The sequence below is a fragment of the Pseudomonas sp. MWU349 genome (assembly GCF_017947325.1).
Classification (GTDB): domain Bacteria; phylum Pseudomonadota; class Gammaproteobacteria; order Pseudomonadales; family Pseudomonadaceae; genus Aquipseudomonas; species Aquipseudomonas protegens.
Genome location: NZ_JAFEVP010000007.1, coordinates 278,624 through 333,461, shown reverse-complemented (window position 1 = coordinate 333,461; position 54,838 = coordinate 278,624). Strand labels below are relative to the sequence as shown.

Below are 54,838 nucleotides of genomic sequence, written 5' to 3'. Positions count from 1 at the left end.
GCCCAGCAGGCTCAACTGCGGCGCCGAAATGGTGCCCGAGGAACCGTAGTTGTAGAACCAGGGAAACTTGACGAACAGCCACTCCAGGAAGAACTGCGCCGCCAGGGTGCTGACCATCAGGTAGAAACCCTTGATCCGCGAGCTGGGCAGGCCGAACAGCCAGCCCACCAGGGCGCTGATCAGGCCGCCGCCGAGCAGGGCCAGGGGCAGCCCCAGCTGCGGCAGGCGCAGCAGAATACCGTAGGTGGCAAAGGCCCCCACGGCCATGAAGCCGGCGGCGCCCACCGAGGTCTGGCCGGTGTAGCCGGTCAGCAGGTTGAGCCCCAGCCCGGCCAGGGACAGCACCAGGAACGGAATCAGGATCGCGTTGAGCCAATAGTCGTTGCCCAGCACTGGCACCACGCCGAAGGCCAGCAGCAACAGGCCGGCCAGGCCCCAGGGCAGGCGGCGCTGGACCAGCAGCAAGGGGGCGGTTTGCCGCGTCAGAAGAAGGGACATCAATTCACACTCGCTCGATGGCCCGCTCGCCGAACAGGCCGGCGGGGCGGATGTAGAGGAAGGCCAGGGCCAGGACATAGGCGAACCAGGGGCTGATGCCGCCGCCAATCAGCGGGCCGATATAGACCTCCGCCAGGTTTTCGGCGGCGCCGACGATCAGGCCGCCGGCAATCGCCCCGCCGATCGAGGTGAAGCCGCCGATGATCAGCACCGGCAGCGCCTTGAGCACCACCAGCGATAGAGAGAACTGCACCCCCTGGCGGGCCCCCCAGAGCAGCCCGGCCACCAGCCCCACCACCCCGGCCACCGCCCAGACGATCTGCCAGATGCGGTTGAGGTTGATGCCGATGGACAGCGCCGCCGTGGTGTCGTCGGCCACCGCCCGCAGCGAGATGCCGATGCGGGTCTTGTTGAACAGCAGCGCCAGCACCGTCACCAGCACCAGGGCGGTAGCCGCGGCAATCAGGTCGAACTGGCTGACCATCAGCGGCCCGAGGAACAGCGGCACATCGTCGATGCCCAGGTCCAGGGCCCGCACCTGGGAGCCCATCAGGCCCTGGGCCAGGCCCTCGATGATGAACGACAGGCCCAGGGTGGCCATGAACAGGGTGATCGGCGAGCGGTTGACCAAGGGCCGCAGCACCAGGCGTTCGATCAGCCAGGCGCCGAGGATCATCACCAGCACCGTCAGCAGCAGCGCAAGGGCGAAAGGCACGCCCTGCTCGTGCAGGCTGACGAAGGTCAGCGCGGCGAACAGCAGCATCGAGCCCTGGGCGAAATTGAACACGCCACTGGCCTTGTAGATCAGCACGAAGCCGATGGCCACCAGTGAATACAGGGTGCCGGCCAGCAGACCGCCAAGCAGGGTTTCGAAGAAGAATGCCATCAGTGCACGGCCCCCAGGTAAGCGGCGATCACCTCGGGGTTGGCCTGGACCTCGGCCGGTGTGCCATCGCCCACCTTGCGTCCGTAGTCGAGCACCACCACGTGGTCGCACAGGTCCATAACCACCGCCATGTCGTGCTCGATCAGCACCACGGTGGTGCCCAGGTCACGGTTGATGTCGGCGATGAAGCGGGCCATTTCCTGCTTCTCCTCGGCATTCATTCCGGCCAGGGGTTCGTCCAGCAGCAACAGGCTGGGCCCGGCGATCAGTGCCCTGCCCAACTCGACGCGCTTTTGCAGGCCATAGGCCAGGTTGCCCACCGGCACATCGCGCAATGCCTGCAACTCCAGAAACTGCAGGATGCCCTCGGCCAGCTGGCGGAAAGCCCGGGCTTCGCGGCGGGCCCGGGGCAAGCCCAGGGCCTGCTCGATAAAGCGCGCGCGGGAGTGGCGCGAAAGGCCGGTGAGCAGGTTGTCCAGCACGCTCATCTTCTTGAACAGCGCGTTGTTCTGGAAGGTGCGGCCGATGCCCCGGCGCGCGGCGTCCAGCGGGTCGATGCGCTGCAACGGCTGGCGCTCGAACACGATGGTCCCGGCGTCAAAGCGATAGACCCCGTTGAGCACGTTGAGCAGCGAACTCTTGCCCGCGCCATTGGGGCCGATCAGGGCGCAGATCTCGCCCCGGCGCACCTCGAACGACAGTTGATTGATGGCCTTGACCCCCTTGAACGACAGGGAGATGTCACTGACTTGCAAAATGGGTTCGGCGTGGCTCATGCAATGTTCCGTGTGAATTCGGCGATCCAGGCCGGAGTGGCCGGTGGCGTCGTGGCCTGGGGGGCCTGCCAGATGAATTGCAGGCGAGCAAAGCCCAGCAGGCGGCGCACCCGATGCTTGAGCAGGCGCGCCAACAGGCCCTGGGGATGGGCCAAGGCCCACTCGCACAGGCGTCGGCGCCAGCTGTCGGGGGGCGCCAGGCGGCTCTCGATCTCGTCCGCCAGGCGTTGCAGGCGCTGGGGCGACAGCAGCAGGCCGCTGGGGGCCACCTCCCGCCGGTCGCGGCTGGTCGAGCCGCGGCTTTCGGCGAAGGCCAGGCACTGGCCGCTGCCCAACCATTGCTCCAGCAGCACCGTCAGGCCCTCCTGCCATTGCGTGCCCTCCTCACTCCACAATTGGCCGCTGCCGACCGGGGCGCGCCAATTGGCCTGGCGCCGGGGGGGCTCGCCCCGGCCCAGCAGCTCGCGCAATCCCAGCAAGGGCAGATGCGCGGCTTCCGGCAGGCGCGGCAAGGCTTGCCCGGCAATCAGCAACTGCGGGGCCAGAGCGTTTTCACTGGCGGCGACCCAATCCAGCACCTGCTGGCGCGAATGCACGAAGGCGTGGCTCGGTTGCAGGCGCCACAGGGTCTGGCGCAGGGCTTGGGGCGGCAGCTCGTCGTCCAGGCTCAGCACCTCAGCGCCAAGGCTGTGGGCCGCCAGGGCCAGCAGGAGCAGGTCCGGTTCGAAGCGGGCGCTGACTGCCAACCGCGAATCCGGGGTCAGGCCCTGCTGGCGCAGGCCGTCGGCCAGGCGCTCGACGTCCCGCAGGGCGTCGATCCAGCGCCAGGCGTACCAGTGACCGTGGCGCTTGTGGCGCAAGGCGTTGTGCAACGGGCTGACCTGGGCCCAGTGGCGCAACCGCTCCAGGGCCCCGTTCAACTGCAGCCGGGCCTGGGGCGCTGGCGAATCCGCGCTCGGCGCACGCTTGAGTTCATGCACGCTCATGAGTTGACCTCGATCTCTTGGCAATCGCGTGCGGTGGTCCGCTGGCTGAAAATGAACGGGAAGCCTTGTGGGGCTTTTCGCTTGTAGGAGCCGGCTGGCCGGCGAAGGCGTGGGCCCCTTCGCCGGCAAGCCAGCGCCTACAGAGCGTGGGGCTCAGGCGCTGGCACGTTGCCCGGGTGTTTGGCGTTGCCCGCCCAGGTTGCGCCAGGCGCTGCCCGGGTGGCTTTCGGGCAGGCGCGGGCCGGCACCGAAGAGTTTCTCCCGCAGGGTGCCCGGGGCGTATTCGGTCTTGTAGACGCCACGCTTCTGCAACTCCGGCACCAGCAGTTCCACGGCGTCGATAAAGCTTTCGTGGGTCAGCGCATACGCCAGGTTGAAGCCGTCGACGTCGGTTTCTTCCACCCATTCCTGAAGCAGGTCGGCGACGGTTTCCGGGCTACCGACGAACAACGGGCCAAAGCCGCCGATGCCCACCCAGTCCGCCAGTTCATGGGGTGTCCAGACCTTGTTCGGGTCTGCCGTGGAGAAGGCTTCCACCGCCGACTGGATGGCGTTGGTGTGCACGTGCTTGAGGGGCTCGTCAGGCTTGAAGCGGCTGAAGTCGATGCCGGTCCAGCCGGAAATCAGCGCCATGGCGCCCTCGTAGCTGACCCAGGATTTGTATTCCTCGAACTTGGCCTTGGCCTTGGCGTCGGTCTCGCCCAGGATCACCGTCTGCAGGTTGAAGATCAGGATCTTCGACGGATCGCGCCCGGCCTCGGCGGCCCGGCGGCGGATGTCGGCCACGGTCTTTTTCAACAGCACCTTGGACGGCGCGGCGACGAACACGCATTCGGCCTGCTCGGCGGCGAACTGCTTGCCCCGGCTGGACGCCCCGGCCTGGTAGAGCACCGGGGTACGTTGCGGCGACGGCTCGCAGAGGTGGATGCCCGGCACCTGGAAGTGTTTGCCGACATGGCGGATCTCGTGGATCTTGCTCGGGTCGCTGAAGATCCGGCGCTCGCGGTCGCGCAGGATCGCGCCGTCCTCCCAACTGCCTTCCCAGAGCTTGTAGCAGACCTCCAGGTACTCCTCGGCGTAGTCGTAGCGAGCGTCGTGTTCGGTCTGGGCCTGCTGCCCGATGTTCTTGGCCCCGCTCTCCAGGTAGGAGGTGACGATGTTCCAGCCGGCGCGGCCCTTCGTCAGGTGATCGAGGGTGGATAGGCGCCGGGCGAAGGGGTACGGGTGCTCGAAGGACAGCGACGCGGTGAGGCCGAAGCCCAGGTGTTCGGTGACCAGGGCCATGGGCGGGATCAGTTGCAGCGGGTCGTTCACCGGGACCTGGGCGGCCTGGCGGATCGCTGCCTCGCCGTTGCCGTTGTAGACGTCGTAGATGCCCAGCACATCGGCGATGAACAACCCGTCGAACTTGCCCTTTTCGAGAATTTTCGCCAGGTCGGTCCAGTACTCCAGGTCCTTGTACTGCCAGGAGCGGTCCCGGGGGTGGGCCCAGAGGCCCGGCGACTGGTGGCCGACACAGTTCATGTCGAAGGCATTGAGGCGGATTTCACGGGACATCACACAACACTCCTGAAACCTTGGGGTGGCACGCCATTGAGGCGGTAGTTGCCGATCAGTTGGTATTTCCAGCGCAGCGGGTCATCCAGGGTCTGGGGCTGCGGGCTGCGCTGACCGGTGAGTTCGAACTCGGCGTCGCTGGCCGCCAGCAGCGCCTGGCCCGCGGCAATCGCCGCCTCGGCCAGGGCCACCGCAACTTCCGCCGGGTCCGGCTCTTGTTCTATCTGGCGCTGGGCCCGCTCCTGCAGGGCCGCGGCCAGGTCGATGCGGATGCTCAGGTCGCCAAAGCGGCTGATCACATAGGGGTCGTCGCTGGCCCTGGCCAGGCCGCTGCCGCTCCAGGGCCGGGCCTGCTCGCGGACGAAATCCAGGGTTTGCTGCAGCAGGACGCGGGCCCGCTGCAGGATCTGGGCGTTGTGTTCCAGGGCCGCTTGGGGGGTGTCGGGGCGGGTCAGTGCATTCATGGCGCAGTCCTTCAGTTCCAGGCGTGGCGGGCCGGCTTGATGCCGTTGAGCAGGTAGTTGCCGATCAGGTGATATTTCCAGCGCACCGGATCGTGCAGGGTGTGGGTGCGGGCGTTGCGCCAGTGGCGGTCGAGGTTGTACTTGCCCGACACCGAGCGGGTGCCGGCCAGTTCGAAGAGTTTGCTGGCGGCGAGCAAGGCACTCTCCGCCGACAGCACCTTGGCCTGGGCCACCACCAGGGAGGCCTGGGCGACGCTGTCTTCGCTGGGGCTGGCCAGGGCCTGATCGACCGCCTCGGCGGCCTTGGCCAGGATTGCCTCGGTGCCGTGCACCCGCCATTCCAGGTCGCCGATGGCGGCGATGGTGAACGGGTCCTGCCAGCCATGGTCCAGGCCGCTGTCGATCCATGGCCGGGATTGCCGGGCATGGTGCTTGGCGTCTTCCAGGGCGGCGACGGCGATGCCGGTGTCCACCGCGGCCTGGATGATCTGCGAGATCGGGCCATCGGCGGTGGGCTGGTCGAAGGCCCGATGGGCCGGGATCACCGCGCTGCGCGGCACCCGCACCGCCTTGAGGCTGACCCCGCCGCTGGCGGTGGTGCGCTGGCCGAAGCCGTCCCAGCTGTCGATCACCGTGAGGCCAGGGTTGTCGCGCTCGATAAAGGCAATGTGTGCCTGGTTGTGTTCGTCCACCGCCACCGCCGGGACGATGTGGGCGAACAGCGCCCCGGTGCAGTAGAACTTCTCGCCGTCGATCTGCGCCTGTTCGCCGTCGAAACGGATCTGGGTTTCAAAGGCGCCGACGTGCTTGCTGCCGGCTTCGGAAAACGCATTGCCGAAGCGGTAGCCCTGCAACACCTTGGCGAAGTAATGGCGCTTCTGCTCTTCGCTGGCGGTCTGCAGCAGGATGTCCACCACCCCCAGGTGGTTCTGCGGCAACTGGCCGAGAGACGGGTCGGCGGCGGAAATGAGCTTGATGACTTCCACCAGGGTGGCGTAGGACACCCCGGCGCCGCCGTACTCTTTGGGGATGGTGATGCCCCACAGGCCGCTGGCGGAAAATTCGTCGAGCTCTGCCCGGGGCAGGCGCCGCTCGCGATCACGCAGCGCCGCCTCCACGGCAAAGCGCTGGGCCAGGGCCCGGGCCACGCTGATGGCTTGCGCATCGCTCTGGATGAGATGGGCACTGCGAGAGGGTTGGGCTGGGGCTGTCATGGGCCGACTCCACTTCCTGAACATCAAGATGAACACCCGTCGCGGGGTTCTTTCCAGGACAATTGCAGGAGTCGTGCCTAAATATAAAAACCTTTAATATCAGCAGCTTGCTTGATAATTCAGCTAAAAGACATCAACTGAAAACAGGCAAAATGTCCAACTGCTGTTGCTGGGTAAACAGCGCTTGCCGGGCCACGGGGCGTCAGATCACCACGTTGCGCACGAAGCGCGTGGCCCGGGTGCCGTCGTTGCGGTAGCCGTGGGGCACGTGGCTGGCGAACATGAAGAAGTCACCGCATTCCAGGCGCCGTTCAGTGTCGCCGAAGAACACCGTCAGGCAGCCTTCGAAGACGTAGATCTGCTCGCTCCAGCCCTCGGCGTCGCACTCGGAGTGATAGACCTCGCCGGGCTCCAGCTGCCATTCCCAGAGTTCCACTTCACGGGTGGCCTCGGCCTTGGCCAGGAGCAGCGCCTTGCTGCCGGGGATAGCACCGGCCCAGGCCAGCTCGTTGATGCGGCTCGAATCCCGGGATTCCGGGGCCTGGATCAGGTCGCTGAAGGCCACGTCCAGGGCTTCGGCCACCCGGTCCAGGGTGCCGAGGCTGACGTTTTTCTCCCCCGCCTCTATCGCCACCAGCATCCGCCGGCTGACATTGGATTTTTCCGCCAGGGCGCTCTGGCTCAAGCCCGCGGCATTGCGCAGGCGGCGGACGTTGAGGCTGACATGTTGCAGGACCGAGGCCCGCTGGACGTTTTCTTTGTGCACTATATTGCTCACTCCTGGGGCTTGCGCAGTATACTGCCCAACTTCCGGCGCATTGTGCGTCCCCCTCAGGTAGCACGCAAGGCCATGACAGCAACGCCCTCCCGCGGATTCCAGTTCAAGATGAGCAAGGCCGAAGCCGTGCTGGTGCTGATCACCATGGTCTGGGGCGGCACCTTCCTGCTGGTGCAGAACGCCATGAGCGTCAGCGGGCCGATGTTCTTCGTCGGCCTGCGCTTTGCCGCAGCGGCGTGCATGGTCGGTGCATTTTCACTGCGCCACTTGCGCGGCCTGACCCTGTTCGAACTGCGCGCCGGGGCCTTTATCGGCACCGCCATCATGCTCGGCTACGGTTTGCAGACCGTGGGCCTGCAAAGCATTCCCAGCAGCCAGTCGGCGTTCATCACCGCCCTTTATGTGCCCTTCGTGCCGCTGCTGCAATGGCTGTTCATGGGCAAGCGCCCGGGGTTGCTGCCGAGTATCGGCATCATGCTGGCGTTCACCGGGCTGATGCTGCTGTCCGGGCCCAATGGCGCCTCCTTGGACTTCAGCCCCGGGGAGATCGCCACCCTGATCAGTACCGTGGCCATTGCCGCGGAAATCATCCTCATCAGCAGTTTCGGCGGGCGGGTGGATGTGCGCCGGGTCACCGTGGTGCAACTGGCGGTCACCTCGCTGCTGGCGTTCGCCATGGTGTGGCCGACCGGGGAAGCGCTGCCGGGGTTTTCCTGGCTGCTGCTGGCCAGCGCCCTGGGCCTGGGGGCTGCCAGCGCGGTGATCCAGCTGGCAATGAACTGGGCGCAGAAAAGTGTCTCGCCCACCCGCGCCACCCTGATCTATGCCGGCGAGCCGGTGTGGGCCGGGATTGTCGGGCGCATCGCCGGGGAGCGCCTGCCGGGGCTGGCGTTGCTGGGCGGCGCCTTGATCGTGCTGGCGGTGATCATCAGCGAATGGAAGCCCAAGGCAGAAGCCGGACAGCAGAGCGGCGAGGCGGTGGAGTCCTGAGCAACGGCCCGCTGCAGGGTGCTGGTAAAGGAGTTCTTGAGGGCCCTTTCGCTGGCAAGCCAGCTCCTACGAGCCAGCTTGTCGGCGAAGGCGCTCTTACAGTGCGGGGTCCCCGGGGGCGTAGAGCCAGGTGGGGACGGTCAGGGAGCCCTTGTGCTTGGGCTCCAGCAGTACCCGGTCATTTTCAGGCTCGCCGTGGTAGTAGAAGTAGGCGTGGTAAAGCGCGTGCCCCTCGGCAAAGGCGCGGTCGAAATAAAGCACTGTGCCCGGCGGCAGCACATAGTTGCGCTCATCCCCCTGCGGGCCTTCGATGACCAGCGCCTGGCGGGTCTTGAGCATGTCGGGGCGGTCCAGATAATGCTCCAGGCCAATGCCCGATGCCGCACCGATGGCGGTGAATAGCACGGCGAACGCGCCCCGTTGAAACAGCCGGCCCAGGGCCGATCCTTTAATCATGTGCACCCTTGTCGATCCTTGTGGCGGCTTGAGCTGGGCAGGACATTTGCCCCACAGCACCCGGTGAGCGGGCGCATCAGGCATTTGTCTCCTACCTTTGAAAGCGTATGTAACATTTCTTAGGGGGCCCGGGCCGCGCATGGCGGTTGGTGATCCAGGGCCTGGCACGTATTATGCGTCATACTTTTCCGCAGATTAGAAGCCTATGTCCCTGATAGTTCTACTGCTTCTGCCATTCATCGGCAGCTGTCTGGCGGCCCTGTTGCCGCACAACGCACGTAACACCGAATCTCTGCTGGCCGGCCTGGTGGCACTCATTGGCACCATCCAGGTGGCTCTGCTGTACCCACAGATCGCCGATGGCGGGGTGATTCGCGAGGAGTATGCCTGGCTGCCGAGCCTGGGGCTGAACTTCGTGCTGCGCCTGGACGGCTTCGCCTGGCTGTTCTCGCTGCTGGTGCTGGGCATCGGCAGCCTGGTGGCGCTCTACGCGCGTTATTACATGTCGCCGCAAGATCCGGTGCCGCGTTTCTTCGCCTTCTTCCTGGCCTTCATGGGGGCCATGCTCGGCCTGGTGATTTCCGGCAACCTGATCCAGATCGTGTTCTTCTGGGAGCTCACCAGCCTCTTTTCCTTCCTGCTGATCGGCTACTGGCACCACCGCTCCGATGCCCGCCGCGGCGCCTACATGGCGTTGATGGTCACCGGTGCCGGGGGCTTGTGCCTGCTGGCCGGGGTCATGCTGCTCGGCCATGTGGTGGGCAGCTACGACCTGGACCAGGTACTGGCTGCCGGAGACAAGATACGCGCCCACGCGCTCTACCCGATCCTGTTGCCCCTGATCCTGCTGGGCGCCCTGAGCAAGAGCGCGCAGTTCCCCTTCCACTTCTGGCTACCCCATGCCATGGCCGCGCCGACCCCGGTCTCGGCCTACCTGCACTCGGCGACCATGGTCAAGGCCGGGGTGTTTCTCCTGGCCCGCCTGTGGCCATCGTTGTCCGGCACTGAAGAATGGTTCTACATCGTCAGCGGCGCCGGGGCCTGCACCCTGGTGCTGGGCGCCTACTGCGCGATGTTCCAGAACGACCTCAAGGGCCTGCTGGCCTATTCCACCATCAGCCACCTGGGGCTGATCACCCTGCTGCTGGGCCTGAACAGCCCGCTGGCCGCGGTGGCGGCGGTGTTCCACATTCTCAACCACGCCACGTTCAAGGCCTCGCTGTTCATGGCGGCCGGGATCATCGACCACGAAAGCGGCAGCCGTGACATCCGCAAGCTCAACGGCCTGATCAAGCTGATGCCCTACACCGCGACCCTGGCCATGGTGGCCAGCGCCTCCATGGCCGGGGTGCCGCTGCTCAACGGCTTCCTGTCCAAGGAGATGTTCTTCGCCGAGACGGTGTTCATCAACTCCAGCGCCTGGGTGGAAATCGCCCTGCCGGTGATCGCCACCATCGCCGGCACCTTCAGCGTGGCCTACGCCCTGCGCTTCACGGTCGACGTATTCTTCGGGGAGCCGGCCACCGACCTGCCGCACACGCCCCACGAGCCGCCGCGCTGGATGCGTGCCCCGGTTGAACTGCTGGTGTTCACCTGCCTGCTGGTGGGGATCTTCCCGGCGCAGATCATCGGCCCGCTGCTGGCCGCCGCGGCGCTGCCGGTGGTGGGCGGAACCCTGCCCGAGTACAGCCTGGCCATCTGGCACGGCCTCAATGCGCCGATGATCATGAGCCTGATCGCCATGTCCTGCGGCATTGTCCTCTACCTGCTGCTGCACAAGCCGCTGGTGGCGGGCCGTTTCGCCTACCCGCCGGGCGTGGGCCGTCTCAACGGCAAGCTGTTGTTCGAGCGCAGCCTGGTGGGCATGACCCGCCTGGCCCGGCGCCTGGAACGCCGGTTGAGCACCAAGCGCCTGCAGACCCAGCTGTTCGTGCTGATCCTGGCGGCGGTGGTCGCCGGGCTGATCCCCATGCTCTACAGCCAGCTGACCTGGGGCGACCGGCCGAAGATCCCCGGTTCCATCGTCTTCGTGACCTTCTGGCTGCTGGCCATCGCCTGCGCCCTGGGCGCCGCCTGGCAAGCCAAGTACCACCGTCTGGCCGCCCTGACCATGGTCAGCGTCTGCGGCCTGATGACCTGCGTGACCTTCGTCTGGTTCTCGGCGCCGGACCTGGCCCTGACCCAGCTGGTGGTGGAAGTGGTGACCACGGTGCTAATCCTCCTCGGCCTGCGCTGGCTGCCACGGCGGATCGAAGACGTCTCGCCCCTGCCCAGCAGCGTGCCCAAGGCGCGCATCCGCCGCCTGCGCGACCTGAGCCTGTCGGTGGCCGTGGGCCTGGGCATGGCAGTGCTGTCCTACGCCATGCTGACCCGCCCCACCCCCAACGACATTTCCTCGTTCTACCTCAGCCGCGCCCTGCCCGAAGGCGGCGGCACCAATGTGGTCAACGTGACCCTGGTGGACTTCCGCAGCTTCGACACCCTGGGCGAGATCACCGTGCTGGCGGCGGTGGCCCTGACCGTGTTCGCCCTGCTGCGCCGCTTCCGCCCGCCCAAGGAAAGCATGCAGTTGCCGGCGCAGCAGCGCCTGCTGGCCCCGGACGTGGTCACCGACCTGGTCAACCCGCGCCAGGCCAGCGACACCGCCCTGGGCTTCATGATGGTGCCGGCGGTGCTGGTGCGCCTGCTGCTGCCGATTGCCCTGGTGGTGTCCTTCTACCTGTTCATGCGCGGGCACAACCTGCCGGGCGGCGGTTTCGTCGCCGGGCTGGTGATGTCGGTGGCCTTCATCCTCCAGTACATGGTGGCGGGCACCCAGTGGGTCGAGGCGCAGATGAGCCTGCGGCCACTGCGCTGGATGGGCACCGGGCTGCTGGTCGCCCTGGCCACCGGCCTCGGCGCCCTGGCCTGGGGCTACCCGTTCCTGACCACCCATACGCTGCATGTGGACCTGCCGCTGTTCGGTGATATCCACATCGCCAGCGCGCTGTTCTTCGACATCGGCGTGTACGCCGTGGTGGTGGGCGCGACCCTGCTGATCCTCACGGCCCTGGCGCACCAGTCGGTGCGGGCCCACAAGCCGGCCAGCCAGGCCAAATCCCTGACTCAGAACGGAGCCGCCTGATGGAAGAAGTCATCGCAATCGCCATTGGGGTACTCGCCGCTTCCGGGGTCTGGCTGGTGCTGCGCCCGCGGACCTTCCAGGTGGTGATGGGCCTGTGCCTGCTGTCCTATGCGGTCAACCTGTTCATCTTCAGCATGGGCAGCCTGTTCATCGGCAAGGAGCCGATCGTCAAGGACGGCGTGCCCCAGGACCTGCTGCACTACACCGACCCGCTGCCCCAGGCGCTGGTGCTCACGGCCATCGTCATCAGCTTCGCCATGACCGCGCTGTTTCTGGTGGTGCTCCTGGCTTCCCGGGGCCTGACCGGCACCGACCACGTCGATGGCCGGGAGCCCAAGGAATGAATCCGTTGTCGCACCTGATCGTCGCCCCCATCCTCCTGCCGCTGCTGACTGCGGGCATCATGTTGCTGCTGGGGGAAAAGCATCGCCCGCTGAAAGCCCGGATCAACCTGCTCTCCACCCTGCTGGGCCTGTGCCTGGCGGGCTACCTGCTGTACTGGACCCAGGTCCACGGCGCCACCGGTTCCTTCGGCGTGTACCTGCCGAGCAATTGGCAGGTGCCGTTCGGCATCGTGCTGGTGGTCGATCGCCTGTCGGCGCTGATGCTGGTGCTCACCGGGATCATCGGGGTCAGCGCGCTGCTGTTCGCCATGGCCCGCTGGGACGGTGCCGGGGCCAGTTTCCATGCTCTGTTCCAGATCCAGCTGATGGGCCTCTACGGGGCCTTCCTGACCGCCGACCTGTTCAACCTGTTCGTGTTCTTCGAGGTGCTGCTGGCGGCTTCCTACGGCCTGATGCTGCACGGTTCGGGGCGCGCGCGGGTGTCTTCGGGGCTGCACTACATCACCATCAACCTGCTGGCCTCGTCGCTGTTCCTGATCGGCACGGCGATGATCTACGGGGTCACCGGGACCCTGAACATGGCCGACCTGGCGATGAAGATCCCCTTGGTGCCGGAAGCCGATCGCGGCCTGCTGCACGCCGGTACGGCGATCCTGGCGATCGCCTTCCTGGCCAAGGCCGGGATGTGGCCACTGAACTTCTGGCTGGTGCCCACCTACTCCTCGGCCAGCGCGCCGGTGGCGGCACTGTTCGCCATCATGACCAAAGTCGGTGTGTACACCGTACTGCGCCTGTGGACCCTGCTGTTCTCCGGGCAAGCCGGGGCCTCGGCTTATTTCGGCAGCCAGTGGCTGGTGTACGGCGGCATGGCGACGATCTTCTGCGCGGCCCTGGCGATTCTTCCGGCCCAGCGCCTGGAGCGCATGGCCAGCCTGAGCATCCTGGTGTCGGCCGGCATCCTGATCTCGGTGATCGGCTTCGCTCAGCCGGCCCTCACCGGCGCGGCGCTGTTCTACCTGTTCAGCTCGACCCTGGCGATGTGCGCGCTGTTTTTGCTGGCAGAACTGATCGAGCGTTCGCGCTCAGCCAACGAGATCCCCCTGGAGGATGAAGGCGAGATCCTGCCGCGGCCCATGGAGTCGCTGCATCCGCCACGGGGCAGCAACCTCGACGATGAACAGAAAGTGGTGGTCGGCCAGGTGATCCCCTGGACCATGGCCTTCCTCGGCCTGAGCTTCATCGCCTGCGCCTTGCTGATCATCGGCATGCCGCCGCTATCGGGCTTCATCGGCAAGCTCAACCTGATTGCCGCCCTGCTCAACCCCGAGGGCCTGGGGGCCAGCGAGGGCGCGCCGATCACCCCGGCGGCCTGGTGCTTCCTGGCGCTGTTGATTCTCTCGGGCCTGGCCTCGCTGATTGCCTTTGCCCGCCTGGGTGTGCAGCGTTTCTGGACCCCGGAGGAACGCCCTTCGCCGGTGCTGCGGCGCCTGGAGTGCCTGCCGATCGTGGCACTGCTGGGGCTCTGCGTGCTGCTCAGCTTCAAGGCCGAGCCGTTGCTGCGCTTCACCCAGGCCACCGCCGACAGCCTCAACCACCCGGAGCACTACGTGATGGCGGTGCTGGGCACCCGCACCGTGCTCAGCCCTGAATCCAAGACCGCAGCGGCGGTGGAGGTGCACCCATGAAGCGCCTGTTCCCCGCGCCATTCCTGTCCCTGGCACTGTGGCTGCTCTGGCTGGTGCTGAACCTGTCCCTCAGCCCGGGCAACCTGCTGCTGGGCGCCCTGCTGGGCTTTCTCGCACCGCTGCTGATGCGCCCCCTGCGGCCCCTGCCGATCCGCATCCGCCGCCCGGGCACCATCCTGCGCCTGTTCCTGGTGGTGGGCCGCGACGTGCTGGTGTCCAACCTGCTGGTGGCCTGGGGCGTGCTCAACAACGGCCGGCGCCCGGTGCACTCGGCCTTCGTCAAGATCCCCCTGGACCTGCGGGACGCCAATGGCCTGGCGGCGCTGTCCACCATCACCACGGTGGTGCCGGGCACGGTCTGGTCCGAGCTGTCCCTGGACCGCAGCCTGCTGTTGCTGCACGTCTTCGACCTGAAGGACGAGGCGCAATTCATCCAGCACTTCAAGGCCACGTACGAGCGCCCGCTGATGGAGATTTTCGAATGAGTGTCCTGCTGACCAACGCGATCTTGCTGAGTCTGTTCATTTTCTCCCTGGCCATGGTCCTGACCCTGGTGCGCCTGTTCAAGGGCCCCTCGGCCCAGGACCGGGTTCTGGCCCTGGACTACCTGTATATTCTGGCGATGCTGATGATGCTGGTGCTGGGCGTGCGCTACGCCAGTGACACCTACTTCGAGGCGGCGCTGCTGATCGCTCTGTTCGGCTTTGTCGGCTCCTTTGCCCTGGCCAAGTTCCTTCTGCGTGGCGAGGTGATCGAATGAACAGCCTGGAACAATTGCCACTCTGGGTGGAAGTGCTGGTGGCCCTGTTGCTGGTGATCAGCAGTGTGTTTGCCCTGATCGGGGCCCTGGGCATCCTGCGCATGAAGAGCTACTTCCAGCGCATGCACCCGCCGGCCCTGGCCTCCACCATGGGCTCCTGGGCCGTGGCCCTGGCGTCGATCCTGTACTTTTCCGCGCTCAAGTCCGGGCCGGTGTTGCACGCCTGGCTGATCCCGGTGCTGATGTCCATCACCGTACCGGTGACCACCCTGCTGCTGGCGCGGGCCGCGCTGTTCCGCAAGCGCATGGCCGGCGACGATGTACCGGCGGAAATCAGCAGCAAACGCAGCGAAACCGGCAACTGAGCACGTCCGCGCAACCTAGGAGCCGGCTGCCGGCCCTCAGGCCCAGGCCAGCACCAGCAGCCCGGCACCCAGCACCACGCAGAGGGGGGAATAGAACAGAGTGTCGAGGCGGGCGAATTTCGAATCCCGGACTTCCTTGAAAAAACCCACCAGCTCGGAGTCGCCGATGGCCCGGGCGAACATCAGCAAGGCGATGGCGCTGATCACCCACTGCAGGGAGGGATGGCTCACCGTCGGCAGGTAGAGCCCGACCCGCAGGCACACCAGCATCGCCACCAGCAACAAAGCCACTGCCACCAGCATCGTGGCCAGGGCCGGCGGGCGGAACGCCGGCTGGGTCATGCCGGGCACCGGCCCCGGCACCTGGGGAATCACCGCATCACTGCCACGCTTGCCACCCGCAGCCCAGTACAGATGGATCAGACTGATCAACAGGAAGCTGCCAGCCACCCCCTGTGCGAGCAGAAGATTCATGTTCAGACGTCCATGCAGAAAATGTCGCTGAAGAATGGACTCGATTGACCGTTTTTGTAAGTACGTTCGTCGCCTTCGATGATAAAGTGCCGCCCCATGAAATTTGCCCGTTCCGATCGCTCGCTCGTTGCCTGGATGCTCTATTGCTGCGTCCTGTTCAACGTGTTCGCCTGCAGCATCGGCCACGGGCAGATGCTCGGCATGCAGCTCAACGGCATCGGCGGGCAGTTCTGCAGCGTCGACCCTGCCACCCAGGCGCCGCTGCAGAAACCGGCCGACCAGGGCTCCCTGCCCACTCTCTCCAAGGCCTTCGGTTGCCCGCTGTGCTCCACCGGCGGCATGGGCCCGGCCCTGAACTCCAGCCTGACCCTGGCCCTGCTGCCGCAGCCCCAGGCCCCGCCTGCGCGCCCCCTGGCCAAGACCGACCTCCCCGCCCGCTCCACCTGGCCCGCGGCCCATCCCCGGGCACCGCCTCTCGCCTGATTCCTGCTCGTGCTCAACCTGCCCACTGCGCTGTCGCGCGGCGCGCGTGCGTGGGCCTTTTCCTAGCCAAGAATTCAGGATGTACCGATGAAACACCTTCCTTTGCTGGCGAGCCTGCTGGGCTGCCTGTCGATCAATGCCTGGGGCCAGCCGAGCCTCGAACTGGCCCCCACCACCATCGGCGCCGATGAGGCCGATGCCGAGCCGGGCCTGAACCTGGACCAGTCCAGCGGCATGGCCTCGCGCCTGGGCCTGAGCCTGCGCGAAACCCCGGCCTCGGTGGCCGTGGCCAGCCGCCAGGACCTGGAGCAACGGGGCGCCCGCAGCTTCCAGGACGCGGCCAACGCCCTGCCCGGGGTCAACGCCAGTGCGCCGCCGGGGTTTGGCGGCTTCGTCTCCTACCGTGGTTTTACCAGCAGCCAGATCACCCAGATGTTCAACGGCATCAACGTCGCCACCGGCCTGGCCCGGCCGGTGGACGCCTGGATCTACGACCGGGTGGAACTGGTGGGCGGCCCCTCGTCACTGATCAATGGCGCCGGCTCCGTGGGCGGTTCGCTGAACTACGTGACCAAGCTCGCGGACCGCCGCGAACAGGCCGCCGAAGGCCTGCTCGGCTACGGCAGCTACGACACCACCCAGACCGCTTTCGGGGTCAACCACGCCCTCAGCCCGGCCGGCGCCGAGGTGCAGCACTACGCGCGCTTGGACGTCAGCCACAACACCAGCAACGGCTACATCGACCGCCAGGAAAGGGATGCCTGGAGCCTGGCCTTCTCCCTGCTCAGCGACCTGACCCCGGACCTGTCCCACACCCTGGCGGTGGAATACCAGGATGAACACGAGGACAGCCCCTACTGGGGCACCCCGGTGCTCAATCCCAAGGCCGGTGAGCTGAAGATCGACAAGCACAACCGCTTCAACAACTACAACGTCGCCGATGGCCTGTATGAGCAACGCACGGTGTGGCTGCGCTCGATCATCGACTACCGGATCAACCCCAGCACCAGCCTGCGCAACACCCTCTACCACCTGGACAGCCAGCGCGACTATCGCAACCTGGAGACCTACCAGTACAACGCCGACAACAGCCGGGTGAACCGCTCGACCGCCTACCTGGTAAGGCACCAGGGCCAGCAGGACGGCAACCAGTTCGAACTGCGCCACGATGATCAGCTGTTCGGCCTCGACACCACCTGGTCCGGGGGTTTTGAGTACAAGGTCAACAGCACCACCAACTCGCCCTGGAACGTGCCGGCCAGCAACAGCGTCGATCCCGGCAACTTCCAGCCGGGGTATTTCTATGACCTGAAGGGCACCCGCCAGGGCTGGGCCAAGGACAAGACCAACCAGGTCACCACCCGCGCCCTGTTCGTCGAGAACCGCCTGGCCCTGACCGACGAGCTGTCACTGCTCAGCGGCCTGCGCTACGACGCCATCGACCTGGACGTGACCAACCACCGGGCGATCACCGCCAGCAACCCGCGCCACCTCAAGCGCAGCTGGGAGCCGGTCACCGGGCGCCTGGGCCTGACCTGGCAGTTCCTGCCCAGCGCCAATGTCTACGTGCAGTACAGCACCGCCGCCGAGCAGCCCAGTGGCACTCAGAACTTCGAGGTGTCCACGGGCAAGCAATGGGAAGTGGGCAGCAAGTTCGACTACCTGCAAGGACGGGGCTCGGCGACCGTTGCCGCCTATCGCATCGAGCGCAAGGACTTTGCCGTCACCGATCCCCTGGACCCGGCCAACAGCATTCCGGTGGGCCAGCAGACCTCCAGGGGCATCGAGCTGGCCAGTTCCCTGCACATCACCCCCAAGCTCCTGGCGCAAGCCAACTTCGCCTGGGTGGATGCCGAGTACGGCGAGTTCAACGAGAAGATCGCCAGCGGCGCGGTGGTCTCCCGCAAGGGCAACACGCCGACCAACGTACCGGACCGGCTGGCCAACCTGTGGCTGACCTATGACCTGTCACCCAGCTGGCAGACCGGAGTCGATGCGCGCTACGTGGCCTCGGTATACGCCGACAACGCCAACACCCTGCGGATGCCCGCCTACACCCTGTACGGCAGCTTCCTGCACTACAAGGTCGACAGCCACACCACGGTGACCGGCCGGGTGCGCAACCTGACCAACGAAGTCTATGGCCAGTTCGCCCATGTGTCCCCGGCGTACTACCTGGGCCAGCCGCGAACCTTCGAGGTGGCGGTGCAGACCCGCTTCTGACCCCTGCCCTGCACCCGCCGGGCGCAAGGTTCAAGGGCCCATTCGCCGGCACGCCGGCGCCTACAAGGTGGCGGCGATCTTGTCCGCCACGTCCTGGGGCACCCAGGTGCGCCAGACGTCAGGGTGCTGCTTGAGAAAGGCCCGGGCCACGTCCCGCGGGGCGCTGTGGTTCTCGCTCATCTGCGCCAGGGCGTGGTTCAGGGGCTCGATGGGCAGGTCGACCTTGGCGAAGAACTGCGCCAGTTGCGGGTACTGCTGCTGGAATGGCGTGGACACCCCGATCGACAATCTGGAGGCCAGGGAACGGGTTGGCCGGGGGTTGGGGTTGTCGGCGTCGGTCAGGGTCTTCCAGGCCTGGGCGTCAAAGGGCGGTTCTTGCAGCTGCACCAGCTTGAAGCGCCCGAGCAGCGGCGTGGGCGACCAGTAGTAGAACAGGATCGGCTTGCCGCGACGGATCGCCGAGCTGATCTCCGCATCCAGGGCCGCGCCGGAACCGCTGCGAAAATTCACGTAGCTGTCCTGCAGGCCATAGGCCTTGAGTTTCTGCTGGTTGACGATCTCCGAAGTCCAGCCGATCGGGCTGTTGAGGAAACGCCCCTTGTCCGGGCTCTCCGGGTCCTTGAACACGTCCTTGTAGCGGGCCAGGTCGGTCACGCTGCGCAGCTCCGGCGCCATGGGCTTTATACCCTTGGCCGGGTCGCCCTTGATCACGTATTCCGGCACCCACCAGCCTTCGGTGGCGCCCTTGACCGTATCCCCCAGGGCCTGCACCTTGCCTTCGGCCTCGGCCTTGACCCACACCGGGCTACGCCCCGCCCACTCTTCGCCGATCACCTGGATGTCGTTGTTGGCCAGGGCCGTTTCCAGGGTAATGGTGGTGCCGGGCAAGGTGTCGGTGGGCAAGCCATAGCCCTGCTCCACCATGATCCGCAGGATCTCGGTGATCAGGCTGCCGCTTTCCCAGTTCAGGTCGGCGAAATGAATCGGTTGCGGCGCCGCCACAACCGGCTGCACCGTACTCAGGGCGGCAAGGCTCAACAGGCTGCTGGCCAGCAGCGCGCGGATTCCTTTCATCGGGGTACACCTCTTGGGTCAGGACCTGGGCTACGGGGGCAGGCAGCGCCTAGGCGCAAAGCCCCCAAAGCATTAAGTCAACTGACTGTAGTAGAGGTTCAGTAGTTTCAACCCCGGGCCATTCCCGGATGGCCACTCAAGACGCCGGAGGTTCCTGCAACCGCTGCAACTCGCGGCGCACCATGCTGGCGTAGGCCGGCGGGCGCAGGTTGTACAGCTGGGCGGCGACCCAGTTCAGCCAGGCGCCCTGGAGCACGGGCTTCTGCGCGAACAGGCGCTGGGCTTCGGCCCTCGCGGCCTGTTGATGCTCTTGGTGAAACGCGGCGCGGCCCTGGCTCATCACTCGCTGGCCTTGAAGCTCACCAGTTCGCCCTTGCGCCATTTGGCGGCCTTGGCGGTCACCGCCTTGAGGGTCTTGGTCAGGCCTTCCTGCAACTGCTCGTTGGCGGCAAACACGGTCACCACCGAATGGCCTTCCTTGAACAGGATGCCCTGCCCCAGGGGGGTGCTGACAAAGGCGTAGTCGCCCAGGCCGTAGACCGTCAGCTTGATCTCGCGAAAGCGGATCTCCATCTTGCCGCCTTCACGGCTGGGCAGCACGGCGGCGCGAAAATGATCGCCGACCTTGAGTTCAAGGCGCGGCTTGTCGTCCACCACCAGGGCCGTCTCGGTGTCGATCTCGGCGACGTAGATGCCTTCGGCGGACTGTTCGGTGAGGTAGACAAAACGAGATTGGAACTGCTTGACCAGCTTTGCGCGCAAATCACCCAACACGAACAATGCATGCATTTCAAGATTACTTACTGCCAAGGAACACTCCCCGATACTCAAAATGATGTCGCCCGGAAAAAAACGGACGGCACGAAAAAACCGCCATGACGGCGTAGTCACCCCAATCGGTTACCCAATACACACAAGTGCAGCTGGCACTCCTGGCCACGACGCTGGCGGCGGCACTGGGCAAGGGGCATTTCGCCGATGCATCAGGCACATGTCGAAGGCGTGAGGAGTGAGCTCTGACCCGCAAAGCGTGGCGGCGCGTCGTCGGGGGTGGGTGCTGGAACAGGCCTGCTGGCCGGATGCACCCGGGTCACGATTCCCCCCGGTCGGCAGCCACTTCGGGTTGCAGAGGCAATTCTAGAGCAACTTTGTGCATTTCGACTATTTAAAGCGCACACCTGCTTCGTGCGCATCCACTTCAGCAAAAGCCTGAGTTGACGCGCAGCCGGTAATATTACCCAGCAACAGAAGCAGGAAGTTTCAGATTAGATCATCAGAATAATCGCCACCTAGAATCCAAATGATATAACTCAGCCCGCCATCACCCAACAACTGCCATACTCCGCCATTGATTGAATGCCCCCCTCTCGGGGGCGTTCAAGCACTCACTCATCTCCAAGGGAAGGCTAGAAGTGACCGAACTAGATATTGGCGAGTTTTTCATTCGTGGCGAGTGCAGAGAAGTCGAAGGCGAGTTCCAGGCCGTGATTGCCATGCGCGCCAAACCCCCACTGACCCAGGTCACCTTCCACCAGGTGGAACGCGATCGCTGGTTCAAGACCTCGGAAGACGCTGCCGCAGCAGCCAGAGCCTCGGCCAAGGCCCTCAAGCAGGCCATCGACCAGGGCGCACTGAACGCCTGACAGACAGCGCCAGTCAAGGATCCGACAGCGCGACCGATACAAAGGAGAGATCCGTTTAAGGGCATCATGATGATCGACTTGAAACCCCCATCTCGCCTGGCCGACTTCCTCAAGCCGGATCCAAGCACTGCGGTACTGGAAGCCTCGGACGACGGCGAGACCCTGGTCCTGAGCCGCTCCAGCGCGCAAACCCCGGAAGAGGCGCTGTTGCTGGCGAAGAAAAAACGCATCCGCCAACTGAAAAAGCAGATCGAGCTGCTGCAACAGAAACTGCAGCGGGCCAAGGCCCGCCTGGCCTCGGTCAAGGGCGCCAGTTCCGGCTCAGACACCGGCCGGGCCATGGCCCTGTCGTCCGCCCGGGCCCAGGTCATGGCCTACAGCACTGCCCTGTCCATGGCCCAGACGGCGTTGTTCCAGGCCGAGAGCGGCACCCTGGCCTGAAACCTTGGATCGAACTTGCGCGCCTGCCATGCCTCAGATGCACTGAGGCAGCGCCGGTGCTGCCCGTCACCCAAGGAGATCACCATGGAAGCGCCCACCCATAACCTCGAAGGGCTGTTCGACCAGTTGGGCCTGGATTCCAGCCCTGCCGCCATCGATGGTTTCATCGCCCGCCACTCACCCCTGGACGAAGACCTGAAAATGATCGACGCCCCCTTCTGGACGCCCCAGCAAGCGGCCTTTCTCAAACAGCAACTGCGCGAAGACGCCGACTGGGCCCCGGTGGTGGACGAGCTCAACCTGCGCCTGCACCAGGCCGGTTAAGCCGAATGCCGCAGGTGCCGGCCGCCGGGCAGCAGCACCTGCAGCTGTTGCTGCCAGGCCAGCCGGCATTCCTCGGCCTCGGCGCGGCTGGCAAAGGCCGTGCCGCGCTGTTCGCCATTGACCAGAACCACCCAGCACACACGACGGCCCAAGGCTCGCAGGCTGGCCGGCACGCCGCTGCCAATCATTACCGCTACATCGACTTTGCTGTGCATGGAGCCACCTCCAGAAAATTAGTTAGCTGCCTAACGATGTTGGCATACTAACTAACTTACCGGCCCCGAGAACAGCCTGTTCCTGCATTGCAGCGTTACCGATAGCGTAACAATGGAGGCCTCAGCCCTTGCCCGAGCCTGGCGCCTGCTCGGGTTTGTAACCCAGGCGCAGCCCGCCCCAGTGCCGACCCCGGACCATGATCGGCACCGAAAGATCGTGCATCAGCTCGCCGGTATCCCGGGTGTAAGTCTGCAGAAGCAGCGGTTGCTGGTGGCTGCCACAGCGGATCCCCGTGCGGTCGGCGAACTTGCGCTTGCTGCGGTTATGCAGGTTGTCCACCTCGGGGTCGCCGGTCAGCGGCTGGGAAAAAACCTTGTTGTGGGTCGGCACGTAGCCTTCCTGGGTACAGGCGATGGCGAACACCAGGCCGTCGTGGCGCGGCAGCAGGGATTCCTGGATCGGCGGCAGCACCTGGTCGGTGTAGCGGTCGAAGCGGGTCTGGTATTTGGCGGGGTCGGTGTTGGCGATCAACTGGTAGTGACGGTCGAACAGATCATCGAGGCTGATGCGGTTCTGCTCCAGGTCGGCCTCGAACTGCTCGGCAATGCGCCGCGCGCCTTCGCGGGCCAGGTCGTAGATGCGCTGGTGATAGTCATCCAGGCCCACCGCCGCCAGGCGTTCGCTGATGGTTTCGGCCTGCCCTTCCATCTGCACCGCGGCCTGGGCCAGGCTGCGGGTCTGCTGGTCGCTGACCGCCAGGTCGCTGCGCATCTGCTCCACGGCATGAAACAGGCTGTCCAGTTGCTCGCGGTTGGTCTCGGCACCCCGGGCGATCTCGCTGACCTGCCCTTCCACCCCGGCCGCCAGGCGCGCGATGTTGTCCAGGTGACGACCGGTGTGCTCCACCTGCTCGACCCCCAGGTTGAGGTCGTCGGCCAGTTGGCGGATCTGCTCCACCACGTCGCTGGTGCGCTGCTGGATATCCGCCACCATCACCCCGACCTCGTCGGTGGCCGCGGCGGTGCGCCCGGCCAGCCCGCGCACCTCATCGGCCACCACCGCGAAACCGCGCCCGTGCTCCCCGGCCCGGGCCGCCTCGATGGCCGCGTTCAGGGCCAGCAGGTTGGTCTGGCTGGCGATGGACTGGATCACCAGGGTCACCCGCTGGATCTCCTCGCTGCGCTGGCTCAGGGCCTCGATCAGCTCACGGCTGCCATTGGCGCGCTGGCTGAGCAGGTGCATGCGGCTGATGGACTCCCCCAGCACCGTGCGCCCTTCGGCGCTGCTGGCGTGGGCCTCGCTGGCGGCGCCCAGGGCCTGCTGGCTGAGCTGGGAGGTGACCTGCTCGGTCTTGATCATCACTTCGGCGTTGCCGACGATGCGCGCGGCGGCGTCGAGCTGGGATTGCAGCTTGCCCGCCAGCTGGGTCACCGAGTAGGCCACACCGGCGGCGGACAGTGCGTTGTGGGTGGTGCTGTAGGACAGGTCGCGGGTCAGCGCCGACAACTGCTGGTCAGCCGTCGCGCTCGCCACCAGGGGCTGCACGCGCACGCGCAACCGCGGCAGCCAGATCACCAGCACCGCCACGGGCAGGCACAGGTACAGCGACCAGCCGCCCAGGGCCTGGCCGGCGAACAGCGCCATCAGCGCCATGCTCTGCAAGGACGGCGTCCACCAGCGGGCGGCGGTTTCGGGTGTTGCCAGCGGCTGCGCGACCGGCGCCGCTAGAGATCCATCTCTTGACATCTGTGTCACCCCACATCGTTCTAATTGTTTGCGGCATTAGACGCCACTAGAGGGCCATTATCCATGGTCCCTTAGTCGCGGGTTTGCAGCAGATCAAGAGAATGTGCGGGCGGGCACTGCCCGAAAAAACAAAGCCCCCGCTGTGGCGGGGGCTGGCGATCAAGCTTGACGCTGATGCTTGTCGATCTGCTCGTGGCGCTCTTGGGCCTCGATGCAGTACTTGGTGGTGGGGCTGATCAGCAGGCGCTTGAGGCCGATCGGCTCACCGCTGTCGTCGCACCAGCCGAAGCTGTCGTCGCTGATCCGGCCCAGGGCCTGTTCCAATTGCGGCAGCATGCGCTGGTCGCGATCAATGGCGTTGACCAACCAGGTGCGCTCTTCTTCGACGGAAGCGGCGTCGGCCGGGTCAGCCGGGGTGTCCAGGCTTTCAATGGCGATCCGGTTCTGTTCGATGCGCTCGTGGGTTTCCACCTTCATGGCTTGCAACAGGTCGCTGAAAAAAGCGTGCTGCTCGGCATTCATGTAGTCATCCGCCGGCATGGCCAGCAACTTTTCCTTGGTCATTGATTTCTCTATAAAAAATACGTGCATTAAGGCGAATTCAAACTGTTTCCGGTTGACCCGTCAGGTCATCAGAAAGGCGCCATACCTTCCAAGCGCCACCCGGCACTCAATTTACGAGGGGCGGCAGTCTAAGGCCGGTTTGAGGGCGCAGCAACTGAAATGACAGCGAATCTGTCCGACAAACCGCGCAAAGCCCGCAAATGCGGGCTTTGGTGGCGTTTATAGGAGTGCGTTTATAACAAAAAATTCCATAGCCATGGGTCTGTTAGAAGACAAACGGCAGTGCCGGACGGCGGATTCTGGCCGTTTTGATCGATTTCCGGGGGCTTCGGACGGCTGGTGAAAAGGCCTTTGCAGCAGGCCCGGGCTCGGCGCGTCTTCGCTGGCAAGCCAGCTTCTACGCCAGCCGACGCCTCTGCCCTGATCAGCGCTTGAGCTTGCGCTTGTTGCGGTACTGGTCGATGACCACCGCCACCACGATGATCAGGCCCTTGATGATGTCCTGGATGTAGGCATCGACCCCGACAAAGGTGAAGCCACTGGCCATGACCCCGAGGATCAGTGCGCCGATCACCGTACCGGTGATGCGCCCCACCCCGCCGGCCAGGCTGGTGCCGCCGATCACTGCCGCGGCAATCGCGTCCAGCTCGTAGGACATGCCCATCCCCGCCTGCCCGGTGGCGGCCCGCGCCGAGGCCACCACCCCGGCCAGCCCCGCCAGCAGCCCGGCAATGCTGTAGACGATCACCAGGTGGCGCTTGACGTTGATCCCCGAGGTGCGCGCGGCCTGCATGTTGCCGCCGATGGCGTAGGTGTACTTGCCGTACTTGGTGTAGCGCAGGGCGATGTGGAAGATCACCGCCACCACCAGGAAGATGATCACCGGCATGGCCCCGTGGCCGATGGCCGTGTAGGAATCCGAGAGCATGCTCACCGGCTGGCCTTCGGTGTAGTAGCGGGCCAGGCCCCGGGCCGACACCATCATGCCCAGGGTGGCAATAAAGGGCGGAATGCCGGTGATGGCGATGATGCTGCCGTTGATCGCCCCCGCCAGCAGGCCCACCCCCAGCCCGGCCACCACCGGGATCCACACCGGCAGGTCGGTCAGGGATGGAAACACCGCCCGGGCAAAGTCCGAGGTCTGCGCCAGGCTGGCGGCAATCATCGCCGACAGGGCCAGCACCGAACCGGAAGACAGGTCGATGCCGGTGGTGATGATCACCTGGGTCACGCCGATGGCCAGCAGGCCGATGATCGACACCTGCAGGATCATCAGCACCAGACGCTGGGAATTGAGCAGGAAGCTCTGGTCACGAACGATCCAGCCGAACAGCTCGAACACCAGGCCGATGCCGATCAGCACCAGGAAAATACTCAGTTCGGTGGGAAAGCGCCGGCGCGTTCTGGCGGGCGCCAAGGCCGGTTTGTTTTCAGACATTACGTTCATAACCACTCACCTTTGTTATTGCCTGGCCGCGGCAGATCACTGTGCCGGCGGCTGCCATCGGTTGAAGAATCAATGCACCACCGCCATCCCCGACGCCAGCTGCATGACCCGTTCCTGGGTTGCCTCACTGCGGTCGAGAGTGCCCATCAGTTCACCTTCATGCATGACCATGACCCGGTCGCTCATGCCCAGGACTTCCGGCAGTTCCGAAGAGATCATGATCACCGCCATGCCCTCGCTGGCCAGGAAGGCGATCAGGCGATAGATCTCGGCCTTGGCCCCGACGTCGATGCCCCGGGTCGGCTCGTCGAGAATCAGGATCCGCGGCTTGGTCATCAGCCAGCGCGCCAGCAGTGCCTTCTGCTGATTGCCCCCGGACAGGGTGTCGATGCATTGCTCCAGGGACGGTGTCTTGACCCGCAGTTTCCTGCACATGTCCTCGCACAAGGCACGCAAGGCCTTCTGCTGGACAAAACCGCCGCCGGCGTAGTGCGGCAGTACCGCCACTTCCATGTTTTCCAGGACCGACAGGCAGGGGAACAGGCCACTGAGCTTGCGATCCTCGGTCAGCAGGGCAAGGCCCTTCTCGATCGCCTTGTGGGGGTCGCCGATGCGCAGGGGCTGGCCGTCGAGGACAATCTCGCCGCCATCGCTTGGGGTGATGCCGAACAGGGTTTCGGCGACATTGGTCCGCCCCGAGCCCATCAGCCCGGCAATGCCGAGGATCTCCCCGGCATGCAGGTCGAAGGACACGCCCTTGAACACGCCGTCCAGGCGCAAGTCGCGGACCTTGAGCAGCAGCTCGCCGATGGGCTTCTCGCGCTGGGGAAACAGCTGGCTCAGCTCGCGCCCCACCATCATCGAGATCAGGCTGTCGCCGTCCAGGCTGTCGGCCCGTTGCAGGCCGATGTAGGCACCATCGCGAAACACCGCCACTTCATCGGCAATGGCGAACACTTCGTTCATCTTGTGGGTGATATAGACGATGCCCTTACCCTGGGCCTTGAGGTCGGCAATGATCGAGAACAGGTGCGCCACCTCCTTGTCGGTGATGGCCGAGGTCGGTTCGTCCATGATCAGCACGTCGGAGTCGTAGGATACGGCCTTGGCGATCTCCACCATCTGGCGCTCGGCGATGCTCAGGTTACCCACCTGCTCCTCGGGGTCGAGGTCGATGCGCAGGCGCTCCAGCAACTGCGCGGTGCAGCGGTGCATGGCGCGGTGATCGATCAGGCGCAGGCCGTTGAGCTGTTCGCGGCCGATCCAGATGTTCTCGGCGATGCTCATGTGCGGCATCAGGTTGAGTTCCTGATGGATCATGGCAATGCCCGATTGCAGGGCCTGCAGGGGCGTGTCGAAGACCACCGGCCGGCCCTTGAGGCGCAGCTCGCCAGCATCCGGCTGGTAAATGCCGGCGATGATCTTCATCAGGGTCGACTTGCCGGCGCCGTTCTCGCCCATCAGCGCCAGCACCGTTCCCGGGCGTACCCGCAATTGCACATCGGACAAGGCGACCACACCGGGAAAGCCCTTGCTGACGTTGATCACCTCCAACAGGTAAGGTTCTTCGGTCGACGACGTGGCGGGCTGGAGAGCCGCCAGCGGAGTGCTCGTGGCAGTCGCGCAAGAGAACATGTCAGGTACTCCATCGGCAAGGCTGCCCGGGGCCGCCTTGTCACTTATTGTTGTTATGGAACCGCTTGCTCAGGTGCGCGGCATTACTTGAACTGGTCGACGTTTTCCGGGGTGATCAAGCGATACGGCACCCACACTGCCGGCTCCACCGGCTCATGCTTGATCATCTTCACCGCCGTATCGATGGAGCCATCCGCCTGGCCCTTGGCGTCCTGGAACACCGACAGCGCCAGGTCGCCCTTCTTCACCGCGCGCAGGCCATCAGGGGTGCCATCGACACCGGCGATCAGCACACTGCCCTTCTCGACTCCGGCCTGCTTCAGCGCCATGGCGGCGCCAATGGCCATTTCATCGTTGTTGGACACCACCGCATCGAACTGGCGGCCCTGGGTCAGCCAGTCGTTGACCAGGGTCATGCCCTTGTCCCGCAGCCAGACCCCGGTCTGCTCCTGGTCGACCTTGATCCCCGGGTACTGCGCCAGGACCTCCTTGACCCCCTTGGTGCGATTGGTGGTGGAGTTATTGGCCAGATCCCCCAGCAGGATCACGATGTTGCCCTTGCCGCCCATCTTGTCGGCCAGGTACTGCATCTGCATTTTCCCGGCCTCCAGGTCGTTGGAGGCCACGGTCACCACGCCCTTGGGCAGGTTCAGGTCATCCGGGCGGCGGTTGACGTACACCAGGGGGATGCCGGCCTTGACCGCGGCCTCGGTGATTTTCCTGGTGGCGGCGGTGTCCACCGGATTGACCACGATCGCGTCGACCTTCTGGCTGATGAAGTTCTCGACCTGGCTCAATTGCTTGACCACATCGCTGCGGGCGTCTTCGAACTGCAGCTTGACGCCCTCGGGCAGGGACTTGGCTTTCTGGTCCATCGACTCGCGCAGATAGGTCAGCCAGGTGTCATCGAACTGCGACATGCTCACGCCAATCTTGAGGTCAGCCAGCGCCGTGCCGCTGGCCAGCAGCAGCGACAGCGCGAGCGAGGCAAAACGGATCTTGGTGTTCATAACAGGTCTTTCTCCACATTCTTGTAGGTTTTATGGATAAAGCGCAGAAAAACTCAGAGCGGCAGGTGCACGATGGGGGCACCGGGTACGCAGCACACCAGTGAACCGTCGCGCTCTTCGCACAGGAAGCCCAGGCAAGTCAGGAGGACGGCGCAACGGCTGGCCCGAGGCAGATCGGCGGACGGCGCACGGGGATGGCGAAACAACGAACGTAGAGCCTGCACAGCGGATTGGAAGGTTTTCATCGACGGTACCTGTTTGTTTTTGTTGGTCGGCCCGCACCGGACTCAAGGCGTGCTTGAGGGGCTTGGAACCTAGCTAGTCGGCAACCTGGAAACGACTTTATTGGAAAATAATTTCCATATCAACTAATTTTAGAATTTTATTCTAAATCTGTAATTCCTCGGAAAACCCTGCCATCGATACCACTCGCGACTGCTGCGCACTCAAGCGTGCGGCATCCAGTACCTGGGTGGTGGCCAACGCATCGGCAGCCGTGACAGGTAGCGCGCCCTGGCCTTGCAGGGCGTCTAGCAACTGCTGATAGAACTGCTGCCAGGCGCCCCGCTCCGAGGTCACGCGCTGGCGCTCATCCCCCTGCTCGAACCAGCCCCAGCGCCGATGCTCCTCCATGCCCCAGCGTTCGCCCTCGGTTTTCGGCGAACGCCCCGCCAGCAACGCCTGCTCCTGGCCGTCGAGGCCCTCGACCGTATAGCAACCGGCGGTGCCGCTGACCCGAAAACGCGGGGCCTGGCTGTTTTGCAGGCAACTGCCCCATAAATGTGAAACCACGCCGTTGGCGTGGCTCAGGGAAACAAAAAAGCCGTGGTCAACCACGGCTTCTTCAGGGGTGTACTGCAGCTCGGCATAGACCCTAGCCACCGGCCCGAATAACTGCAGGGCCTGGTCCACCAGATGGCTGCCCAGGTCCCGCAGGAACCCACCGCCACTGGCATTGCCCACCGATTGCGGGGCATAACGCTCGACCCGCGACTCGTAACGGGTGATCCGGCCCAGCGCGCCGCTGTCGATGAGCTTGCGCAAGGTCAGGAAGTCCGAATCCCAGCGCCGGTTCATATACACGCTGAGCGGCACCTGGCGCCCGGCGGCGGCCTGGATCATTCCCTCGGCCTGGGCCGCATCGGCGGCGAAGGGTTTGTCGCTGACCACCGCGATGCCCCGTTCAATGGCCTCCAGCACCAGGGCCGGGCGCCCGTCCAGGGGCGTGGAAATCACCAGGGCATCCACCCCCGCCTCCGCCAACTGCTCAAGGTTGTCGAACGCCCTCACCCCCGGGTGATCCGTCGCCAACAAGCGCCGGCGTTCCGCGGAGCGCGTCACTACCCCGACAAAACTCGCACCGGCCAGGCTGGCAATCAGTGGCGCATGAAAATGACGACCGCCATGGCCGTAACCCACCAGACCTATCCGCATAGCGCCTCCATCCATTCACTCCCCACTATCGCCTCCCTCACGCCATCTTTCGTAGGAGCTGGCTTGCCAGCGAAGGCGTCCTCAAGCCACACACCATCGCCAGGCCCCTTCGCCGGCAAGCCGGCTCCTACGCAGCAAACCGCTACCGGCACAATTCGCTTTTGATCCGTTCCAGCATCATCAGGTTGGACTGGTCCGGGCGGTCTTCCCAGGCGAACACCGACACCGTGGCGATACCGTCGAACTGGATTTCGCGCAAGGTGCCGAAGAACGTGTCCCAGTCCACCTCGCCCTGACCGATGTCCAGGTGCTGGTGCACGGTGGCAGTGACGCCCGGCGGATTGACGATGTAGCGCAGGTTGGACGACGCCCGATGGTTGTAGGTGTCGGCGATGATCAAGTGGCTGAGCTTGGAGCCTGCGTACTTGAGCATCGAGGCGATATCGCCTTTGCCGTCGTCGTAGAAGAAGGTATGGGGCGCGGCGTAGAGGTAATTGATCCAGTCGCGGTCCAGGCCGCGAATGATGTCGACCGACTCGTTGTTGCGCTCGCAGAAATCATAGGGGTGGGCCTGGATGTCCAGCTTGATGCCTTCGCGCTCGAACTCGGGTATCAGTTCGTCCATGGAACGCATGAACTGGTTTTCACACACCAGCGGGTTATCCGACTGGCCGGTGAACTCGGTGTTGACCAGCTCGCAATCCATCTCCACGGCGATCTGGATCGCCCGCTTCCAGTTGCGCACCGCTGCTACCCGCAAGCCCTCATCGGCGCTGGCCCAGTGGTACATCGGCAACAGGGACGAGAGCTGCACGCCGCTGTCGCTCAGGGCCTTGCGAAATTCCTTGATCCGCGCCCGATCGACCCGGGGGGCCTTGTAGAACGGCATGAAGTCTTCACGGGGCGACAGCTCGATGTAGTCGTAGCCCAGCTCGGCGGCCTTGTCGGTCATCTTGCCCAGGGGCAGATGGCGGTACATGTAGGGGTCTAATGCAATACGCACAGTGACAGCCTCCCAAGATAAAAATGATGCCCTTGCGTAGGGGCTGGCTTGCCAGCGAAAGCGCCTTCACGAGCGCACAGCACGAAGGCCCCTCGCCGGCGAGCCGGCTCTTACCGGGTCGGGTTAGCCGTAGAAGCGTGGGCGTTCGGGCAGCTCGATCTTGACGATCTGGCCGCTGTTCTGCGCCTGGATGCAGGCGTCGGCCGCCACGGCGGCGGCATAGCCGTCCCAGGCCGAAGGCCCGCCCACTCGGCCGGCGCGCACGCCGTCGATAAAGGCCTGCAATTCCACGTCATAGGCGGCGATAAAGCGCTCCTTCCAATCCATGAGGATGGCGTTGGACAGCTTGGCTTGGCTGCGCAACTGCACCTGGGACGGCTCCGGCAGCCTGGCAATGCCGCTCTCGCCCACCACTTCGCACTGGATGTCGTAGCCGTACTGGCAGTTGACGAATACCTCGACGTCGATGCGCGTGCCTCGGGCGGTTTCCAGCAGCACGATCTGCGGATCGCGCAAATGAGCCAGCGCCTTGCTGGTCTTGCGCGGGAACACCACCTGCACCGACACGTAGTCGTCGGCCAGCAGCCAGCGCAACACGTCCAGTTCATGGATCAGGGTGTCGGTGATGGCCATGTCGGTCATGTAGTTCTCACCCACCCGCGGGTTGCGGTGGGCGCAGTGCAGCATCAGCGGCTCGCCGATCTGCCCGCTGTCGATCACTGCCTTCAAGGCCTGGTAACCCGAATCGTAGGGGCGCATGAACCCCACCTGCACCAGGCGCTTGCCGTGGGCCACTTCGGCCTCGACGATGCGCCGACAGCCGGCGGCGGTCACCGCCAGGGGTTTTTCGCAGAACACCGGCTTGCCCGCGGCAATCGCCGCCAGCACGAATTCCTCGTGGCTCGGGCCCCAGGAAGTGACCAGCAGCGCCTCGACGTCCGGCGCCTTGATCAGCGCGTGGCCGTCCGGGTAGACCTCGGCAGTGAGCTTGAGGTCGCTGACCACCTTGGCCGCCGACGCAAGGTTGATGTCGGTGACCGCCACCACCTGGCTGCCCAGCAGGGTCTGGCTGCAACGACGGATATGGTCCTGGCCGATGGCGCCGGTACCGATAACACCAAGTTTCAAAGACATGCAGATACTCCTGTTGTTGTTCGTTGCAGAGCGATCAGTACTGCCGGGCCTGGGCCAGGCGTTCATTAAGGGTCTTGGCTACCGCATCGGTGCGTGCGCTGGTGGACACCTGGGCCACGCCCACCCGCCACCAGGACAGGTACTTGTGGATCATGGTCTTGGGCAGGACCTTGATGTCGATCAGGGTCGAGACCGATTGGGTCCGGGCATCGGCCAGGGCCGCCAGCAGTTGCTCCTCGGTACTGACCTTGTAGGTCTTGCAGCCGTAGGCCGCGGCGCTCATGGCGAAGTCGACCGGCACAAAGCCGCCGTCGAGCTTGCCGGTCTGCGGGTTGCGGTAGCGGAACTCGGTGCCGAAGCTGTCCATGCCGTGTTCCATCTGCAGGTTGTTGATGCAGCCGAAGGTCATGTTGTCCAGCAGCACCACGTTGATCTTGCGCCGCTCCTGGATCGAGGTCGCCAGCTCCGAGTGCAGCATCAGGTAGGAGCCGTCGCCCACCAGGGCGTACACCTCGCGATCCGGCTCGGCGAGCTTGACCCCCAGGGCCGCGTTGACCTCGTAGCCCATACACGAATAGCCGTATTCCACGTGGTAGGTGTTGACCCCCTTGCTGCGCCAGCTGCGCTGCAGGTCGCCGGGCAGGCTGCCGGCGGCGGCGACGATGATGCCGTCCTCGGGCAAGGCCTGGTTGAGCACCCCGAGCACCCGGCTCTGGGTCAGGCAGGAGCCGGTCAGCTCGATGAATTCGCGCAGCACCGCCGGGTCCATGTGGTCATTGATTTCCGGGACAAAACCGTCGTCCTGGTACTGCACCTGGTAGACCCGGTCCACCTCGGCCTCCAACTGGGCCTTGGCGTCAGTGATCTGCCCGCCCCAGGCCGCCTGGTAGCCGCTGCGGCCCAGGGCTTCGCCGAGGGCCTGCAAGCCGACCCGGGCATCGGCCAGCAACTGCACGCCATCCAGCTTGAGGCTGTCGCCAGGGCAGACATTGAGGTTGAGAAATTGCACCCCGGGGTGCTGGAACAGCCATTTCGACGAGGTGGTGAAATCGCTGTAGCGGGTGCCGACGCCGATGATCAGGTCGGCCTCCCTGGCCAGCAGGTTGGCCGCCAGGCAGCCGGTTTCGCCGATCCCGCCGACGTTCAGCGGGTGCTCGGAGCGTACCGCGCTCTTGCCGGCCTGGGTTTCCGCAAAGGGAATGCCCAAGCGCTCGGCAAAGGCCTGCAACGCCCGGTTGGCCGCGGAATACTTGACCCCGCCGCCACAGATGATCAACGGCTTGCGCTTGCCCTGAAACAGCGCCAGGGCATCGCCGAGCATGGCCTCGGTGGCCGGGCGGCGGTCGATGCGGTGCACGCGCCTGGCGAGGAAACTGTCGGGGTAATCGTAGGCTTCACCCTGCACATCCTGGGGCAATGCCAGGGTCACGGCGCCGGTTTCCGCCGGGTCGGTGAGCACGCGCATGGCGTGGATCGCCGCGCTCATCAGTTGCTCGGGGCGGTTGATGCGGTCCCAGTATTTGCTCACGGCCTTGAAGGCATCGTTGGTGCTGAGGCTCAGGTCATGAAACTGTTCGATCTGTTGCAGCACCGGGTCCGGCTGGCGGCTGGCGTAGACGTCCCCCGGCAGCAGCAGCAAGGGAATGCGGTTGGCGGTGGCGGTGGCCGCCGCGGTCAGCATATTGGCCGCGCCGGGGCCCACCGAGGAGCTGCAGGCGTAGATCTTGCGCCGCAGGTGCTGCTTGGCGAAACCGATGGCGGCGTGGGCCATGCCCTGCTCGTTGCGCCCCTGGTGCACCACCAGGTCACCACTGTCCTGCTCCAGGGCCTGGCCCAGGCCGAGCACGTTGCCGTGGCCGAAAATGGTGAAGACTCCGGCGATGAACTTGCTCTGGACCCCATCCACCTCGACGTATTGGTTATCGAGGAATTTCACCAGGGCCTGGGCCATGGTCAAGCGTGTCGTACTCATGGTTTGCACCTTAATGTTGATGTGTAGCCAACGGCCCTGCTAACACGTCCGTAGGAGCTGGCTGGCCAGCGAAAGCGCATTGGAGACTTGCGCCCCGCTGTGGGCCGCCTTCGCCGGCAAGCCGGCTCCTACGCGAGGGCGGCGTCAGGCCAGGGATTGCTGCAGGTGGGCCATGCTCGCCCCCAGCGCCTGCCGGATGTCCGCCAACCCGTGCACGCTCTCGGCAAAGGGTTCGAACGACAGGTAGCCGCGGTAGCCACGGCGCAGCAACATGTCGATCTGCGCTGCATTGCCGAGGATGTCGGCCTCGCCCACCAGCACCCGATGACCATCGCGAATGCCGTTGAGCGGCGCTTCGCGGTCCTCGACACCGGAGATGTGCACCAGCCCGGTCAGCTCGGGGAAGAACTCATGCTCGCCGGCCAGGTGGTGGTGGAAGGTGTCGTGCACCAGGCGGAACACGTCCAGGCCACCGATGGCGCGGATCGCCTCCACCGCCGTGCGCTTGCGGCGCAGCGAGCATTCTTCGAAGCCCAGGGGCTCGATAAACCCCAGCAGGCCGTGATCCCGCAGGATCGGCGCCAGCTCGCTCAACGCGGTACGCAAACCACTGGCGCGCTGGGCCTCAGTGCGCGGGTCGCCAGGGTCATTGAGCGGGCACATCACCAGCCCCTCGGCCCCGCAGGCACGGGCATAGGCGGCGAGTTTCAGGGTCTGCTGGCGACGCTCGTGGTTCCACACATCGAAGGGGTACAGGGCGTTGATCGACAACACCTTGATGCCCTGGGCCGCGCACAACTCGCGGACCCGTTCCGGCGGCGTACCGTCCTCGATTTCCACGCCCGCAAGGTCATTGCGGATCTCAATGGCATCGGCCTTAAGCGCCACCGCCAGGTCGATAAACGAAGGCAGTGACAAACGCGGTGCAACCATACGATTGAGGGCGAAACGCAGGGGCTGGCTCATGCTTGTGGTTCTCCAAAATCCATCGCGTTGAAAAAGTTACTTGGCCGTCGGCATGCTGAATTCCGGGCCCTTGGCGATACTGTCGGGCCAGCGCTGCATCACGCTCTTGTAGCGGCTGTAGAAACGCACACCTTCCTCGCCGTAGGCATGGTGGTCGCCGAACAGCGAACGCTTCCAGCCACCGAAGGAATGCCAGGCCATGGGCACCGGGATCGGTACGTTGATGCCGACCATGCCCACCTTGATGTTGCGGGCAAAGGCCCGGGCCACGCCGCCGTCGCGGGTGAAGCAGGACACGCCGTTACCGAACTCGTGGGCGTTGATCAGCTCCACCGCGCTGGCAAAGTCGGGCACCCGCACAATGCCCAGCACCGGCCCGAAGATTTCCTCGCGGTAGATGCTCATCTCGGGGGTGACCCGATCGAACAGGGTGGCGCCGACAAAAAAGCCCTGCTCCGCCCCTGGCACCTTGAAGCCGCGGCCATCCACCAGCAGCTGTGCGCCCTGGGCCACGCCCTGGTCGATGAAACCTTCAACCCGGGCCTTGTGCTCGGCGGTCACCAGCGGCCCCATGTCGCTGTCGCCCTGCAAGCCGTTGCCGACCTTGAGTCGGTCGATGCGCGGCAGCAGCCTGGCGATCAATTCGTCGGCCACCTCGCCCACCGTCACGGCGATGGAGATCGCCATGCAGCGCTCGCCGGCCGAGCCGTAGGCCGCACCGATCAGGGCATCGGCGGCCTGGTCCAGGTCGGCGTCGGGCATCACGACCATGTGGTTCTTGGCCCCCCCCAGGGCCTGCACACGCTTGCCTCGGGCGCTGGCCTGCTGGTGGATGTACTGGGCAATCGGCGTCGAACCGACAAAGGACATCGCCTCGATGTCCGGGTGCTGGAGCAAGCCGTCCACAGCGCTCTTGTCGCCCTGGACCACGTTGAACACCCCCTCTGGCAAACCGGCTTGCGTCAGCAGCCGCGCCATCAGCAGGCTGGCGGACGGGTCGCGCTCGGACGGTTTGAGGATGAAGCAGTTGCCGGTGATCAGGGCGATGGGGATCATCCACAACGGCACCATCACCGGGAAGTTGAACGGCGTTACCCCGGCGCACACACCCAGGGGCTGGCGCAGGTTCCAGTTATCGATACCGCCACCGATGTTGTCGCTGAAATCGGTTTTCAACAGGTTCGGCGCGCCGCAGGCGTACTCGACGATCTCGATGCCGCGGGTCACTTCGCCCATGGCGTCGGACAGCACCTTGCCGTGTTCGCGGGTGATGATCTGCGCCAGTTCCTGGTGGTGCTGGTCCAGCAGCTCCTTGAACTTGAACATCACCCGCGCGCGGCGCAGGGCGGACTGCTCGGACCAGGCCGGGAAAGCCTTCAGCGCCGACGCCACGGCTTCATCCACGGTCTGCTGGCTGGCCAGGGCAACACGGGCCTGGACCGCACCCGTGGCCGGGTTGAACACCGGGCTGAAACGCTCGCCGGCATCCTGCACCTGGCCGCCGATGTAATGACCTATTACCGGGGTATCACTCATTGTTCTTGTTCTCCGTGAAAGGTTGCAGTCTCGATTCAGGGGTTCATAGATCCAGCAACCAGCTGTGCTGCGGGTCGTTATGGAACTGCCAGACCCGCTTGGGCCCGGCCATGACGTTCAGGTAATAGGACTCGTAGCCGTAAGGCACGCTGACCGGGTGATAGCCCTTGGGCACCACCACCAGGTCGCTGTTTTCCACCGCCATGGCCTGGTCGATGCTGCGGTCGTCGGTGTAGACCCGCTGGAAGACGAAGCCCTGGGGCGGGTTGACCTGGTGGTAATAGGTTTCTTCCAGAAAGCTCTGGTGCGGCAGGTCGTCGGTGTCGTGCTTGTGCGGCGGGTAGCTGGAGGAATGCCCGGACGGCGTGCGCACCTCCACCACCAGCAGGGAATGGGCCGGCTCGCTGTCGGGCAGGATATCGCAGACGTAGCGGGTGTTGGCGCCCTTGCCGCGCACGCTGCGCTTGCATTGTTCCGGGCGGATCAGCCGCGGGCCGGGGCTGCCCTCAAGCGCGCCCGGGGCGGCGCACAGGGCAATCTGCACCTGGCTCAAGGCGCTGACCTGGGCCTGGCTGCCCGGTGGCAGATAGACGGCAAAGGGCGACTTGTCCTCGAACACCGATTGCCGATCGCCCAGGTTGGACCACTGGAAGGCGCCCTGAGGCGCTTCGCCCTGCACATCGATGCGGCCACTGAGCAGCACCAGGCACAGCTCCTTGTCGCCGGCGCTGACCGGCAGGCTTTCCCCCAGGCCCAGGCGGTAGGCACTGAAGCCCACGTATTCCAGGGCTCCCTCTTGCAGCTGGACCATGGTCCGGCCGTGGGCGGCACTTTTAACCAGCAGGCTCATTGGGCAGCACTCCTGCGTTGCAGCGCGGAGTCCAGCAAGGCCCGCAGAGTGTCGTAACCTTTTTTCGCGTAGACATAGCTCGGCGCCACCGCCGGGTCCTGCTCGGCCTCCACCACCAGCCAGCCCTGGTAGCCAGCGTCCAGCAGCACATCGAGCAAGGCGGCGAAGTCAATATCGCCATCGCCGGGCACGGTGAAGGTGCCGTTGACGATGCAGTCGGGGAAGCTCCACAGGTTGTTGCGCGCCAGTTGCACCACCGGCTTGCGCACGTCCTTGAAATGCACATGGCACACCCGCCCGATATGCCGGCGCAGCACCTCCAGGGGTTCGCCGCCGCCCATGTAGCAATGGCCCGAATCGAACAGCAGGCCGACTTCCTCGCCCGTCAGGCGCATCAGCGTGTCGATGTCCGCCGGGGACTCGACGTAGGCGCCCATGTGATGGTGGTAGGCCAGGCGCACCCCCTGGGACAGGGTGAAACGCGCCAGTTCCGTGAGTTTGTCCGCGTAATCCTGCCAGGCCTGTGCACTGTGGAAGCGCGGGCGCTCGATCAGACGCACCGGTGAGCCCTGGATCGAGTCGGCCACTTCGCCGTAGACCAGCACCGAAGCGCCGTTGCGTTTGAGCAGTTCGACGTGGCTGGCAATGGCGTCGATTTCCTCGGCCACCGAACGCCGGGCCAGGCGGCTGGAGTACCAGCCCGAGACCAGCGCCAGGTCGTAAGGGCGCAACACATCGCCCACGCCCTTGGCGTCCTTGGGGAACTTGCCGTTGAGTTCAAAACCTTGGTAACCGATCTCGCGCCCTTCGCTGAGGGCGGTGTCCAGGGGCGTTTCTCCGCCCAGGGCCGGCAGGTCGTCGTTGCTCCAGGAGATCGGGTTGATGCCAATTCGGATCGCGGGCATGGCTGCACCTTTTGTTGTTATTCATGAAAGCGTGGAGAAGGGCCTTGCACCCGCAGGAGCTGGCTTGCCAGCGAAGGCGCCGCGGGCCTGGCTCCAGGCTCAAGACCCACTTCGCCGGCCAGCCGGCTCCTACAGAGGGCGGGCGCTGCGCCAGGCGTTGATCAGTTGCTCGAAGGTGCCCTGCACCTGCCGGACCAGGGTTGCGTCGTCGATCTCCCGCGCCAGCCACGCTCGGCTGGGCTCCTGGAAGATCGTGCGGCCCACGGCAAACCCCCGGCAGGTGCGGCTGTCGGCTGCTTGCCGGAAGCCCTCGGCGAGGGCTTCGGCCGAGGCATTCAAGCCCAGCAGCACCACGCCACGGCAATACGGGTCGCGCTCCTGGATCAATTCATCGAGCTTTTTCCATTCCTCGGCCGACTGCGCCTCGATCTTCCACCACGCGGGGTAGATGCCCAGGTTGTACAGGCGCTTGAGGCTGCGGTAGAGCACCTCGGGATGGGCCCCGGGCAAGTCCTTGGGCGGGATGATTTCCAGCAGCAGTTCATGCCCGCTGACTTGGGACGCCTGGTACAGGCCCCGGATCTGTGCTTCCTGCTCCAGGCGCAGCAGGGGTTCGTCGTCCGGGTGAAATTGCATCAGGCACTTGATGATCTGCTCCTGAGGCCAGGCGATCAGGTTGCTGCCCACCGAACGCCCGTGCTCGAACGCCAGGGGCCGCGAGCCCTGCACTTCCACCGGCCGCGCCACCCACCAGCCGCGCCCGGTGGCGGCGTTCAACGCCTCCTGGCCGAAACGCTGGTCGGCCAGCAGGCCGACATCGGCCTCGATGCCCTGGCGCCGCAGGTCGGCTTCGACCCGCTGCACCGCGTCTATGAAGAGTTGCTTGAGTTGACCGATGGCCTTGAGCTCGCGACCGGCTTGTTGGGCCAGCTCCACCAGTTGCCCACGGTGGTCGAAGGCAAAGACGAACAGGGGCTTCCAGGCCTTGCGCGGCACGCTGACCTGATGCAGGCGTTGCAGTACCGGGTCCTGGTCTGGACGGGTGATGGGCACCGGGCTGCTGAACAGGTAGTCCAGTTCGGCCCGGGTCGGCATCGCCGGGGCACAGGCATGGCGCGACACCACCAGGCCGCCGCAGGCGTTGGCCAACTGGCAGCAGCGCTCATCGCTGGCCTCTTCCAGCCAGCCACTGAGGAAGCCGGACATGAAGGCATCGCCGGCGCCCAGCACGTTGAGCACCTCCACCCGCACGCCGGGGTAGATCGCCCCGTCTTCCAGGCGCTCCGGAATCTCGCCGTGGATCACCGTGCACCCTTGCGGGCCAAGCTTGACCACCAGGGTCGCGGCGCTCAGGGAGCGCACGGTGCGCAGGGCCGTCAGCAGGTCGTCGCTGCCACCGGCAATCAGGAACTCCTCTTCGGTGCCGACGATCAGGTCAAAACGCCCCAGGATGCCCTGCACATGCTGGCTGACCTGCGGGTCGGCCACGAACCGGGTCTCGCCGTCGGCCTTTCCCGCCAGGCCCCAGAGCACCGGCCGGTAGTCGATGTCCAGGACCCGCTTGACCCCGTGCTTTTGCGCGTAGTCCAGGGCCTGCAGGCTGGCCCGGTAGACGCCGTCAGTGGAAAAATGAGTACCGGTGATCAGCAAGGCCTTGCTGGAGGCTATGAAGGCTTCGTCGATGTCGGCGGCGCACAGCGCCATGTCCGCGCAGTTCTCGCGGTAGAACACCAGGGGGAAGGTTTCGCGGTCCTTGAGGCCCAGCAGGACCAGGGCGGTGAGGCGCTGCGGATCGACCTTGACGGCGCTGACGTCACAGCCTTCGCGCGCCAGCGATTCCAGCAGGAAGCGCCCCATGTGGTCATCACCGACCCGGCTCAGCATCGCCGACTTGAGGCCCAGCCGTGCGGTGCCGAAGGCGATGTTCGCCGACGAGCCGCCGAGGTATTTGGCAAAGCTTGCGACGTCCTCCAGCCGAGCACCGACTTGCTGTGCATAGAGATCGACGCCCAGGCGTCCGAGGCAGATCAGATCCAATTGACGCCCACTGGCAAAACGAGTCTGGCCCATGCTGGCTCCTGTTATTTTTATCAGCCTGCGCTCGTCACCCTGGTCAGGTGCCGAGCACTCTTGGTCAGCGCAGACTAAAACGTCTCCCAGCCTCAATCAATATTTTTTCTATAAATTTTTTACATGGAATATTTTTTCCATTAAAATTTTTTCAAGCCTGAGCCAGACGCCCTGCAACGTTTCAGCAACGCCCTGGCCTGCCGTGACCCGAAGATTTTATGGGCCCCGACCCTGTAGACTGCCGGCTGCCCACCTATTGTCAGGGGACGGACCCACAGCCTTCCCCATCAGTACAAGCCAGAAGGATTTTCTATGTCCCGCACCGATCAGCCGGCCCTGTCCGATCGCACGCCCGAGAGCGACCTTGCCAGCCCTCCGACGAATGCCGAGCGGCTGCTGCAGTTGATCACCGAGGAATACGAGAGCCTGCCGCGACAGCTCAAGCGCATCGCCAGCTACATGAGCCAGCAGAGCGACCGGATCATGGTCGACCGGATCAGCGACATTGCCCGCGAATGTGAGGTGCACCCTTCGGCCATCGTGCGTTTTTCCCAGCGTTTCGGCTTCAGCGGTTTCAGTGAAATGCAGGCGCTGTTCCGCCAGGCCTACACCCACAAGGCCACGCCGGTGCAGAACTACCAGCAGCGCATCCGCAGCCTGATCGCCAACAAGTCGCAGAAGGCCAGCGGCGGCGACCTGGCGCGTGAGTGCATCAGCGCCACCCTGTCGGGAATCGAGCGCCTGGGCCTGGAACTGGACGATACGGCCTTCGAGCAGGCCGTGGACCTGGTGGTCAATACCGACAACATCTACGTGGTGGGGGTGCGCCGCTCCTTCGCCGTGGCCGACTACCTGGTGTACAACCTGCAGCACACCAACAAGCGCATCCACCTGGTGTCGGGCCTGGGGGGCAGCTACCGCGAGCAGATGCGCAGTATCCGCCCCAACGACCTGGTGATCGCCATCAGCTTCACCCCCTACGCCAAGGAAACCCAGCACTGCCTGCGCATTGCCCAGCACAACCAGGCCAAGACCCTGATCATCACCGACAGCACCCTGTCACCCCTGGCCAAGCGCGCCAACAGCGTGCTGCTGGTCAACGAGGGCAGCTCCTTCGCCTTCCGCTCCCTGAGTGCCACCCTGTGCCTGTGCCAGGCGCTGTTCATCGCCGTGGCCTACCGCCTGGAATTGAAGATGGACGAGATTCACGAACAGGGCGGCTTCGACGACTAGCCGGAAGCCGGCCCGTGGCTATGGGCCCGCAAGGCATCGGGCACGCCCCGGCGCTGCAGGCCGCCCTGCTCGACCCAGCCCAGGGTCTGGCGATACGCCCGCTGCAGCAACTGGTCGGTCTGGTTGAAGTCGAATACCGACACCCCCAATGGGCACAGGGGGTCGACCACATGGATCGCCACCCGCGGCGCATAGAGTTCGATGTCGCGCACCAGCTGGCGCATGCTCAACAGATTCAGGGTGTGCAGGGCCAGGGCCAGCATCCCCGCCGGCGGCGCCGGGCAGGCACAGCCGAAACCGGTGGGCAGGACGATCACCCGGGAGGCCCCCAGGCCCACCGCAGCGGCAATCGGCGTGTTGCTCGCAACCCCGCCGTCCACCAGCAGCTTGTCGCCGATGCGCACCCAGGGAAACACCAGGGGAATCGCCGCGCTGGCCAGTAGCGCCTGCTCGGTGTCACCACTGGACAGCACTTCCTGGGCCCCGGTCAGCAGGTTGGTGGTGACGATATGCAGGGCCAGCCGGGTGTCTTCGATGCGCACGACCGGCAAGGCCCGGCGCACCAGCCGGGACAGGGCCGTGGACGGCAGCAGGCAGCCTCTATGGCGAAGTAGGCCCAACAGGCTGTCGAGCCAGGAAAAGGGAAACACATCGCCCTTGCGCAAGCCGCGCCAGAAGTCCGCCAGCTCGGCCACGCCCCGGCCATCGGGCCGTGCGGCGAAATAAGCCCCGTTGATGGCACCCACAGAGGCCCCCACCACCAGATCGAACTCGACGCCCAGCTCCACCAGGGCTTGGAGCATGCCCACCTGCACCGCTCCGAGGCTGCCTCCCCCGGAAAGCACCAGCGCGGTTCTGTCCTCACTCATGACCGACCTCCCGCGCCGTGATCGGCGCTCTAGAAGCTCAGCATAGTCGCCCGCCGAAGAGCGTCAGGAGCGGCCCCGGCGGCGCTACTCGTAGATCTTGCCGCAGTACAGGAACACCGCGAAGCGCTGCCAGGGCGAAGCCTCCACCAACCCCTGGGTGGCACCGATGCCGGTGGCCTCGGCCCAGGCGTGGGCGCCGTCGAGGAAATCCTCGATGCATGGGTTCTGCCAACTGTCGGCCTCGCCGGCCTGGACCATGCGCTGCGCCTGGCGACGGTCGGCAATCAGCGCCTGGACGAAGTCGAGAAAGCTCTGCTCGTCATGCACCTGCTGCAAGCGTTGTTCAAGGTCCATTGGGGCTCTCCGGTTTCAGGACGTTGCCTGGAGCGCCAGGCCCTTGCGCAGCAGTTCCTTGCGCAGGATCGGCCGGCCCGGGCAATGCACGCCGTCCAGGGTGCTGCACTCTAGCAGCCGTTCCAGCTTGCGGGCACTGCCGGGGCTGCCGGTCAGCAGGTAGCTTGTGCCTTCGCCGAGGCAGATCAGGTTCAGCAGCCAGTCATCGCCCCACTGCCCCAGCACCTGCTCGATCAGGCTGCGCTGGCGCGCCAGCAGGCCCTGGGCATGCCACAGGGTCAGTTGGGCGAAACGCCGCGGCAGGTTGCTGGACGCTTCGAACACTTTCAGGTCCTTGAGCAGGGCTTCGGGCAGTTGCGCTTCGATCTGCTGCTGGCACTGTTTGAAATAGCCTTCGGGCCATTCGGGGCCCAGGCCGGCCAGCGCGGCCAGGTCGGCGTAGGCCAGGCGGTCCGCCGCGGTGCACCCCTGGCCGGTGAAGTTCAGGGTGTTGTCGAGAATGCCCGCCGCCAGCAGTTGCGCGCTGTCGCGGCTGATCCTGGGCAACAACCCGCAGTCGCGCCAGCGCTGGTAGACCTGGGTACAGGCGGCGCCGATCTGGCGGATATCCGCGTGCTGGCCCAGGCGCTCGGCCCAGAAGGCCTCGAACCCCGGGTGATGGTCGATGACCTCCACCACCCGGTTCAGGTCCACCTGTGGGTCCAGGTGCAGGGGGTTGGAAATGTCCACCAGCACAAACTGCTCGCCCCCCCTGCGGAATATAGGCGTCCAACCCCTTGAGGCGCTGGCGGAAAGTGCCCGGGATGCTCGCGTTGAGCGGCGCGCTGCTCAGGGCCCGGGCCGGGCGGCCGCTGAGGTTGAGCCATTCGGCATAGGCAATGCAGCCGGCGTAGGCGTCGATATCCAGATAGGCCGCGCCGGCGGTGACAATGATCATGACGTCCCTGTAATCCACAAAGGCCGGAAGCCGGGGCGTCGAGGTTGCCTGAGCCACATGACAGCCAGATGACAGTCAGCGGCCTTCTACAGCCCCTGCCTCGGCCACCAGCAGCGCCGCCAGCCGCGAGCCGCTGAAGCGGATCTGCGCCAGGCTCAGGGCTGCGTAGCCGACGATCACCGCCGCCGGCCGGCGCACCTGCTGGCAGTGCTCGGCCAGGCCCTGCAACAGCAGGCCCTGCTGGGCCGCGCGCTGGCGAAAGCGCGCCTCATCGCTGCCCGGCGGCAACGTCAGCAGCAGGTGCAGCCCGGCCTGCTGGCCGCTGATGCTGTAGCAGCCTGGCGCTTGACTGGCGAGGATCGCCAGCAGCAGGTCGCGGCGTTCCTGATAGGCCTGGCGCGCCGCCCGCAGATTGCGCAGGAAAGCGCCGCTGGCGATGTAGTCGGCTAGGGCCAGTTGCTCGATCACCCCCACCGAGCGCCCGGTGTCCTGCAAGGTCGCCAGCAACCGTGGACGCAGGCGCTCGGGCAGCAGCATGAACCCCACCCGCAGGCCGGCGAACAGGGTCTTGTTGAAGCTGCCGCAGTAGATGACGCGGTCGTCCCGGTCCAGGGACTTGAGGGCCGCCAGCGGCGCGCTCTGGTAGTTGAATTCGCTGTCGTAGTCGTCCTCCACCACCCAGGCCTCGCTGTGCCGGGCCCAGTCCAGCAGCGCCAGGCGCCGGGACACCGGCATGGTCATCCCCAGGGGCGCCTGATGGGCCGGGGTGACATAGACCATGCGGGCATCCTCATGGTGTTGCAACTGCTGTACATCGATCCCGTCCTCCTCCACCGGAATCGGCACCAGCCGCGCCCCTGCCAGGGCGAACAGGCTTCTGGCCGACAGGTAGCCGGGGTCTTCAAGGCACACCTTGTCGCCCGCTTGCAGCAGGCTGCGGGCCAGCAGGTCGAGGCCATGGCGGATGCCGGTGGTGATCATCACCTGATGCGGCTCGCAGGCGATGCCCCGGTGCTGCCCCAGGTACTGGGCGATCTGCTGGCGCAGGGCCGGCAGGCCGCCGGGGTCGGCGTCCCACAGCGACTGCGCCGAGGCATTGCCCAGGGCCCGGGTCAGGGAACGGGTCCAGCGTTGCAGGGGAAACAGCGCCGGGTCGGCCAGCCGGGCGACAAAGGGCTGGCCGGCCCGCACGCTGAGCGGCGGGTACGGCGGTTCGCTCTCGCTGACGATGGGTGCCGCCGCCCGTGCCGGGGCGCTCAGGTACAGGTCCGGCACCACCGCGCAGACCCGGGTCCCGGAACCGCTGGCCCGGCTCACATAGCCTTCGCTGCGCAGGCGGTCGAAGACCACTTCCAGGGTGCCCCGGGACAGGCCCCAGCGCTGGGCCAGGGTGCGGGTCGAGGGCAAGCGGCAGCCGGCCGGCAGGCGTTTTTCCAGGATCGCCTGGCGCAGGGCACTGTAGGCGCGGTCCTGTTTGCCCGGGGCTTCATCGCAGTGCGGGGGCAGCGGCAGGTCGAGGGGCACGGGGTGTTTTCCACGGCTCATAGTGGTCCAGTCAAAAGCGGCCTAAATGGTGCTCGGCATTAAACCACAAACCCCTTAATTTCAGCGCCATCGCCCCCTGTCCCGAGCCTGCCATGCCGCCCGCCAGCCCTATCACCACCCGCTCCATCGCTGTTGAACGCCCCCTCGCCCCCTGGCTCTGGACCCTGTTGCTGCTGGTGGTGGTCTGCCTGCCGCGGATCAGCATCGACCTGTACCTGCCGGCACTGCCGGCCATGGCCGACCAACTGGGGGCCAGCGACGCCCAGCTGCAACTGACCCTGAGCCTGTACATGCTCGGCTATGCCCTGTCGATGCTGCTGGGCGGCCCGCTGTGCGACCGCTATGGCCGGCGCCCGGTACTGCTGGCGGGCACAGCGCTGTTTCTCGCGGCCAGCCTGGCCTGCATGCTGGCCGCCAGTGTGGAAGTGCTGATGGCCGCCCGCCTGTTGCAGGCCCTGGGCGGTTGCTGCGGCACCCTGGTGGGCCGGGTCATGGTCCGCGACCGCTGCCCGCCCGAGGAGCAGCCGCGGCTGCTGGGGCTGTTGTCCATGGGCATTGCCCTGTCGCCGATGCTGGCACCGCCACTGGGCAGCCTGATCGACCAGTTGCTGGGCTGGCGTGGCCTGTTCCTGTGCCTGAGCCTGGTGGCCGCGGCGGCCTGGCTGCTGATATTCAAGCGGCTGGCCGAAACCCGCCCGCCGCAGCTCGCGCCCGTGGCCGTGAAAAGCCTGCCGCGCCTTTATCTGCGCCTGCTGGGCGAGGCCTACTTCATGCGCTATTCCCTGGCCATCGGCTGCCTGTACTGCACCTACTTCCCGTTCATTGTGCAATCGCCGGCGCTGTTGCAGCGCCAACTGGGGCTATCGCCCACGGCCTACGCCCTGGTGTTCGCCGCCACCGTGGCCGGCTACCTGATGGGGTCGCGGCTGTTCCAGCGCCTGGGGGTACGCCACAGTGCCGACCGCCTGATCACCGGGGCTTGCCTGTTGAACCTGGCCGGCGCCGGCCTGTTGCTGCTCACCCGCAGCCTGTGGCCCGGCAGCCTGTGGGCCATCGTGCTGCCGATGCTGGCGCTGATGCTCTCGGTGGGCCTGGCGATTCCCGCCTGCCAGCTGGCGATCCTGCAGCCCTATGCGGCGGTGGCGGGCACCGCCTCGGGGCTGTTCTTCTTTATCCAGATGGCCATGACCGCCGGCTGCGGGCTGCTGGCCAGTCTGCTGGCGGACAGCCCGGCGGGCTCGCTGCAGGCCCTGACCGGCCTGTTCAGCCTGGCCCTGGGGCTGGCCTGGTGGTGCCTGCGGCCACGGCGGCGGTAGGCGCCGGCTCGGAACACCTTCCTGCCCCCCTGTGGCCGCTGCTGAGCCTGCGAAGCTGCGAAAGGCCGGGCCGCGTTCGGTACGCAGGGCCTTGCTTGGCGGCCTCCTGCCGAACCTGTGGCGCCTTCAAGATTCCCGCGTCTCCTTCGGAGCCGTTCGCAGCCTGCGGCAGCGGCTACAGGTTTGCACTGTGCAAGGCCGCTTCAATACCGCTAAATTGGCCGCGCCTTTCCCATCCGTTGTGCCGTTCAAGACAAGGAAATACGTGATGAAGCTTATTGGAATGCTCGATTCACCCTACGTGCGCCGCGTCGCCATCAGCCTCAAGAGCCTGGGCCTGCCCTTCGAGCACCACTCGCTTTCGGTGTTCAGCACCTTCGAGCAGTTCAAGGCGATCAACCCCGTGGTCAAGGCCCCGACCCTGGTCTGCGAGGGCGGTGAAGTGCTGATGGATTCGAGCCTGATCATCGACTACCTGGAAACCCTGGCCGGCCCGCAACGCAGCCTGATGCCCACCGCCCTGCCCCAGCGCCTGCGCGAACTGCGGCTGATCGGCCTGGCCCTGGCGGCCTGCGAGAAGTCGGTACAGATCGTTTACGAGCGCAACCTGCGCCCCGCGGAAAAACAGCACGGCCCCTGGCTGGAGCGGGTTGGCGGCCAGTTGCAGGCCGCCTATGGCGAACTGGAGCAGGAGTTGCAGAAACAGCCCCTGCCCCGGGACGGCTCCCTGGGCCAGGCCGGCATCAGCCTGGCGGTGGCCTGGAGTTTCAGCCAGATGATGGTGGCGGACCAGTTCAACCTCGGGCAATTCCCGGCAGTACGCGGCTTTGCCGAGTACGCCGAACAATTGCCGGTGTTCCTCGCCACCCCCGCCACCTGAGCCACACCCTCCCCGTAGGAGCCGGCTGCCGGCGAAGAGGCCCGCAAGCCTTGCAGCGCCTTCGAAGACGCCTTCGCTGGCAAGCCAGCTCCTACAGAGCGGTCAGGCCGGTTCGGGTTGTTTCTTCACGGCGGCAGTGGCGAAGCGCCGGGCCAGGAAGGGGGTGATGTCCAGCGGCAGGGCTTCGTCGTTCACCAGTTTGTCCAGCAACACGCCGGTGATGGCCGAGGTCAGGATGCCGGTGCGGAAGTGCCCGCAGGCATTGAGGTAGCCTTCGACCCCATCCATCGGCCCGAGGATCGGCAGCTCATCCGGCGAACCCGGGCGCAACCCCGCCCAGCAGCGCTTGAGGTTGACATGGGCCAGCTCCGGTACGCAGCGCACTGCGCCCTGCACCAGGCCGTTGATCTCCGGGTAGGTGGTGGTGACGTCGAAGCCCTTGTCCTCGGTGGTGCTGCCGATCAGGATCTCACCGTTGTCCTTCTGCGCCATGTAGCAGTCGCTGGTGGTCAGGCAGCCGTTGAGCAGCTTGGGCATGCGCTCGGTGAGAAGGATCTGGCCCTTCACCGGCTTCACCGGAATCTCGATGCCGGTGGCCTGCAGGCTCAGCTCGGCGGCCCAGGCGCCAGCGGCGTTGATCAGGGTCGTGCAGTGGAACAACCCGGCGACGTCGGTCTTCACCCCGCTGACCCGATTGCCCTGGTGCAGGACCCCGGTGACGTTGGTGTTGAAGTACACATCCACGCCGTTCTGGCGTGCGCCTTCGGTGTAGGCGTCGGTGAGGCGGAACGGGTTGACCTGGTGGTCGCAGAGGAACTCCAGGGCGCCCTGGGCTTCATGGCTGACATTGGGTTCCGAGGCACGCAGGGCCGCCTGGTCGAGCCAGCGCACCTGGTCGCTCAGGTGCGGGATGCAGCCGACGATGTGCTCGGCGTACAGGCGGTCTTCCTCGTCATAGATAACGAACTTGAGCCCGGTCTGCTCGAACTTGAAATCCATGTTGTGCAGGCCCATCAGCTCGCGGTGCAGGCGCGGGTACAGCTCGTTGGACTGCAGGGCGAAGTCGAAGAACGACTGCGGCAGGATGTGCGGGGTGCTGGAATCCACCACCACCGCCGAACCCTGGGCCTCGCGCTTGCGGTTGGCCGACATCATGCGAAAGAAGATCACCCCGCAGCCCAGCCCGACCGACTCGCCGATGGCCCACAGGCCGCCGGCCGAAGCGCGGCTGGCGTTGCCCGGACGCTTGGCGTCGATCAGCGCCACCTTCAGGTCCTTGCGCTTGGACAACTGGTAGGCGCAGGAAGCGCCGATCACGCCGCCACCGGCAATGACCACGTCGTAATGCTTAATCATGCTGGGAGACCTCCTGGTCAGACGGCGGGAACGCGGAAAACGGAATAGGGTCCAGGGGGAAGCGCGGGCGGATCCAGCCCACGTCCTTGCGCCCGGTGGCCTGGCGCAGGCGGTCGCTGCAATAGCCCACGCACATGCGCCCCTGGCAGTCGCCCATGCTCACCCGGGTGCGCATTTTCAGGCTGGCCATGTCCTGCACGCCCTGGCTCAGGGCGCGCTCGATGTCGTTGCGGGTGGTGTGTTCGCAGCGGCAGATCACGGTGTCGCCCTTGGGCAGTTCTACCTGCCCGGCGCCACGCGCGGTATAGCGGTCCACCGCACCACGAAAACGCAGGATCGAGGCCAGCTTGCGCTCGTAGCCCTGGCGTCGTTGCAGGGCCGCTTCGTTGCTCAGTGCGCCACGCTGCATGAGGATCGACAGCGCGGCGATACGCCCGCTGAGCATGGCCGCCTCGCCGCCGCGGATGCCGCCCATGTCGCCGGCCAGGTGCACGTGGGGCTCGCTGCTCTGCTGCCAGGCGTTGGCGCTGGCGCGCAGGTAGCCGTCGTCGCTGAAGTTGTGTTCCAGGCCCATCTGCTGGCTCAACTGGGTACGCGGGATGAAGCCGTAGCCCACCGCCAGGGTCTGGGCAGCAATGCGCTGGGCCTTGGCCATGTCCGGCTGCCAGTCACTGGAGTACGGCGCCACGGTGACCACGCTCAGGGCATCCTGGCCCTGGGCTTCGACCACGCCCCAGCCATAGCGCAGGGCAATGCCGTGCAGCTTGAGGTAGGCGAGCATGCTCAGGCCGTCGAGAAACAGTTGCGGCTTGTTGAGCATGGCCAGGCTCTGCTTGGCGATCTTGCCCAGGGCGCAAGCCTCGTAGACCCCCGCCACCCGCACGCCGGAAGCATGTAGCTGGCACGCCACCAGGGGCAGCAAGGGGCCGGTACCGGCGATCACCACCGGGCTCTGGGGCTTGACCACCCCGCTCTTGATCTGCAATTGCAGGCCACCCAGCAGCTTGACCCCGGGCAAGGTCCAGCCGGGGAACGGCACACTGCGCTCATGGCAGCCGGCGGCCAGTATCAACTGCTCGTAGCTGACCTGCTGCACCTGCTCTTCGCCATCGAGCAGCACCAGGCTCTGGGTGCCCTCGGCGCCCACTACCCGGCTGTTGAGACGCACCTCGATCATCTGTTCGTGGTCGGCGAAATCGCCGTGCAGCTTGGCCAGCATTTCGCAGTAGCGCGGCCCCAGGTAATCCAGTTGCACGCCGTCGCGCAGCGGCCCGCGGTAGACCACGCCCCCCAGGCGCGAGGCCTCTTCGATCAGGGTACTGCGCACGCCGTGCTCAGCCAGTTCGATGGCGGCCGCCATGCCCGCCGGCCCACCGCCGACGATCACCGGGTTCAGGCTCATAACGTGGGCTCCGTTTCAGTGATGCGGTTGCTCAGGGTCTGCACCTGCATCCCCGGCTTGACCAGGGTCTGGCAGGCGCGGCGCTTGTGCCGGCCGTCGATCTGCACCAGACAGCAATGGCACACGCCCATGCCGCAGTAGGCGCCCACCAGTTGCCCGTGATCGTTGCGCGCCACCTGGCGCAGGCCGGTGGCCTGGATCACGCTGAGGACGGTTTCACCCAGGGCGGCAGTGACTGGCTGGCCATTGAGGCTGATGGTCATGTCCGCGTGCTGCAGCGGCTGAATATCGAAGTTGCGGTCTATCTGACGCATTGTGGGTTCATCCGTGAAAAATGAATGGGGTTGCCGGCGTCCCGCCGTCCATGCTGCTGCGGTCGGGACCGGGCAACGTCCCGGTCCCAAGCTGTTTGTCAGAACCGAGCGCGGGCCAATCTAGTCGGTTTGTCGGACACGGATATTGATCTGGGCCAAGCAAACGGCTGCCTCGCACCCGACGGTGGCCAGCCCTTGCAAAACTGCGATACCGCGCACAAAAACGCCGCTGGCGGCAATGGCCGGCAGCGGCGTTCGGGAAGGCCCGGGCCCGTTCGGGCCGGGCTTTATAGCTTGAATCAGTGCATGAACAGGGCGATCAGGATAATCACCGGGATCGGCACACCGAGGAACCACAAGAGTAATGAGCGCATGGGAAATCTCCTGGATCAGTGAACGGGGGTGGGGGCTACGGTGCGCGGCTGGACATCGCTTTCAAGCCAGACCACGGCGTCCCGACGACGACCGCCAAAGGTCGCCGCGAGGCTGGCGAAGAAAGCACCGCACAACAGCGCGATAAACATCCACAGCGACGACCAGGCAGCCACCTTGGCCGCGGTGTCGGCAGCTTCCTTGGCGGCCTGCTTGGCCTCTTCCACGGCCTGGCGGGTCTTGGCGAACACTTCATCGACCCGACGTTCGGCATCGGCCTGGCTGAGGTTGGTGCGTTGGGCCACCAGTTGCGCCAGGTAGCTGCGGTCCTCAGGGGCCAACTGGCCGTCGTTGCTCAGGGTGCGCACGAAGATCCGCGATACCGTGCCACGGGCCGCGTCATCGCTGACCGCCGCCGGGCGATCGTCGCGGAACAGGCTGTCGACGAAGTAGCCGTAGTCGTCCTGGGAACCCTGGGCGGCAGCATGGCCGGCCACCTGGGTCATGGCACCGGCGGCGCCGGAAGCCACCTGGGCGCCGGCATGCACGCCGCCGCTGACGACGCTGCTGACCGACCCCACCACCAAAGTCGCGGTGACCAGGGTGGCCACGGCCCAGGCCAGGAAGCCATGGGCGGTGTCGCGGAAGTACACTTCATCGCCATGCAGGTTGGCCCATTTCACCCGCAGGCGTCCGGCGATGTAACCGCCCAGGCCGGCAGCGATGATCTGCGTCACGGCCAGCCAGACAATGCTGGAAATGCCCAGGCCCTTGGCGCTGATACCGCTGCCGGCCCAGGGCGACACCGCGGAAAAGCCCAGGCCGAAGCCCAGCAACAGGAGGATCAGCGAAAGAGCGGCGGCCGCCGCGGCGCCGGCGAAGATCGCCGCCCAGGACACGCCCGAGTGATGACTCGAGGCATCTGCGGTGGCCAGCAGGTGTTCAGAGGGTCTGTTCATTGTTGTTCGGCTCCAGGCATGAAAAATGGTGTTACACGTCTCGAAGGGACAAGTGCAGCCACCGTGCCAGTTGCACGAACTTTATAAACTCTTTTATTTCAATGACTTGCGATAAGCAGACAATCCCGGATCGTGCAATTTACCGGCCCGGGAGTTTTAGGGCGGGCGTTCTGCACGGCCCGCCCGGCGCTCAGGCCTGCCGGCTCCGGTAGAGCTCCCGGCCGCGGGTCCAGCACAGGTGCACCAGCAGTACCAGGATCCACAGGGCCAGCAGCAGGTTGCCCACCAGGGTCAATTGCGCGATGCCCTGCCCCCACAAGGTAAAGAGCGGCAATGCCAGCCAGGCCGAACGACGAAAATCCAGCAGCCGCATGATTCCCGGCACGGCCACCGCCATCAGGGCGATGACCAGGACGTCCAGGCCGCGATACCCCAGCACCCAGCGCGCATAGCGAGGGTCGGCAGCATAGGCCTCCAGGTAACCCGGCAGGCGCAGCGCCAAGTCCACGGCGAGACTCAACAGCAGGCTGGCCACCAAAAGCCACAGCAGGCCTTTGAAACGTGATGCGTAGTTCATTGCACAACACCTTGATACACAGAAGGTCAATCGGGTTTTCAATGCCGCTTGTAGCTCTTGTTGCCACTGGGGGTCAGGCAGTACACCCCGCCCCGGGGCCCGGTGCAGAAACTGCCGCTGCCACAGGTGCATCCCTGGGCGTCGCGCAACAGGGGCTCGGCTTGCGGGGCGGTGGAGCGCTGGCCGGACATCAGGGCGCAGTTCTTTTTCGACGCGCTGATGGAGCCGTCGTTGCACAGGAACAGCTCGCCGTCGCACCGGGCGATGCCGCCCTTGCGCCCGGAACAGGGCGGGTTGGCCGCCAGCACCGCGCTGCTGCACAGCACCATCAGGCAGAGAAAGGACAATGGCTTCCAGCCAACCCGGGGCAGGCCCGTCATGGATGTGCCTCCTGGCCATAAAAGTGGCGCGATACTATCAGGCAACGCGGCCCCTGGCAGGGGCTTGTTCAAGGTCTGGACAGAGGCCTGGAGGCGCAGATGAAAGTTTTTTTAGAATTGCGGCCGCCGTTTCTTGGCAAAATGCCCGCCTGTGTCACGAACCGCCAAACAGGTAACGCCTATGACCCGCATTCTGACCATCGAAGACGACGCCGTGACCGCCCGGGAAATCGTCGCCGAACTGAGCAGCCACGGCCTCGACGTGGATTGGGTGGACAATGGCCGCGAGGGCCTGGTGCGCGCCGTGAGCGGCGACTACGACCTGATCACCCTGGACCGCATGCTGCCGGAACTGGACGGCCTGGCCATCGTCACCACCCTGCGCACCATCGGTGTGTCGACGCCGATCCTGATGATCAGCGCCCTCTCCGACGTCGATGAACGGGTGCGCGGCCTGCGGGCCGGTGGCGACGACTACCTGACCAAGCCCTTCGCCTCCGACGAGATGGCGGCCCGGGTCGAAGTGCTGCTGCGGCGCAAGAACACGGTCAAGGATTTCGACACCAGCCTGCGGGTGGCAGACCTGGAACTGAACCTGATCAGCCGCGAGGCAACCCGCGCCGACCAGCTGCTGAGCCTGCTGCCCACCGAATACAAGCTGCTGGAGTTCCTCATGCGCAACACCGGCCAGATCCTCTCGCGGATGATGATCTTCGAGGAGGTCTGGGGCTATCACTTCGACCCCGGTACCAACCTGATCGACGTGCACATCGGCCGCCTGCGCAAGAAGATCGACCCGCCCGGCATGACCCCGTTGATCCGCACCGTGCGAGGCTCGGGTTATGTCATTGCTGAACCCCTCTAAGGGCTGGCGCTCCTCCAGCAGCCGCCTGCTGGCGCTCTACAGCACGCTGTTCGTGGCCTGGAGCTGCATCCTCATGGGGGTGCTGTACTACGAGGTCTCCACCTACCTGGACAGCCTGGCCAAGCACTCGCTGATGCAGCGCCAGCACCTGTTCGCGCGTTTCGAGGGCGAGCAGTTGGTGGAAGCCCTGACCACCAGCATGACCTTCGACATGCGCGCCATCGACGCCTACGGCCTGTTCGATGAACAGCGCCGGCCCCTGAGCGGGCCGATCCGGCAGATACCCGACGACCTGCCCCTGGACGGCAAGATCCACGAACTGAAGAACTGCATCGACTCCGACGACCCGAGCCTGCCCCGCGACAGCTGCGACGCCGTGGCCACCCACACCCGGGATGGCCGCTGGCTGGTGCTGGTACGCGACAACGGCTCGCTGTTCGCGGTGACCCGGATCATCCTCCACGCCCTGCTCTGGGGCATCTCCCTGACCATCATTCCCGGCGCCGCCGGCTGGCACCTGCTGCGCCGCCGGCCCTTGCGGCGCATCCGCCAGATCCAGGCCAGCGCCGAAGCCATAGTCGCCGGCGACCTGACCCGGCGCCTGCCGCTGTCGGACCGGCGCGACGAGCTGGACATGCTGGCGGCCATCGTCAACGCCATGCTCGAACGCATCGAACGGCTGATGCACGAGGTCAAGGGCGTGTGCGACAACATCGCGCACGACCTGCGCACCCCGCTGACCCGCCTGCGGGCCCAGCTCTACCGCCTGCAGCAACAGGCCGAGGAAGGCTCGCCCCAGGCCCTGCAGATGGACCAGCTGCTGGCCGAGGCCGACACCCTGATGGCGCGCTTTCGCGGGCTGCTGCGGATTTCCGAACTGGAGGACCAGCAGCGGCGCTCGGGCTTCCTGGTGCTCGACCCCCTGCCCCTGTTGCACGAACTCTATGACTTCTACCTGCCCCTGGCCGAGGAAGGCCAGTTGACCCTGGTGCTGGATGTACCGGCGAGCCTGCCCAGCCTCACCGGTGACCGCGCCCTGTTGTTCGAGGCCCTGGCCAACCTGCTGAGCAACTCCATCAAGTTCACCCCACCGGGGGGCGAAGTGATACTGCGGGGGATCGACGACGACGGCAGCCCGCGCCTGGAAGTGCTCGACTCAGGCCCCGGAATACCCGCAGCGGAACGGGCGGCGGTGTTCCGGCGCTTTTACCGGGTGGATGAAAACAATGCCCAGGGCGGATTTGGCCTTGGCCTGTCGATCGTCGCGGCGATTGTCAGCCTGCACGGCTTCAAGCTTGAGGTGGGCAGCAGCGAACGCGGCGGCGCGCGCCTGAGCCTGGACTGCCGGCCGAGCCTGATTGCCGACAATTGACCCCGACCTCCACGCCCCTATGATCCGGTGCCTGTGACCCTGTAGCCGCTGCTGAGCCTGCGAAGCGGCGAAAG

The 54,838-nt window shown here is 65.5% G+C and carries 55 protein-coding genes and 1 pseudogene (1 of these 56 only partly in view); 17 read left to right on the top strand and 39 right to left on the bottom strand.

Features of this window, described 5'->3' with window-relative positions; genetic code table 11:
* From KCG88_RS27205 to KCG88_RS27170, 8 genes are all read right to left on the bottom strand, one after another.
* Positions 1-498 carry the 5' portion of a branched-chain amino acid ABC transporter permease gene (locus KCG88_RS27205; protein WP_210713535.1) on the bottom strand. Its footprint begins 552 nt before the window's first position, so 498 of the gene's 1,050 nt are visible here — the first part of the coding sequence; the start codon lies at positions 496-498; its stop codon lies beyond the left edge, outside the window.
* A 4-nt stretch (positions 499-502) separates the two neighbouring features.
* Positions 503-1,384 carry a branched-chain amino acid ABC transporter permease gene (locus tag KCG88_RS27200; protein WP_011060916.1) on the bottom strand — a complete coding sequence of 294 codons (882 nt, stop codon included), beginning with the start codon at positions 1,382-1,384 and terminating at the stop codon, positions 503-505.
* A complete protein-coding gene (locus KCG88_RS27195) occupies positions 1,384-2,160 on the bottom strand; it encodes an ABC transporter ATP-binding protein (protein WP_047286193.1) in 777 nt (258 codons plus the stop codon). Before KCG88_RS27195 ends, KCG88_RS27200 begins: the two co-directional genes overlap by 1 nt.
* On the bottom strand, positions 2,157-3,146 hold the full coding sequence (locus KCG88_RS27190) for an AMP-binding protein (protein ID WP_210713534.1): 990 nt from the start codon (positions 3,144-3,146) through the stop codon (positions 2,157-2,159). Before KCG88_RS27190 ends, KCG88_RS27195 begins: the two co-directional genes overlap by 4 nt.
* Positions 3,147-3,299: 153 nt before the next feature.
* Positions 3,300-4,703, bottom strand: a complete 1,404-nt coding sequence (locus KCG88_RS27185) for an LLM class flavin-dependent oxidoreductase (RefSeq protein WP_047336548.1) — start codon at positions 4,701-4,703, stop codon at positions 3,300-3,302.
* Entirely contained in the window at positions 4,703-5,167 is a 465-nt protein-coding gene (locus KCG88_RS27180; RefSeq protein ID WP_210713533.1) for an acyl-CoA dehydrogenase, read from the bottom strand. Before KCG88_RS27180 ends, KCG88_RS27185 begins: the two co-directional genes overlap by 1 nt.
* Positions 5,168-5,178: 11 nt before the next feature.
* Positions 5,179-6,381 (bottom strand): SfnB family sulfur acquisition oxidoreductase, encoded by a 1,203-nt coding sequence (locus KCG88_RS27175; protein WP_210713532.1) that lies wholly within the window; start codon positions 6,379-6,381, stop codon positions 5,179-5,181.
* Positions 6,382-6,583: 202 nt separating this feature from the next.
* Positions 6,584-7,147, bottom strand: coding sequence for an XRE family transcriptional regulator (locus KCG88_RS27170; protein ID WP_011060910.1), 564 nt, complete (start codon positions 7,145-7,147; stop codon positions 6,584-6,586).
* Between KCG88_RS27170 and KCG88_RS27165 the strand changes: the two genes are divergently transcribed.
* On the top strand, positions 7,142-8,149 hold the full coding sequence (locus KCG88_RS27165) for a DMT family transporter (protein ID WP_080966942.1): 1,008 nt from the start codon (positions 7,142-7,144) through the stop codon (positions 8,147-8,149). The genes KCG88_RS27170 and KCG88_RS27165 overlap by 6 nt on opposite strands.
* A 96-nt stretch (positions 8,150-8,245) precedes the next feature.
* Here the strand turns inward: KCG88_RS27165 and KCG88_RS27160 are convergent, their stop codons facing one another.
* Positions 8,246-8,605 (bottom strand): hypothetical protein, encoded by a 360-nt coding sequence (locus tag KCG88_RS27160; RefSeq protein WP_210713531.1) that lies wholly within the window; start codon positions 8,603-8,605, stop codon positions 8,246-8,248.
* A gap of 205 nt (positions 8,606-8,810) precedes the next feature.
* Between KCG88_RS27160 and KCG88_RS27155 the strand changes: the two genes are divergently transcribed.
* From KCG88_RS27155 to KCG88_RS27130, 6 genes are read left to right on the top strand one after another with little or no spacing between them, the layout of a single operon-like run.
* Positions 8,811-11,729, top strand: coding sequence for a monovalent cation/H+ antiporter subunit A (locus KCG88_RS27155; protein WP_210713530.1), 2,919 nt, complete (start codon positions 8,811-8,813; stop codon positions 11,727-11,729).
* Positions 11,729-12,073: a Na+/H+ antiporter subunit C gene (locus KCG88_RS27150; RefSeq protein ID WP_011060906.1), complete on the top strand. Its 345-nt coding sequence runs from the start codon at positions 11,729-11,731 to the stop codon at positions 12,071-12,073. Before KCG88_RS27155 ends, KCG88_RS27150 begins: the two co-directional genes overlap by 1 nt.
* Entirely contained in the window at positions 12,070-13,758 is a 1,689-nt protein-coding gene (locus tag KCG88_RS27145) for a monovalent cation/H+ antiporter subunit D (protein WP_210713529.1), read from the top strand. Before KCG88_RS27150 ends, KCG88_RS27145 begins: the two co-directional genes overlap by 4 nt.
* Entirely contained in the window at positions 13,755-14,243 is a 489-nt protein-coding gene (locus KCG88_RS27140) for a Na+/H+ antiporter subunit E (RefSeq protein WP_047336543.1), read from the top strand. The genes KCG88_RS27145 and KCG88_RS27140 overlap by 4 nt, the downstream gene beginning before the upstream one ends.
* On the top strand, positions 14,240-14,518 hold the full coding sequence (locus KCG88_RS27135) for a K+/H+ antiporter subunit F (RefSeq protein WP_011060903.1): 279 nt from the start codon (positions 14,240-14,242) through the stop codon (positions 14,516-14,518). Before KCG88_RS27140 ends, KCG88_RS27135 begins: the two co-directional genes overlap by 4 nt.
* A complete protein-coding gene (locus KCG88_RS27130) occupies positions 14,515-14,883 on the top strand; it encodes a Na+/H+ antiporter subunit G (RefSeq protein WP_011060902.1) in 369 nt (122 codons plus the stop codon). Before KCG88_RS27135 ends, KCG88_RS27130 begins: the two co-directional genes overlap by 4 nt.
* A gap of 36 nt (positions 14,884-14,919) precedes the next feature.
* Here the strand turns inward: KCG88_RS27130 and KCG88_RS27125 are convergent, their stop codons facing one another.
* Positions 14,920-15,357 (bottom strand): DUF3995 domain-containing protein, encoded by a 438-nt coding sequence (locus tag KCG88_RS27125; protein WP_047286185.1) that lies wholly within the window; start codon positions 15,355-15,357, stop codon positions 14,920-14,922.
* Between the two features lie 96 nt (positions 15,358-15,453).
* Between KCG88_RS27125 and KCG88_RS27120 the strand changes: the two genes are divergently transcribed.
* Positions 15,454-15,840, top strand: a complete 387-nt coding sequence (locus tag KCG88_RS27120) for a DUF2946 domain-containing protein (protein WP_047286184.1) — start codon at positions 15,454-15,456, stop codon at positions 15,838-15,840.
* A gap of 87 nt (positions 15,841-15,927) precedes the next feature.
* Positions 15,928-18,063, top strand: coding sequence for a TonB-dependent receptor (locus KCG88_RS27115; RefSeq protein ID WP_210713528.1), 2,136 nt, complete (start codon positions 15,928-15,930; stop codon positions 18,061-18,063).
* 60 nt (positions 18,064-18,123) lie between these two features.
* Here KCG88_RS27115 and KCG88_RS27110 read toward each other — a convergent pair whose 3' ends face one another.
* The 3 genes from KCG88_RS27110 to KCG88_RS27100 form a co-directional block, all read right to left on the bottom strand.
* Positions 18,124-19,137, bottom strand: a complete 1,014-nt coding sequence (locus tag KCG88_RS27110; protein ID WP_210713527.1) for an ABC transporter substrate-binding protein — start codon at positions 19,135-19,137, stop codon at positions 18,124-18,126.
* A gap of 136 nt (positions 19,138-19,273) precedes the next feature.
* Entirely contained in the window at positions 19,274-19,477 is a 204-nt protein-coding gene (locus KCG88_RS27105) for a hypothetical protein (RefSeq protein ID WP_047286181.1), read from the bottom strand.
* Positions 19,477-19,926 (bottom strand): hypothetical protein, encoded by a 450-nt coding sequence (locus tag KCG88_RS27100; RefSeq protein WP_047286180.1) that lies wholly within the window; start codon positions 19,924-19,926, stop codon positions 19,477-19,479. The genes KCG88_RS27105 and KCG88_RS27100 overlap by 1 nt, the downstream gene beginning before the upstream one ends.
* Before the next feature lie 623 nt (positions 19,927-20,549).
* Between KCG88_RS27100 and KCG88_RS27095 the strand changes: the two genes are divergently transcribed.
* From KCG88_RS27095 to KCG88_RS27085, 3 genes are all read left to right on the top strand, one after another.
* A complete protein-coding gene (locus KCG88_RS27095) occupies positions 20,550-20,780 on the top strand; it encodes a hypothetical protein (RefSeq protein WP_026020108.1) in 231 nt (76 codons plus the stop codon).
* Between the two features lie 78 nt (positions 20,781-20,858).
* Entirely contained in the window at positions 20,859-21,221 is a 363-nt protein-coding gene (locus tag KCG88_RS27090) for a hypothetical protein (protein WP_210713526.1), read from the top strand.
* An 84-nt stretch (positions 21,222-21,305) separates the two neighbouring features.
* Positions 21,306-21,545 (top strand): DUF2789 domain-containing protein, encoded by a 240-nt coding sequence (locus KCG88_RS27085; protein ID WP_011060895.1) that lies wholly within the window; start codon positions 21,306-21,308, stop codon positions 21,543-21,545.
* On the opposite strand, the gene KCG88_RS27080 is transcribed toward KCG88_RS27085, so the two are convergent.
* The 16 genes from KCG88_RS27080 to iolC form a co-directional block, all read right to left on the bottom strand.
* Positions 21,542-21,760: a hypothetical protein gene (locus KCG88_RS27080; protein WP_047286179.1), complete on the bottom strand. Its 219-nt coding sequence runs from the start codon at positions 21,758-21,760 to the stop codon at positions 21,542-21,544. The two genes, KCG88_RS27085 and KCG88_RS27080, sit on opposite strands and share 4 nt — an antisense overlap.
* Before the next feature lie 121 nt (positions 21,761-21,881).
* Positions 21,882-23,507 (bottom strand): methyl-accepting chemotaxis protein, encoded by a 1,626-nt coding sequence (locus tag KCG88_RS27075; RefSeq protein ID WP_210713525.1) that lies wholly within the window; start codon positions 23,505-23,507, stop codon positions 21,882-21,884.
* A 159-nt stretch (positions 23,508-23,666) separates the two neighbouring features.
* Positions 23,667-24,071, bottom strand: coding sequence for a TraR/DksA family transcriptional regulator (locus KCG88_RS27070; protein WP_011060892.1), 405 nt, complete (start codon positions 24,069-24,071; stop codon positions 23,667-23,669).
* Positions 24,072-24,495: 424 nt separating this feature from the next.
* Positions 24,496-25,518, bottom strand: coding sequence for an ABC transporter permease (locus KCG88_RS27065; protein ID WP_047286177.1), 1,023 nt, complete (start codon positions 25,516-25,518; stop codon positions 24,496-24,498).
* A 69-nt stretch (positions 25,519-25,587) separates the two neighbouring features.
* Positions 25,588-27,153 (bottom strand): sugar ABC transporter ATP-binding protein, encoded by a 1,566-nt coding sequence (locus KCG88_RS27060; protein ID WP_210713524.1) that lies wholly within the window; start codon positions 27,151-27,153, stop codon positions 25,588-25,590.
* An 83-nt stretch (positions 27,154-27,236) separates the two neighbouring features.
* Complete coding sequence (locus KCG88_RS27055) at positions 27,237-28,163, bottom strand: sugar ABC transporter substrate-binding protein (protein ID WP_047286175.1); 927 nt, start codon at positions 28,161-28,163, stop codon at positions 27,237-27,239.
* A 53-nt stretch (positions 28,164-28,216) separates the two neighbouring features.
* The gene (locus KCG88_RS27050) at positions 28,217-28,408 is read right to left on the bottom strand and encodes a hypothetical protein (protein ID WP_210713523.1); all 192 of its coding nucleotides are present in this window, start codon (positions 28,406-28,408) and stop codon (positions 28,217-28,219) included.
* 142 nt (positions 28,409-28,550) lie between these two features.
* Positions 28,551-29,597 carry a Gfo/Idh/MocA family oxidoreductase gene (locus KCG88_RS27045; protein WP_210713522.1) on the bottom strand — a complete coding sequence of 349 codons (1,047 nt, stop codon included), beginning with the start codon at positions 29,595-29,597 and terminating at the stop codon, positions 28,551-28,553.
* 142 nt (positions 29,598-29,739) lie between these two features.
* Positions 29,740-30,600, bottom strand: coding sequence for a sugar phosphate isomerase/epimerase family protein (locus tag KCG88_RS27040; RefSeq protein WP_047286172.1), 861 nt, complete (start codon positions 30,598-30,600; stop codon positions 29,740-29,742).
* Between the two features lie 123 nt (positions 30,601-30,723).
* Positions 30,724-31,734 carry a Gfo/Idh/MocA family oxidoreductase gene (locus KCG88_RS27035; protein WP_047286171.1) on the bottom strand — a complete coding sequence of 337 codons (1,011 nt, stop codon included), beginning with the start codon at positions 31,732-31,734 and terminating at the stop codon, positions 30,724-30,726.
* Positions 31,735-31,768: 34 nt separating this feature from the next.
* Complete coding sequence (iolD, locus tag KCG88_RS27030) at positions 31,769-33,706, bottom strand: 3D-(3,5/4)-trihydroxycyclohexane-1,2-dione acylhydrolase (decyclizing) (RefSeq protein ID WP_210713521.1); 1,938 nt, start codon at positions 33,704-33,706, stop codon at positions 31,769-31,771.
* Positions 33,707-33,850: 144 nt separating this feature from the next.
* The gene (locus KCG88_RS27025; RefSeq protein ID WP_210713520.1) at positions 33,851-34,672 is read right to left on the bottom strand and encodes a TIM barrel protein; all 822 of its coding nucleotides are present in this window, start codon (positions 34,670-34,672) and stop codon (positions 33,851-33,853) included.
* A 36-nt stretch (positions 34,673-34,708) separates the two neighbouring features.
* A complete protein-coding gene (locus tag KCG88_RS27020) occupies positions 34,709-36,208 on the bottom strand; it encodes a CoA-acylating methylmalonate-semialdehyde dehydrogenase (RefSeq protein ID WP_210713519.1) in 1,500 nt (499 codons plus the stop codon).
* Between the two features lie 43 nt (positions 36,209-36,251).
* Positions 36,252-37,058, bottom strand: coding sequence for a 5-deoxy-glucuronate isomerase (gene iolB, locus KCG88_RS27015; RefSeq protein ID WP_047286167.1), 807 nt, complete (start codon positions 37,056-37,058; stop codon positions 36,252-36,254).
* Positions 37,055-37,963 carry a myo-inosose-2 dehydratase gene (gene iolE, locus KCG88_RS27010; RefSeq protein WP_047336534.1) on the bottom strand — a complete coding sequence of 303 codons (909 nt, stop codon included), beginning with the start codon at positions 37,961-37,963 and terminating at the stop codon, positions 37,055-37,057. Before iolE ends, iolB begins: the two co-directional genes overlap by 4 nt.
* A 129-nt stretch (positions 37,964-38,092) precedes the next feature.
* Positions 38,093-40,033: a 5-dehydro-2-deoxygluconokinase gene (gene iolC, locus KCG88_RS27005; RefSeq protein WP_210713518.1), complete on the bottom strand. Its 1,941-nt coding sequence runs from the start codon at positions 40,031-40,033 to the stop codon at positions 38,093-38,095.
* 312 nt (positions 40,034-40,345) lie between these two features.
* Between iolC and KCG88_RS27000 the strand changes: the two genes are divergently transcribed.
* Complete coding sequence (locus KCG88_RS27000; RefSeq protein ID WP_047286164.1) at positions 40,346-41,266, top strand: MurR/RpiR family transcriptional regulator; 921 nt, start codon at positions 40,346-40,348, stop codon at positions 41,264-41,266.
* Here KCG88_RS27000 and KCG88_RS26995 read toward each other — a convergent pair.
* The 4 genes and pseudogenes from KCG88_RS26995 to KCG88_RS26980 all read right to left on the bottom strand — a co-directional run bounded on the left by KCG88_RS26995 (position 41,263) and on the right by KCG88_RS26980 (position 44,971).
* Positions 41,263-42,135 (bottom strand): patatin-like phospholipase family protein, encoded by an 873-nt coding sequence (locus KCG88_RS26995; RefSeq protein WP_047336533.1) that lies wholly within the window; start codon positions 42,133-42,135, stop codon positions 41,263-41,265. The two genes, KCG88_RS27000 and KCG88_RS26995, sit on opposite strands and share 4 nt — an antisense overlap.
* A gap of 84 nt (positions 42,136-42,219) precedes the next feature.
* The gene (locus KCG88_RS26990; RefSeq protein WP_047286162.1) at positions 42,220-42,489 is read right to left on the bottom strand and encodes a hypothetical protein; all 270 of its coding nucleotides are present in this window, start codon (positions 42,487-42,489) and stop codon (positions 42,220-42,222) included.
* Between the two features lie 15 nt (positions 42,490-42,504).
* A pseudogene (locus KCG88_RS26985) lies at positions 42,505-43,426 on the bottom strand (DHH family protein).
* Positions 43,427-43,501: 75 nt separating this feature from the next.
* Positions 43,502-44,971: a PLP-dependent aminotransferase family protein gene (locus KCG88_RS26980; protein ID WP_210713517.1), complete on the bottom strand. Its 1,470-nt coding sequence runs from the start codon at positions 44,969-44,971 to the stop codon at positions 43,502-43,504.
* A 92-nt stretch (positions 44,972-45,063) separates the two neighbouring features.
* Between KCG88_RS26980 and KCG88_RS26975 the strand changes: the two genes are divergently transcribed.
* Together KCG88_RS26975 and KCG88_RS26970 are read left to right on the top strand one after the other, a co-directional pair.
* On the top strand, positions 45,064-46,287 hold the full coding sequence (locus KCG88_RS26975) for a multidrug effflux MFS transporter (RefSeq protein ID WP_210713516.1): 1,224 nt from the start codon (positions 45,064-45,066) through the stop codon (positions 46,285-46,287).
* 268 nt (positions 46,288-46,555) lie between these two features.
* Positions 46,556-47,167: a glutathione S-transferase gene (locus tag KCG88_RS26970; RefSeq protein ID WP_210713515.1), complete on the top strand. Its 612-nt coding sequence runs from the start codon at positions 46,556-46,558 to the stop codon at positions 47,165-47,167.
* 102 nt (positions 47,168-47,269) lie between these two features.
* Here KCG88_RS26970 and hcnC read toward each other — a convergent pair whose 3' ends face one another.
* From hcnC to KCG88_RS26940, 6 genes are all read right to left on the bottom strand, one after another.
* Complete coding sequence (hcnC, locus tag KCG88_RS26965; RefSeq protein ID WP_210713514.1) at positions 47,270-48,523, bottom strand: cyanide-forming glycine dehydrogenase subunit HcnC; 1,254 nt, start codon at positions 48,521-48,523, stop codon at positions 47,270-47,272.
* Entirely contained in the window at positions 48,516-49,925 is a 1,410-nt protein-coding gene (hcnB, locus tag KCG88_RS26960) for a cyanide-forming glycine dehydrogenase subunit HcnB (RefSeq protein WP_047336529.1), read from the bottom strand. The genes hcnC and hcnB overlap by 8 nt, the downstream gene beginning before the upstream one ends.
* Complete coding sequence (gene hcnA / locus KCG88_RS26955; protein WP_011060873.1) at positions 49,922-50,239, bottom strand: cyanide-forming glycine dehydrogenase subunit HcnA; 318 nt, start codon at positions 50,237-50,239, stop codon at positions 49,922-49,924. The genes hcnB and hcnA overlap by 4 nt, the downstream gene beginning before the upstream one ends.
* A gap of 389 nt (positions 50,240-50,628) precedes the next feature.
* Positions 50,629-51,570 (bottom strand): membrane protein, encoded by a 942-nt coding sequence (locus tag KCG88_RS26950; protein WP_047336528.1) that lies wholly within the window; start codon positions 51,568-51,570, stop codon positions 50,629-50,631.
* A gap of 190 nt (positions 51,571-51,760) precedes the next feature.
* Complete coding sequence (locus KCG88_RS26945; protein WP_047286154.1) at positions 51,761-52,147, bottom strand: hypothetical protein; 387 nt, start codon at positions 52,145-52,147, stop codon at positions 51,761-51,763.
* A 38-nt stretch (positions 52,148-52,185) separates the two neighbouring features.
* Positions 52,186-52,527, bottom strand: a complete 342-nt coding sequence (locus tag KCG88_RS26940; RefSeq protein WP_047336527.1) for a hypothetical protein — start codon at positions 52,525-52,527, stop codon at positions 52,186-52,188.
* Between the two features lie 181 nt (positions 52,528-52,708).
* Between KCG88_RS26940 and KCG88_RS26935 the strand changes: the two genes are divergently transcribed.
* Together KCG88_RS26935 and KCG88_RS26930 are read left to right on the top strand one after the other, a co-directional pair.
* On the top strand, positions 52,709-53,392 hold the full coding sequence (locus tag KCG88_RS26935) for a response regulator transcription factor (protein ID WP_011060869.1): 684 nt from the start codon (positions 52,709-52,711) through the stop codon (positions 53,390-53,392).
* Positions 53,370-54,764, top strand: a complete 1,395-nt coding sequence (locus KCG88_RS26930) for a HAMP domain-containing sensor histidine kinase (protein WP_047286152.1) — start codon at positions 53,370-53,372, stop codon at positions 54,762-54,764. The genes KCG88_RS26935 and KCG88_RS26930 overlap by 23 nt, the downstream gene beginning before the upstream one ends.
* Positions 54,765-54,838 lie beyond the last annotated feature (74 nt).

What these genes read in the sequence shown, in the direction of transcription:
- KCG88_RS27160 (WP_210713531.1), bottom strand. Translation starts at nt 8,605, where the DNA reads ATGATTAAAGGATCGGCCCTGGGCCGGCTGTTTCAACGGGGCGCGTTC.
- hcnA (WP_011060873.1), bottom strand. Translation starts at nt 50,239, where the DNA reads ATGCGTCAGATAGACCGCAACTTCGATATTCAGCCGCTGCAGCACGCG.
- KCG88_RS27000 (WP_047286164.1), top strand. Translation starts at nt 40,346, where the DNA reads ATGTCCCGCACCGATCAGCCGGCCCTGTCCGATCGCACGCCCGAGAGC.
- KCG88_RS27060 (WP_210713524.1), bottom strand. Translation starts at nt 27,153, where the DNA reads ATGTTCTCTTGCGCGACTGCCACGAGCACTCCGCTGGCGGCTCTCCAG.
- KCG88_RS27115 (WP_210713528.1), top strand. Translation starts at nt 15,928, where the DNA reads ATGAAACACCTTCCTTTGCTGGCGAGCCTGCTGGGCTGCCTGTCGATC.
- KCG88_RS27110 (WP_210713527.1), bottom strand. Translation starts at nt 19,137, where the DNA reads ATGAAAGGAATCCGCGCGCTGCTGGCCAGCAGCCTGTTGAGCCTTGCC.
- KCG88_RS27135 (WP_011060903.1), top strand. Translation starts at nt 14,240, where the DNA reads ATGAGTGTCCTGCTGACCAACGCGATCTTGCTGAGTCTGTTCATTTTC.
- KCG88_RS26950 (WP_047336528.1), bottom strand. Translation starts at nt 51,570, where the DNA reads ATGAACAGACCCTCTGAACACCTGCTGGCCACCGCAGATGCCTCGAGT.
- hcnB (WP_047336529.1), bottom strand. Translation starts at nt 49,925, where the DNA reads ATGAGCCTGAACCCGGTGATCGTCGGCGGTGGGCCGGCGGGCATGGCG.
- KCG88_RS27150 (WP_011060906.1), top strand. Translation starts at nt 11,729, where the DNA reads ATGGAAGAAGTCATCGCAATCGCCATTGGGGTACTCGCCGCTTCCGGG.
- KCG88_RS27070 (WP_011060892.1), bottom strand. Translation starts at nt 24,071, where the DNA reads ATGACCAAGGAAAAGTTGCTGGCCATGCCGGCGGATGACTACATGAAT.
- KCG88_RS27140 (WP_047336543.1), top strand. Translation starts at nt 13,755, where the DNA reads ATGAAGCGCCTGTTCCCCGCGCCATTCCTGTCCCTGGCACTGTGGCTG.
- KCG88_RS27020 (WP_210713519.1), bottom strand. Translation starts at nt 36,208, where the DNA reads ATGAGTGATACCCCGGTAATAGGTCATTACATCGGCGGCCAGGTGCAG.
- iolC (WP_210713518.1), bottom strand. Translation starts at nt 40,033, where the DNA reads ATGGGCCAGACTCGTTTTGCCAGTGGGCGTCAATTGGATCTGATCTGC.
- KCG88_RS27120 (WP_047286184.1), top strand. Translation starts at nt 15,454, where the DNA reads ATGAAATTTGCCCGTTCCGATCGCTCGCTCGTTGCCTGGATGCTCTAT.
- KCG88_RS27035 (WP_047286171.1), bottom strand. Translation starts at nt 31,734, where the DNA reads ATGTCTTTGAAACTTGGTGTTATCGGTACCGGCGCCATCGGCCAGGAC.
- KCG88_RS27155 (WP_210713530.1), top strand. Translation starts at nt 8,811, where the DNA reads ATGTCCCTGATAGTTCTACTGCTTCTGCCATTCATCGGCAGCTGTCTG.
- iolE (WP_047336534.1), bottom strand. Translation starts at nt 37,963, where the DNA reads ATGCCCGCGATCCGAATTGGCATCAACCCGATCTCCTGGAGCAACGAC.
- KCG88_RS26935 (WP_011060869.1), top strand. Translation starts at nt 52,709, where the DNA reads ATGACCCGCATTCTGACCATCGAAGACGACGCCGTGACCGCCCGGGAA.
- hcnC (WP_210713514.1), bottom strand. Translation starts at nt 48,523, where the DNA reads ATGATTAAGCATTACGACGTGGTCATTGCCGGTGGCGGCGTGATCGGC.
- KCG88_RS27045 (WP_210713522.1), bottom strand. Translation starts at nt 29,597, where the DNA reads ATGCGGATAGGTCTGGTGGGTTACGGCCATGGCGGTCGTCATTTTCAT.
- KCG88_RS27175 (WP_210713532.1), bottom strand. Translation starts at nt 6,381, where the DNA reads ATGACAGCCCCAGCCCAACCCTCTCGCAGTGCCCATCTCATCCAGAGC.
- KCG88_RS26940 (WP_047336527.1), bottom strand. Translation starts at nt 52,527, where the DNA reads ATGACGGGCCTGCCCCGGGTTGGCTGGAAGCCATTGTCCTTTCTCTGC.
- KCG88_RS27080 (WP_047286179.1), bottom strand. Translation starts at nt 21,760, where the DNA reads ATGCACAGCAAAGTCGATGTAGCGGTAATGATTGGCAGCGGCGTGCCG.
- KCG88_RS27055 (WP_047286175.1), bottom strand. Translation starts at nt 28,163, where the DNA reads ATGAACACCAAGATCCGTTTTGCCTCGCTCGCGCTGTCGCTGCTGCTG.
- KCG88_RS27125 (WP_047286185.1), bottom strand. Translation starts at nt 15,357, where the DNA reads ATGAATCTTCTGCTCGCACAGGGGGTGGCTGGCAGCTTCCTGTTGATC.
- KCG88_RS27075 (WP_210713525.1), bottom strand. Translation starts at nt 23,507, where the DNA reads ATGTCAAGAGATGGATCTCTAGCGGCGCCGGTCGCGCAGCCGCTGGCA.
- KCG88_RS27145 (WP_210713529.1), top strand. Translation starts at nt 12,070, where the DNA reads ATGAATCCGTTGTCGCACCTGATCGTCGCCCCCATCCTCCTGCCGCTG.
- KCG88_RS27185 (WP_047336548.1), bottom strand. Translation starts at nt 4,703, where the DNA reads ATGTCCCGTGAAATCCGCCTCAATGCCTTCGACATGAACTGTGTCGGC.
- KCG88_RS27195 (WP_047286193.1), bottom strand. Translation starts at nt 2,160, where the DNA reads ATGAGCCACGCCGAACCCATTTTGCAAGTCAGTGACATCTCCCTGTCG.
- KCG88_RS26975 (WP_210713516.1), top strand. Translation starts at nt 45,064, where the DNA reads ATGCCGCCCGCCAGCCCTATCACCACCCGCTCCATCGCTGTTGAACGC.
- KCG88_RS27200 (WP_011060916.1), bottom strand. Translation starts at nt 1,384, where the DNA reads ATGGCATTCTTCTTCGAAACCCTGCTTGGCGGTCTGCTGGCCGGCACC.
- KCG88_RS27050 (WP_210713523.1), bottom strand. Translation starts at nt 28,408, where the DNA reads ATGAAAACCTTCCAATCCGCTGTGCAGGCTCTACGTTCGTTGTTTCGC.
- KCG88_RS27085 (WP_011060895.1), top strand. Translation starts at nt 21,306, where the DNA reads ATGGAAGCGCCCACCCATAACCTCGAAGGGCTGTTCGACCAGTTGGGC.
- KCG88_RS26970 (WP_210713515.1), top strand. Translation starts at nt 46,556, where the DNA reads ATGAAGCTTATTGGAATGCTCGATTCACCCTACGTGCGCCGCGTCGCC.
- iolD (WP_210713521.1), bottom strand. Translation starts at nt 33,706, where the DNA reads ATGAGTACGACACGCTTGACCATGGCCCAGGCCCTGGTGAAATTCCTC.
- KCG88_RS27180 (WP_210713533.1), bottom strand. Translation starts at nt 5,167, where the DNA reads ATGAATGCACTGACCCGCCCCGACACCCCCCAAGCGGCCCTGGAACAC.
- KCG88_RS26930 (WP_047286152.1), top strand. Translation starts at nt 53,370, where the DNA reads ATGTCATTGCTGAACCCCTCTAAGGGCTGGCGCTCCTCCAGCAGCCGC.
- KCG88_RS27105 (WP_047286181.1), bottom strand. Translation starts at nt 19,477, where the DNA reads ATGAGCCAGGGCCGCGCCGCGTTTCACCAAGAGCATCAACAGGCCGCG.
- KCG88_RS27065 (WP_047286177.1), bottom strand. Translation starts at nt 25,518, where the DNA reads ATGAACGTAATGTCTGAAAACAAACCGGCCTTGGCGCCCGCCAGAACG.
- KCG88_RS27100 (WP_047286180.1), bottom strand. Translation starts at nt 19,926, where the DNA reads ATGCATGCATTGTTCGTGTTGGGTGATTTGCGCGCAAAGCTGGTCAAG.
- KCG88_RS27130 (WP_011060902.1), top strand. Translation starts at nt 14,515, where the DNA reads ATGAACAGCCTGGAACAATTGCCACTCTGGGTGGAAGTGCTGGTGGCC.
- KCG88_RS26990 (WP_047286162.1), bottom strand. Translation starts at nt 42,489, where the DNA reads ATGGACCTTGAACAACGCTTGCAGCAGGTGCATGACGAGCAGAGCTTT.
- iolB (WP_047286167.1), bottom strand. Translation starts at nt 37,058, where the DNA reads ATGAGCCTGCTGGTTAAAAGTGCCGCCCACGGCCGGACCATGGTCCAG.
- KCG88_RS27190 (WP_210713534.1), bottom strand. Translation starts at nt 3,146, where the DNA reads ATGAGCGTGCATGAACTCAAGCGTGCGCCGAGCGCGGATTCGCCAGCG.
- KCG88_RS26980 (WP_210713517.1), bottom strand. Translation starts at nt 44,971, where the DNA reads ATGAGCCGTGGAAAACACCCCGTGCCCCTCGACCTGCCGCTGCCCCCG.
- KCG88_RS26945 (WP_047286154.1), bottom strand. Translation starts at nt 52,147, where the DNA reads ATGAACTACGCATCACGTTTCAAAGGCCTGCTGTGGCTTTTGGTGGCC.
- KCG88_RS26995 (WP_047336533.1), bottom strand. Translation starts at nt 42,135, where the DNA reads ATGAGTGAGGACAGAACCGCGCTGGTGCTTTCCGGGGGAGGCAGCCTC.
- KCG88_RS27025 (WP_210713520.1), bottom strand. Translation starts at nt 34,672, where the DNA reads ATGAGCCAGCCCCTGCGTTTCGCCCTCAATCGTATGGTTGCACCGCGT.